49 protein-coding genes, 1 tRNA gene and 1 pseudogene (1 of these 51 running past the window's edge) are annotated in these 57,477 nt (G+C 64.1%); 11 read left to right on the forward strand and 40 right to left on the reverse strand.

What is annotated here, in order from left to right:
• Positions 1-259: 259 nt before the first annotated feature.
• On the forward strand, positions 260-1,123 hold the full coding sequence (gene rapZ / locus AC07VI_RS18580) for an RNase adapter RapZ (RefSeq protein WP_086145769.1): 864 nt from the start codon (positions 260-262) through the stop codon (positions 1,121-1,123).
• 159 nt (positions 1,124-1,282) lie between these two features.
• Here the strand turns inward: rapZ and AC07VI_RS18585 are convergent, their stop codons facing one another.
• The 8 genes from AC07VI_RS18585 to AC07VI_RS18620 all read right to left on the reverse strand — a co-directional run bounded on the left by AC07VI_RS18585 (position 1,283) and on the right by AC07VI_RS18620 (position 8,009).
• The gene (locus tag AC07VI_RS18585; RefSeq protein WP_099375265.1) at positions 1,283-2,368 is read right to left on the reverse strand and encodes an enoyl-CoA hydratase/isomerase family protein; all 1,086 of its coding nucleotides are present in this window, start codon (positions 2,366-2,368) and stop codon (positions 1,283-1,285) included.
• Between the two features lie 127 nt (positions 2,369-2,495).
• Entirely contained in the window at positions 2,496-2,858 is a 363-nt protein-coding gene (gene hpf / locus AC07VI_RS18590) for a ribosome hibernation-promoting factor, HPF/YfiA family (RefSeq protein WP_086145767.1), read from the reverse strand.
• A gap of 69 nt (positions 2,859-2,927) precedes the next feature.
• Complete coding sequence (locus AC07VI_RS18595) at positions 2,928-4,406, reverse strand: RNA polymerase factor sigma-54 (RefSeq protein WP_086145766.1); 1,479 nt, start codon at positions 4,404-4,406, stop codon at positions 2,928-2,930.
• A 4-nt stretch (positions 4,407-4,410) separates the two neighbouring features.
• Positions 4,411-5,166 (reverse strand): LPS export ABC transporter ATP-binding protein, encoded by a 756-nt coding sequence (lptB, locus tag AC07VI_RS18600; RefSeq protein ID WP_099375266.1) that lies wholly within the window; start codon positions 5,164-5,166, stop codon positions 4,411-4,413.
• Positions 5,166-5,759: a lipopolysaccharide transport periplasmic protein LptA gene (lptA, locus tag AC07VI_RS18605; RefSeq protein WP_099420411.1), complete on the reverse strand. Its 594-nt coding sequence runs from the start codon at positions 5,757-5,759 to the stop codon at positions 5,166-5,168. The genes lptB and lptA overlap by 1 nt, the downstream gene beginning before the upstream one ends.
• A gap of 25 nt (positions 5,760-5,784) precedes the next feature.
• The gene (lptC, locus tag AC07VI_RS18610) at positions 5,785-6,396 is read right to left on the reverse strand and encodes an LPS export ABC transporter periplasmic protein LptC (RefSeq protein ID WP_226936299.1); all 612 of its coding nucleotides are present in this window, start codon (positions 6,394-6,396) and stop codon (positions 5,785-5,787) included.
• Between the two features lie 45 nt (positions 6,397-6,441).
• Positions 6,442-6,975: a KdsC family phosphatase gene (locus AC07VI_RS18615; protein ID WP_086145762.1), complete on the reverse strand. Its 534-nt coding sequence runs from the start codon at positions 6,973-6,975 to the stop codon at positions 6,442-6,444.
• A complete protein-coding gene (locus AC07VI_RS18620; RefSeq protein WP_413465907.1) occupies positions 6,975-8,009 on the reverse strand; it encodes a KpsF/GutQ family sugar-phosphate isomerase in 1,035 nt (344 codons plus the stop codon). The genes AC07VI_RS18615 and AC07VI_RS18620 overlap by 1 nt, the downstream gene beginning before the upstream one ends.
• 84 nt (positions 8,010-8,093) lie before the next feature.
• On the opposite strand from AC07VI_RS18620, the gene AC07VI_RS18625 reads away from it, so the two are divergent.
• On the forward strand, positions 8,094-10,073 hold the full coding sequence (locus tag AC07VI_RS18625; protein WP_086145760.1) for a monovalent cation:proton antiporter family protein: 1,980 nt from the start codon (positions 8,094-8,096) through the stop codon (positions 10,071-10,073).
• On the opposite strand, the gene AC07VI_RS18630 is transcribed toward AC07VI_RS18625, so the two are convergent.
• The 3 genes from AC07VI_RS18630 to AC07VI_RS18640 form a co-directional block, all read right to left on the reverse strand.
• Entirely contained in the window at positions 10,074-11,270 is a 1,197-nt protein-coding gene (locus AC07VI_RS18630) for a GGDEF domain-containing protein (RefSeq protein ID WP_413465906.1), read from the reverse strand.
• A gap of 34 nt (positions 11,271-11,304) precedes the next feature.
• Positions 11,305-12,156, reverse strand: a complete 852-nt coding sequence (locus AC07VI_RS18635; protein WP_086145759.1) for an MOSC domain-containing protein — start codon at positions 12,154-12,156, stop codon at positions 11,305-11,307.
• A 120-nt stretch (positions 12,157-12,276) separates the two neighbouring features.
• On the reverse strand, positions 12,277-13,371 hold the full coding sequence (locus AC07VI_RS18640; protein ID WP_099375267.1) for a type II asparaginase: 1,095 nt from the start codon (positions 13,369-13,371) through the stop codon (positions 12,277-12,279).
• A 132-nt stretch (positions 13,372-13,503) separates the two neighbouring features.
• Here AC07VI_RS18640 and AC07VI_RS18645 point away from each other — a divergent pair, with 132 nt between their 5' ends.
• Together AC07VI_RS18645 and AC07VI_RS18650 are read left to right on the forward strand one after the other, a co-directional pair.
• A complete protein-coding gene (locus AC07VI_RS18645) occupies positions 13,504-13,998 on the forward strand; it encodes a hypothetical protein (RefSeq protein WP_492992287.1) in 495 nt (164 codons plus the stop codon).
• A 14-nt stretch (positions 13,999-14,012) separates the two neighbouring features.
• Entirely contained in the window at positions 14,013-14,849 is an 837-nt protein-coding gene (locus AC07VI_RS18650) for a MipA/OmpV family protein (protein WP_099375268.1), read from the forward strand.
• 12 nt (positions 14,850-14,861) lie between these two features.
• On the opposite strand, the gene AC07VI_RS18655 is transcribed toward AC07VI_RS18650, so the two are convergent.
• From AC07VI_RS18655 to AC07VI_RS18710, 12 genes are all read right to left on the reverse strand, one after another.
• On the reverse strand, positions 14,862-17,297 hold the full coding sequence (locus tag AC07VI_RS18655; RefSeq protein WP_172404745.1) for a TonB-dependent receptor: 2,436 nt from the start codon (positions 17,295-17,297) through the stop codon (positions 14,862-14,864).
• A gap of 119 nt (positions 17,298-17,416) precedes the next feature.
• Entirely contained in the window at positions 17,417-18,400 is a 984-nt protein-coding gene (locus tag AC07VI_RS18660) for a siderophore ABC transporter substrate-binding protein (protein ID WP_086145754.1), read from the reverse strand.
• 1 nt (position 18,401) lies between these two features.
• On the reverse strand, positions 18,402-19,172 hold the full coding sequence (locus AC07VI_RS18665) for an iron ABC transporter ATP-binding protein (RefSeq protein ID WP_086145753.1): 771 nt from the start codon (positions 19,170-19,172) through the stop codon (positions 18,402-18,404).
• The gene (locus AC07VI_RS18670; protein ID WP_086145752.1) at positions 19,169-20,119 is read right to left on the reverse strand and encodes an iron chelate uptake ABC transporter family permease subunit; all 951 of its coding nucleotides are present in this window, start codon (positions 20,117-20,119) and stop codon (positions 19,169-19,171) included. The genes AC07VI_RS18665 and AC07VI_RS18670 overlap by 4 nt, the downstream gene beginning before the upstream one ends.
• Positions 20,116-21,072 (reverse strand): ABC transporter permease, encoded by a 957-nt coding sequence (locus AC07VI_RS18675; RefSeq protein WP_226936297.1) that lies wholly within the window; start codon positions 21,070-21,072, stop codon positions 20,116-20,118. The genes AC07VI_RS18670 and AC07VI_RS18675 overlap by 4 nt, the downstream gene beginning before the upstream one ends.
• A 13-nt stretch (positions 21,073-21,085) precedes the next feature.
• The gene (locus AC07VI_RS18680) at positions 21,086-22,840 is read right to left on the reverse strand and encodes an ABC transporter ATP-binding protein (RefSeq protein ID WP_086145750.1); all 1,755 of its coding nucleotides are present in this window, start codon (positions 22,838-22,840) and stop codon (positions 21,086-21,088) included.
• On the reverse strand, positions 22,834-24,612 hold the full coding sequence (locus tag AC07VI_RS18685; protein ID WP_086145749.1) for an ABC transporter ATP-binding protein: 1,779 nt from the start codon (positions 24,610-24,612) through the stop codon (positions 22,834-22,836). The genes AC07VI_RS18680 and AC07VI_RS18685 overlap by 7 nt, the downstream gene beginning before the upstream one ends.
• A 95-nt stretch (positions 24,613-24,707) precedes the next feature.
• Complete coding sequence (locus AC07VI_RS18690) at positions 24,708-25,676, reverse strand: FecR domain-containing protein (protein ID WP_086145748.1); 969 nt, start codon at positions 25,674-25,676, stop codon at positions 24,708-24,710.
• Positions 25,677-25,679: 3 nt separating this feature from the next.
• Complete coding sequence (locus tag AC07VI_RS18695; protein ID WP_086145747.1) at positions 25,680-26,198, reverse strand: sigma-70 family RNA polymerase sigma factor; 519 nt, start codon at positions 26,196-26,198, stop codon at positions 25,680-25,682.
• Positions 26,199-26,416: 218 nt separating this feature from the next.
• Complete coding sequence (gene ychF / locus AC07VI_RS18700) at positions 26,417-27,508, reverse strand: redox-regulated ATPase YchF (RefSeq protein WP_086145737.1); 1,092 nt, start codon at positions 27,506-27,508, stop codon at positions 26,417-26,419.
• Between the two features lie 152 nt (positions 27,509-27,660).
• Positions 27,661-27,894, reverse strand: a complete 234-nt coding sequence (locus AC07VI_RS18705; protein ID WP_086145736.1) for a helix-turn-helix domain-containing protein — start codon at positions 27,892-27,894, stop codon at positions 27,661-27,663.
• Positions 27,894-28,469 (reverse strand): hypothetical protein, encoded by a 576-nt coding sequence (locus AC07VI_RS18710; protein WP_086145735.1) that lies wholly within the window; start codon positions 28,467-28,469, stop codon positions 27,894-27,896. The genes AC07VI_RS18705 and AC07VI_RS18710 overlap by 1 nt, the downstream gene beginning before the upstream one ends.
• Positions 28,470-28,586: 117 nt before the next feature.
• On the opposite strand from AC07VI_RS18710, the gene AC07VI_RS18715 reads away from it, so the two are divergent.
• Positions 28,587-29,684 (forward strand): serine hydrolase domain-containing protein, encoded by a 1,098-nt coding sequence (locus tag AC07VI_RS18715; protein ID WP_492992281.1) that lies wholly within the window; start codon positions 28,587-28,589, stop codon positions 29,682-29,684.
• Here AC07VI_RS18715 and pth read toward each other — a convergent pair whose 3' ends face one another.
• From pth to AC07VI_RS18750, 7 genes are all read right to left on the reverse strand, one after another.
• Complete coding sequence (gene pth, locus AC07VI_RS18720) at positions 29,685-30,269, reverse strand: aminoacyl-tRNA hydrolase (RefSeq protein ID WP_086145733.1); 585 nt, start codon at positions 30,267-30,269, stop codon at positions 29,685-29,687.
• Positions 30,270-30,384: 115 nt separating this feature from the next.
• Entirely contained in the window at positions 30,385-30,993 is a 609-nt protein-coding gene (locus tag AC07VI_RS18725) for a 50S ribosomal protein L25/general stress protein Ctc (protein WP_492992278.1), read from the reverse strand.
• A 165-nt stretch (positions 30,994-31,158) separates the two neighbouring features.
• On the reverse strand, positions 31,159-32,109 hold the full coding sequence (locus AC07VI_RS18730; protein WP_034753270.1) for a ribose-phosphate pyrophosphokinase: 951 nt from the start codon (positions 32,107-32,109) through the stop codon (positions 31,159-31,161).
• 150 nt (positions 32,110-32,259) lie between these two features.
• Positions 32,260-32,336: transfer RNA gene (locus tag AC07VI_RS18735), tRNA-Gln, on the reverse strand.
• Between the two features lie 78 nt (positions 32,337-32,414).
• Entirely contained in the window at positions 32,415-33,299 is an 885-nt protein-coding gene (ispE, locus tag AC07VI_RS18740) for a 4-(cytidine 5'-diphospho)-2-C-methyl-D-erythritol kinase (protein WP_086145732.1), read from the reverse strand.
• Entirely contained in the window at positions 33,296-33,946 is a 651-nt protein-coding gene (locus AC07VI_RS18745) for an outer membrane lipoprotein LolB (protein ID WP_086145731.1), read from the reverse strand. The genes ispE and AC07VI_RS18745 overlap by 4 nt, the downstream gene beginning before the upstream one ends.
• Before the next feature lie 61 nt (positions 33,947-34,007).
• On the reverse strand, positions 34,008-35,798 hold the full coding sequence (locus AC07VI_RS18750) for a tetratricopeptide repeat protein (protein ID WP_086145730.1): 1,791 nt from the start codon (positions 35,796-35,798) through the stop codon (positions 34,008-34,010).
• A gap of 166 nt (positions 35,799-35,964) precedes the next feature.
• Here AC07VI_RS18750 and mutM point away from each other — a divergent pair, with 166 nt between their 5' ends.
• Genes mutM through AC07VI_RS18775 form a run of 5 tightly spaced genes read left to right on the forward strand, consistent with a single transcriptional unit; the run spans position 35,965 to position 42,340 of the window.
• Positions 35,965-36,801: a bifunctional DNA-formamidopyrimidine glycosylase/DNA-(apurinic or apyrimidinic site) lyase gene (mutM, locus tag AC07VI_RS18755; protein ID WP_099375275.1), complete on the forward strand. Its 837-nt coding sequence runs from the start codon at positions 35,965-35,967 to the stop codon at positions 36,799-36,801.
• Positions 36,802-36,836: 35 nt separating this feature from the next.
• Complete coding sequence (locus tag AC07VI_RS18760) at positions 36,837-38,738, forward strand: dynamin family protein (protein ID WP_086145728.1); 1,902 nt, start codon at positions 36,837-36,839, stop codon at positions 38,736-38,738.
• A gap of 34 nt (positions 38,739-38,772) precedes the next feature.
• A complete protein-coding gene (gene mutY, locus AC07VI_RS18765) occupies positions 38,773-39,936 on the forward strand; it encodes an A/G-specific adenine glycosylase (RefSeq protein ID WP_086145727.1) in 1,164 nt (387 codons plus the stop codon).
• Positions 39,936-41,729 carry a sensor histidine kinase gene (locus tag AC07VI_RS18770; RefSeq protein WP_086145726.1) on the forward strand — a complete coding sequence of 598 codons (1,794 nt, stop codon included), beginning with the start codon at positions 39,936-39,938 and terminating at the stop codon, positions 41,727-41,729. Before mutY ends, AC07VI_RS18770 begins: the two co-directional genes overlap by 1 nt.
• Positions 41,726-42,340 (forward strand): response regulator transcription factor, encoded by a 615-nt coding sequence (locus tag AC07VI_RS18775; RefSeq protein WP_086145725.1) that lies wholly within the window; start codon positions 41,726-41,728, stop codon positions 42,338-42,340. Before AC07VI_RS18770 ends, AC07VI_RS18775 begins: the two co-directional genes overlap by 4 nt.
• Here AC07VI_RS18775 and AC07VI_RS18780 read toward each other — a convergent pair.
• The 10 genes and pseudogenes from AC07VI_RS18780 to pilM form a co-directional block, all read right to left on the reverse strand.
• Positions 42,337-45,558 carry a molybdopterin dinucleotide binding domain-containing protein gene (locus AC07VI_RS18780; RefSeq protein WP_086145724.1) on the reverse strand — a complete coding sequence of 1,074 codons (3,222 nt, stop codon included), beginning with the start codon at positions 45,556-45,558 and terminating at the stop codon, positions 42,337-42,339. The genes AC07VI_RS18775 and AC07VI_RS18780 overlap by 4 nt on opposite strands.
• Positions 45,559-45,568: 10 nt before the next feature.
• A complete protein-coding gene (gene nrfD / locus AC07VI_RS18785; RefSeq protein ID WP_086145723.1) occupies positions 45,569-46,681 on the reverse strand; it encodes an NrfD/PsrC family molybdoenzyme membrane anchor subunit in 1,113 nt (370 codons plus the stop codon).
• Positions 46,682-46,684: 3 nt separating this feature from the next.
• Positions 46,685-47,395, reverse strand: coding sequence for a sulfate reduction electron transfer complex DsrMKJOP subunit DsrO (gene dsrO / locus AC07VI_RS18790; protein WP_086145722.1), 711 nt, complete (start codon positions 47,393-47,395; stop codon positions 46,685-46,687).
• Positions 47,396-47,604: 209 nt separating this feature from the next.
• The gene (locus AC07VI_RS18795) at positions 47,605-48,741 is read right to left on the reverse strand and encodes a deoxyguanosinetriphosphate triphosphohydrolase (protein ID WP_086145721.1); all 1,137 of its coding nucleotides are present in this window, start codon (positions 48,739-48,741) and stop codon (positions 47,605-47,607) included.
• A 2-nt stretch (positions 48,742-48,743) separates the two neighbouring features.
• Positions 48,744-50,363: a bifunctional shikimate kinase/3-dehydroquinate synthase AroKB gene (aroKB, locus tag AC07VI_RS18800; protein WP_413465905.1), complete on the reverse strand. Its 1,620-nt coding sequence runs from the start codon at positions 50,361-50,363 to the stop codon at positions 48,744-48,746.
• Positions 50,364-50,402: 39 nt separating this feature from the next.
• The gene (locus AC07VI_RS18805) at positions 50,403-52,571 is read right to left on the reverse strand and encodes an Ig-like domain-containing protein (RefSeq protein ID WP_226936294.1); all 2,169 of its coding nucleotides are present in this window, start codon (positions 52,569-52,571) and stop codon (positions 50,403-50,405) included.
• Between the two features lie 121 nt (positions 52,572-52,692).
• Positions 52,693-54,018, reverse strand: a pseudogene (locus tag AC07VI_RS18810) (type IV pilus secretin PilQ); the annotation flags it as partial.
• Between the two features lie 92 nt (positions 54,019-54,110).
• The gene (locus AC07VI_RS18815; protein ID WP_086145719.1) at positions 54,111-55,133 is read right to left on the reverse strand and encodes a pilus assembly protein PilP; all 1,023 of its coding nucleotides are present in this window, start codon (positions 55,131-55,133) and stop codon (positions 54,111-54,113) included.
• 16 nt (positions 55,134-55,149) lie between these two features.
• Positions 55,150-55,722 (reverse strand): PilN domain-containing protein, encoded by a 573-nt coding sequence (locus AC07VI_RS18820; protein ID WP_086145718.1) that lies wholly within the window; start codon positions 55,720-55,722, stop codon positions 55,150-55,152.
• On the reverse strand, positions 55,719-56,360 hold the full coding sequence (pilM, locus tag AC07VI_RS18825; RefSeq protein ID WP_086145717.1) for a pilus assembly protein PilM: 642 nt from the start codon (positions 56,358-56,360) through the stop codon (positions 55,719-55,721). Before pilM ends, AC07VI_RS18820 begins: the two co-directional genes overlap by 4 nt.
• Positions 56,361-56,651: 291 nt before the next feature.
• Between pilM and AC07VI_RS18830 the strand changes: the two genes are divergently transcribed.
• Positions 56,652-57,477 carry the 5' end (the start) of a penicillin-binding protein 1A gene (locus AC07VI_RS18830; protein WP_086145716.1) on the forward strand. 1,520 nt of this gene lie beyond the right edge of the window, so only the first 826 of its 2,346 coding nucleotides appear in the window; it begins with the start codon at positions 56,652-56,654; its stop codon lies beyond the right edge, outside the window.

A 57,477-nucleotide genomic window follows, 5' to 3' on the forward strand; every position in this document is an offset into this window, starting at 1 on the left:
CAACGCCTCGCCATGAGTGGCGATTAATGCTGCCAAGGAGTCCGCCCTTGCAAGGGCGAACCGTTGCGCAGGCACGCAGCTATGCTGCGTGAATTCCCTGCTGCACCAACGCCTCGCCATGAGTGGCGATTAGTTGCCTGAGAGAACAAGTTCCTGATGGGATGATTTTATTTAACCAAGACTACAGTCCAAATTGCAATAATTTGTAAAGATAATTGCTTCGAAAGCAGAGCGCCGTTCTTTATTGTATGATCGGCCTATGCATATCGTCCTTATCACCGGAATATCCGGCTCCGGTAAATCCGTCGCGCTCAATGTGCTGGAAGATACCGGCTATTACTGTGTCGACAACCTGCCGCCGGCCTTGCTGCCCAGCCTGGTGCAAACCTTGCTTGACGAAGGCACGCCGCAACTGGCCGTGGCCGTAGATGCGCGCAGCGCCGAGTCGCTCGTCAGCTTGCCGCACAATGTGGCCCTGCTGCGCGACCAGGGGCATGACGTCAAGGTCATGTTTTTGACGGCCACCACGCATTCGCTGGTGGCGCGCTTTTCGGAAACGCGGCGCAGCCACCCGCTGTCGCACGAATTGCGTCCGAACCACAATCCGGCCAGCCGCCGCACGCTGATCGAATGCATTTCGGAAGAGCGCGAACGCCTGTCGGCCATCGAGCAGCTGGGCCATGTGATCGATACCTCGGAACTGAGCGCCAACAAGCTGCGCGCCTGGATCAAGGATATCGTCGCCTCCGAGCGCGCGCCGCTGACCCTGTTCTTCGAATCGTTCGCCTTCAAGCTGGGCGTGCCGCTGGACGCCGATTTCGTCTTTGATGTGCGGGCCTTGCCGAATCCGTATTACGACCTGGCCCTGCGTCCGCTGGACGGACGCGACGCGCCCGTGATCGCCTTTCTCGACGCGCAGCCCAGCGCGCTGGAGCTGCTGGCCGACATCCGCGCCTTCATCGAGAAATGGTTGCCGTCGTTCAAGTCCGACAACCGCAGCTATTTGACGGTGGCGCTGGGCTGCACGGGCGGCCAGCACCGCTCCGTGTACATGGCGGAGCGGCTGGCGCAGTATTTCGGCGCGCGCGAGCGCGTGGTCCTGCGCCACCGCGAACGCGCCTAAGTAATCCTCAGGAAATTATTGTGAAATTATGACGAACACAACCGGATGCTGTGCAAGGCGCCTGCAGCGACGCAGTGCGGGCACTGCTAGCTGCGGCAACACCGCGCAACGCCGGTTATGGAAGTCAGAAAACACAATAATTTATTGGGGGTGACTTAGTTAATCCAGGTGGCGCAGCGGATGCGCCAGCGCCGGCCAGACGGGCGCAAAGAAGCGCGCCACCATGGCCGCGTCGACTTCGTCCAGGCTTGATGGGTTCCAGCGCGGCGCGTTATCCTTGTCGACCACCAGCGCGCGCACGCCCTCGAGCACTTCGCCATGCGCGAAATTGTGGCGCACCAGCGTGCGCTCCATGCGCAGGCAATCGGCCACGCCCAGGTGGGCGCCACGCCGCAGCAATTCCAGGGTCACCGACATCATCAACGGCGAGCGCAGGCGCATGGCCGCCAGGGCCTTGGCCGCGAACGGACTGTCGTCCTGCGCCAGCGAAGCCATGATGGCCGCCACGGAGCCGGCGCTGAAGTGGCGGTCCAGCGCCGCGCGCACGGGAGCGAGGACAGACTCGCCCGCCTGGGCCTGGAACGGGGCTGCCAGCGCCTTGATGGCCACCGGCAAGGCCTCGCCCGGCGTCGACTCGAACAGGGCCTGCAGCGCCGCCATCTGCGCCTCGGGCAGGTAGACATCGGCCAGGCCCGTGTACAGGGCATCGGCCGCGCCGATGGTCAGCCCCGTCAAGCCCAGGTACAGGCCCAGCCGGCCCGGCAGGCGGGAAAGAAAGTAACTGCCGCCCACATCGGGGAACAGGCCGATATTGACTTCCGGCATGGCCATGCGCGTGCGTCCCGTGACGATGCGCAACTGGTTGCCGGGCCCCGCTTGCGCCACGCCCATGCCGCCGCCCATCACGACGCCATCCATCACGGCAATATACGGTTTCGGATAGAAGTGTATGACATGATTTAAAGCATATTCTTCTGTAAAGAAATCTTCCAGCTGGGCGCTGCCGCCCTGCGGCGTGGCCAGGCCCGCATCGTAAAAGAAACGGATATCGCCGCCGGCGCACAGGGCTTTTTCGCTGCTGGAGCGGATGACGACGGCGTCCACCTGCGGGTCGTCGCGCCAGGCCAGCAGGGCCGCGCTCAGGGCCCGCACCATCTCCAGCGACAGGGAATTCAAGGCTTTCGGGCGGTCGAGCACGATGTGGCCCGTGCGGTTGCGGATGGAGGCGTGGACGAAATCGCTCATGGCAGGATGGAAAGAAGTGAGGATGGCGCATTCTAGCGCTTTCACCACGGACATTGCGTTTCGCAGGACGCAAAAAAGGGCGCAATGTGCGCCCTTAGTTGATCACAACTGGGGGAAACCGGTGGCCTTAGACGGCGACGACGGCGTCTTCCTCTGAGTTGTCTGGCAGATGCTTGATCGCCTCTTTACCGTGCCCTTGCACTTTGGTTTTGTATTTCATCACTTGCCGATCGAGCTTGTCGATCAGGGTATCGATCGCGGCATACAGGTCATGCGCCAGGCTTTCCACATAGACAGTTTTACCGCTGAGACGCAGGTTGACTTCGGCCTTTTGACGTTTTTCTTTCTCTTTGAGGTTATCCACGGTCAGAATCACGGCGATATCGATGACTTGATCGAAATGACGTTTCACGCGCTCCAGCTTCGCTTGTACGTATTCACGGATGGCTGGTGTCACTTCAAGATGATGTCCGCTGATGGTGAGATTCATACACACTCCTAAAGATGATCGGGTTCGTGCGGTCCATCCTATCCGGCCCGCAGAGGAACCGAAAAAAACTTACAAACACTTACGCAGGCTCACTGGCGGAATTTTCAACGCTTCCCGGTACTTGGCAACAGTACGTCGCGCAATCACCATGCCTTGTTCCCCCAGCATGTCCGCAATCTTACTGTCGGATAAAGGATTTTTAGGGTCTTCTGCTCCTGTCAGTTGCACGATCAATGCCCGTATCGCCGTCGATGACGCTTCGCCCCCCGCTTCGGTGGCGACGTGGCTACCAAAGAAATATTTCAACTCAAACATGCCATGCGGGGTCAGCATGTACTTTTGGGTTGTTACCCGCGAGATAGTACTCTCGTGTAATCCCAGTGTATCAGCTATTTCACGGAGCACAAGGGGCCGCATGGCAACGGCCCCATGCGAGAAAAAGTTCTTTTGTCTTTCTACTATCGCCTGCGCCACGCGCAAGATCGTATCGAAGCGCTGGCGCATGTTCTTGATCAGCCACTTGGCTTCCTGCAACTGTGCGCCCATGGCACCTTCGCCCTTGCCCTGCTTCAACAAATTGGCGTACATGGCGTTCACGCGCAGGCGCGGCATGACGTCATTGTTCAGGCTCACCTGCCAGCCATTGCGCGCGCGCTTGACGACCACGTCGGGCACCACGTAGTCGGACACGTCGGAGGCGAACACGGCGCCCGGATGCGGGTTGCACAGCCGGATCACCGTCTGCGCCTCGCGCAAGTCTTCATCGTCGCAATCGAGGGCTTTTTTCAGCTTGTTGAAATCGCGCTGGGCAAACCAGGCCAGGTGCTTTTCCACGATGACGAGGGCCATGCGCCGCGTCACCAGGGCGATGTGCGGCAAGCGCCTGATTTGCAGGGCCAGGCATTCGGACGCATTGCGCGCGCCCACGCCGGGCGGGTCGAAACTTTGCAGCAGCGCCAGCGCCGTGCGCAGTTCGTCGGCGTCGATTTCCAGCTCTTCCGGCAGGCGCGCCAGGATGTCGTCGAGCGATTCCTCCAGGTAGCCATTGTCGTCGAGGGCATCGATGATCAGCTCGACCAGCGCGCGGTCGCGCAATTCGAGCACCGTCACGCGCATCTGCTCCATCAGGTGCTCGCGCAAGGTGCAGTGGTGGGCTTCGAGTTGTGGACGGGAATCTTCGTCGTCGGGCGCCTTGCCCCGGCTCGCCTCGCTCCAGTCGCTGTCGCCGCCGTCCGCGGCGGCCGGGCCCTCGCCCGCCTCGCCGTCAAAGCCGTCCGTTTCGGCCGGCGCGGCGGGCGCTTCCTGGCCTGGCGGCTGGGGCGGCGCTTCGGCCGGCGCGGCCGTGGAACTCAAGGCCCCGTCGGACAACAGGCGCAGCGACCGGTCGAGCGGGTCGTCGAGGCGCTCGAGCAGGGGATTGTCTGTCAGCAACTGCTCCAGTTCCTGGTGCAGTTCCAGGGTAGACAATTGCAGCAGGCGTATCGATTGCTGCAACTGCGGCGTCAGTGCCAGGTGCTGCGAGGTGCGCAGCTGCAATGATTGTTTCATTGGCTCACATGCGGAAGTGTTCGCCCAGATAGACCCGGCGTACCGACTCGTTCGCGATGATGTCATCGGGGCGTCCCGACGCCAGCACCGAGCCCTGGTTGATGATGTAGGCACGGTCGCAAATACCCAGCGTCTCGCGTACATTATGATCGGTGATGAGCACGCCGATATTGCGCTCCTTCAAGAAACGCACGATGCGCTGGATCTCGATCACGGCGATGGGATCGACGCCGGCGAACGGCTCGTCGAGCAGCACGAAGCGCGGGTCGGTGGCCAGCGCGCGGGCGATTTCCACGCGGCGGCGCTCGCCGCCCGACAGGGACAGGGCCTGGTTCTCGCGCAGCTTTTCAATCTGCAGGTCGGCCAGCAATTTATCCAGGCGCTCCTCGATCTCGGCCTTCTTCAGCGGGCGCCCGTCGACGGTCTGGATTTCCAGCACGGCGCGGATATTGTCTTCCACCGTCAGCTTGCGGAAGACGGACGCTTCCTGCGGCAGGTAGGACAGGCCCATCTGCGCGCGGCGGTGGATGGGCAGGCTGGAAATATCCACGCCGCTGATATCGATGCTGCCGCCATCGGACGGCACCAGGCCGACGATCATGTAGAACGAGGTGGTCTTGCCGGCGCCGTTCGGGCCCAGCAGTCCCACTACTTCGCCGCATTCGACTTGCAGCGAGACATCATGCACGACTTGCCGCTTGCCATAGGTTTTCTGCAGCCCGCGAACGATCAGGGTGCTGCCGCAACGTGTATTTTCCATTATTTCTTTCCTGGCGCGGGTGTCGCCGGCGCCTTCTCCGCCGCAGGAGCCTTGTTCTTCGGCTGGATCACCATGCGCACGCTGCCGCCATCGGGGGTGCTCGTGCCGCTGTTGGAATTTTCCATCGCAAATTCTTCCTTGCGGCTGTCATACGAAATGTAGGCGCCATTGGCCACGTCGGTCACTTTCGTGCCTTCCAGGCGCGTCACCTTGGCCTTGGAAAACAGTTTCACGACTTCCGTCTTGTTGTCATATTCCACGCGCTCCGCTTCGCCTTCCACCCACAGGTCGCCCGCGCCATCGCGCTTCTGGCGGAACGTGGCCAGCTTGCCGGGGTCGGCCCAGAAAGTGATGAACTGGTAGCCTTGCGGGTCTTCCGTGATCAGCGCGCGGCCCGCCTTCATGGTCAGGGTGCCCTTGACCAGCACCACGTCGCCCGTCAGGGTGCGCACCTGCTTGATGTCATCAACGTGGCCGCTGCGCGCCGTGATCACGGCTTCCTTCTCGGAATCGGCCTTCTCGGCATGCGCCGCGCCCATCACGCCCAGCGAGCAAACGGTCGAGAATAGAGTCAGCAGCAAGATGTTCTTCATAGTATGGTTTCCTTGTTTCATTCTGTCATTTTGCCGTCGCGGCCGGGCGCGGTTTCGGCGGGAGGACCATGCGCAGCGCCTGATGCACTTCCACCACGCCGGTGGCGTTGTTGGCTTTCATGCCCACGCCGTTGATGCGCGAAGCGCCCGTCAGGATGTCGACAGGCATGTCCGTTTCCATTCTTTCCTCATCCGGAAACACCGTCAGCGCTTCCGTCTTCAAGGTCAGGTTCTGCGCCTTCGGGCTGGCGATGCGGTCGATCACGACATTGCGGTGCAGTTGCAGCCGGGTATTATCCTGATCGATATGCGCCAGTTCCGCATTCATGTTCATCGGCGGCATGTCGGGCGTCAGCTTGCGCACGAAAGGCTGGTCGATATCGGACGAATCGTCGGCCGGGTAATGCGTAAGCTTGGTGCCGGACACGATGTAGCTGGGTTTGCCCGTCAAATCCATGCGCACCAGGCTGAAATTGGTGATGAAATAGTCCGGTTCATTCAAATGCTTGCTGGCGGTAATGTCCTGGGCATTCTTGTTCATCACTTCGAGCAGCCAGAAGCTGCCCAGCGCGACGATGACCGCCCCCAGCACGGTAAAACTCATGCGCCAGCGATGGGCGCCTCCTGGCTTACGCATATTGCTTCACTCTTTCAAATGTCACTGGCGGCGAGGCACGGCACCTCACTCCAGGAACGGCGCCATGACGCGCGCATAGTTGTCCTGCGCGCGCAACAGGAATTCGCAGATCTCGCGCACCGCGCCGCGGCCGCCGCCGGCCTGCGTCACATGGTGCGCCAGGCCCAGCGCTTCCGGGCGTGCGCCCGGCACGCTGACGGCAAAGCCCACGCGGCGCAGCAGGGGAGCGTCGATGACGTCGTCGCCGATGTAGCCGCATTGCTCTTCCGTCAAGCCCGTCAGCGCCAGCAACTCGCGGAACGGCGTCAGTTTATCGTGGCCGCCCTGGTGCACATGGGTAATACCCAGGTCCTGCGCGCGGCGCGCCGTGATGGCCGAGCGGCGCGCGCTGATGATGGCCGTCTGCACGCCCGATTCCTGCAGCAGCTTGATGCCCAGGCCATCATACACATTAAACGTTTTCATCATTTCGCCATCGGGGCCGAAATGCAGGCTGCCGTCGGTCAGCACGCCGTCGACATCAAAGATCATCAGTTTGACCTTGGCCGCCCGCGCCAGGTTGTCCGCCACGCTGTCCATCAGATCACCTTCGCTTGCGTCAGATCATGGATATGCAGCGCGCCGACCAGCTTGCCGTCGGCGTCCACCACCAGCATCTGGTTGATGCGGAACTGCTCCATCACGGCCACGGCATCGACGGCCAGGCGCTCGGGCGCGATGCTGCGCGGCTGCGCATGCATGACGTCGCGGATCGCCACTTGCGTGAAATCCTGCACGCGCTCGAACATGCGGCGCAAATCGCCATCGGTAAACACGCCCACGGGGCGGTTGTCCGCATCGACGACGGCCGTCATGCCCATGCCCTTCTTCGTCATTTCCTCCAATGCCTGCAGCAAGGAAGCGTCCACGGGCACCTTGGGCACCCGTTCGCCGCTGCGCATGACGTCATGCACATGGGTCAGCAGGCGGCGGCCCAGGGCGCCGCCCGGGTGCGAGCGGGCAAAATCTTCTTCCTTGAAGCCGCGCAAGTCGAGCAAGGCCACGGCCAGGGCGTCGCCCAGGGCCAGGGTGACGGTGGTGCTGGCCGTCGGGGCCAGATTCAGCGGACAGGCTTCTTTCTCGACGGAAATATCCAGGTGCACGTCGGCCAGCTGGGCCAGGCTGGAGTTCGGCTTGCCCGTCATGGAGATCAGCACGCCGCCCATGCGCTTGACGACAGGCATGATGGCCATCAGTTCGGACGACTCGCCCGAGTACGAAATAGCAATAAAAGCATCGTCCGAGGTGACCATGCCCAGGTCGCCATGGGCCGCTTCGGCCGGATGCACGAACATGGCCGGCGTGCCGGTGGAAGCGAGGGTGGCGGCAATCTTGCGCGCGATATGGCCGGACTTGCCGATGCCGGAGACGACGACACGTCCCTTGCACTGCAGCAACAGGGCCACGGCGCGGCCGACACTGTCGTCCGTGGCCAGGCGCGCATGCAGGGCGTTGATGGCGTCGGACTCGATCTGCAGGGTGGTGCGGGCCAGCGCGACAGCGCGCTCGGTGGTCGCTTGCATGTCAATTCGATCAAAAGCTTTCAGCATTGTTTTTTCATGGGTTACACTCATGCCCAAAGTATAAACGAATTAGGAAAGCAAAAAACTTGCCAGTCACAACAAACAACGATTTCCACTGAGCTCCCCGGGCAACCCATGTTTTCCTCGCTTGAACTGACCCTGATGTTACTCGGCAGCGCCGTGCTGGGCGTGGTCGCTTTCAGAATGTTGCATTTGCCGCCCATGCTGGGCTACCTGGCCGTCGGCATCGTCATCGGCCCCCACGCGCTGGGCCTGGCAGCCGAGAATGAAGCGAGCCATACCCTGGCCGAGTTCGGCGTCGTCTTCCTGATGTTTTCCATCGGGCTCGAATTTTCTCTGCCCAAGTTTCTCGCCATGCGGCGCATCGTCTTCGGACTGGGCATGGCGCAGGTGGCCACCACCATCGTCGCCACCGTCGTCTTCGGCTGGTTCGTCGGGCGCTACCTGTCCGCCTACATCCACCTGAGCTGGCAAGCCGCGTTCGCCCTGGGCGGCGCGCTGGCCATGTCGTCGACGGCCATCGTCTCGAAAATGCTGACGGAACGGCTGGAGCTGGAAAGCGAGCACGGCCGCAAGATCATCGGCATCCTGCTGTTCCAGGACCTGGCCGTGGTACCGCTGCTGATCCTGATTCCCGCCCTCACGCGCGATTCGGACAACCTGGCCGAAACCCTGGCCTGGGCCGGCGGCAAGGCCCTGGTCGTGCTGATCCTGCTGCTGTTCATCGGCCAGAAGATGGTGCGCGGCTGGCTGACCATCGTGGCCAAGCGCCGCTCGCAGGAATTGTTCATGCTCAATCTGCTGCTGATCACCCTGGGCGCGGCGTGGATCACGGAGCGGGCCGGGCTGTCGCTGGCCCTGGGGGCGTTCGTGGCCGGCATGCTCATTTCCGAGACGGAATTCAAGCACCAGGTGGAAGAAGACATCAAACCGTTCCGCGACGTGCTGCTGGGCCTGTTCTTCATCACCGTCGGCATGCTGCTCAATATCCGCGTCGTGCTCGACAACTGGTGGCTGGTGCTGCTGCTGCTGTGCGGCCCCGTGCTGCTGAAATTTGCCCTGATCGCGGGACTGGCCCGGCTGTTCGGCTCGTCGACGGGCGTGTCATTGCGCACGGGCCTGGCCCTGGCGCAGGCGGGCGAGTTCGGCTTCGTGCTGCTGAACCTGGCCGGCGGCATCAAGCTGATGGACCCGTTCGTCGTGCAGGTGGTGCTGGCGTCGATGGTGCTGTCGATGCTGGTGGCGCCCTTCCTCATCGCCAAGTCCGACGCCATCGTCATGAAACTGGCCGCCAACGACTGGATGATGCAATCACTGGCCCTGACAAAGATCGCCACGCGTACCATGGCCGCGCAAAAACACGTGCTGATCGCCGGTTTCGGGCGCAGCGGGCAAAGCCTGGCCACCCTGCTGACGGAAGAAAAAATCGAATACCACGCGCTGGACCTGGACCCGGAGCGGGTGCAGGAAGCCCAGCTGGCCGGCGCCCACGTCTCGTACGGCGACGCGGGCCGGCGCGAAAGCCTGGTGGCGGCCGGCATCTACCGGGCCAGCGCCGTGGTGATCACCTATGCGAATACCCCGTCGGCACTGAAGTTATTGCATTTACTTAACGAAATGGCGCCGACCTTGCCCGTCATCGTGCGCAGCCATGACGACAGCGACCTCGACCAGCTGAAAAACGCGGGCGCGGCCGAAGTGGTGCCGGAATTGATGGAAGGCAGCCTGATGCTCGCTTCGCACGCGCTGATCATGATGGGCGTGCCCCTGCGCCGCGTGGTGCACCGCGTGCAGGCGGCGCGCGAAGAGCGCTATGCCTCGCTGCGCGGCTATTTCCACGGCACCAGCGACGCCGACGACGATGCCGACCTGGAACGCCTGCACACGGTCACCGTCAGCGAAGGCGCCCATTGCGTGGGCTTGCCTTTGAGCACGATCGACGTGGCCGCCTGCGGCGCCTTTGTGACGGCCATCCGCCGCGGCCGCGGCCGCCTTGACGTCACGCCCGACACGCAGCTGGCCAGCGGCGACGTGGTGGTGCTGCGCGGCAGCGCCGACGCCGTGGCCAAGGCGGAAACCTTGCTGTTGAAATAACTATTCGACCTGCGCCTGCCAGCTGACGACCTTGTTGCGCCCGCCCGCCTTGGCCTGGTACAGGGCCTGGTCGGCGCGCGCCACCAGCTGCTGCGCCACGGCTTCGATGGGCAGCAGCGCCGCGTCCGCTTCCAGGCTGGCCACGCCGATCGACACGCTGACCCACGCCTGCGCGCTGCCCGGCAGGTCGAACATGGTGCCGGCGATGCTGGCGCGGATGCGTTCGGCCACGAACGTGGCACTATCGAGGTCCGCATCGATCAGCAGCACGACGAATTCCTCGCCGCCGAAGCGCCCCAGCGCGTCCGAGCGGCGCAATTCCGTGCGGATGCGCGTGGCCACTTCGCGCAGCACTTCATCGCCGCCCTGGTGGCCATGCGTGTCGTTGACCGACTTGAAATGGTCGATGTCGATATACATGCATGAAATGCAATAATTCTGGCGCCGCGCGCGGGCGATTTCTTCCAGCAGGCGGCGGTCGATATAGCGCCGGTTGTAGACGCCCGTCAGGGAATCGGTCAAGCCTATGTACTTCAGCATTTCATTGCTGATCACGTTTTCCAGGCAAATGGCGATGATGGACGCCATGTGCTTGATGAAATCCGTGCCCAGCACGGGCGTAAAGCGCGTCACGTCGCTGCTGGCGAGGTTCAGGCTGCCAATCAGGCGCTTGTTGCGCAGCAAGGGCACCAGGGCCACGCTGCGCAGGGGCGCGTCGATGCCCGGAAAACGGGGGCCATGCACGGCCGCATCGAACGGCCCCAGCAGCGGCAGCGGCGGCAAGGAGGCGTCGCCGGCGGCCACGGTGGCTTGCGGCGCAAAGCCCAGCTGCGCCACGGCATGCACGAACAGCAACTGCGGAAAGGCGCTGAAATCGACGCCCAGCTTTTCCATCACGAGCAAGATATCGTCATCCTCGTCGAGCAGGCTCAGGGTGACGCCGTCAAGGTCGGAAATCACGGGCAGGGTACGGAATATCGTACCGATCAGCTCGGGAAAGGTGGACGCGCCGACAATTTCCAGGTCGAACGCCTGGTGGCGGCACATGATGTCGTGGTTGCGCTCAACCTGTTCCAGCAGAAAGGCCATGCGCGCGCGCAAGGCCTGATTCTCGGCTTCGAGGCTGGCAACGCGCTGGGCCGGTGCGACGGCATCGTTCCCCGGCTGGCCCGGCTCTGGCGGTATTGCTTGATTCATAGAAACCTTAAACCCTTCTGTGCGGGCGCCGCGCTTAAAATGCCAGTTCGAAACCGATGTCTTGTCCCACCACAATACGCTCATCGCCGCCTTGCGTGACGATGGCATTCATGCCGAAGCAGATGGCGCCGTCGAGCTCGGGCCTGGCACGGTAACCTTGCATGACGTCGAGCGGATCCGGCCCCGGCACGCCTGTCGCCTGGTCCACCGACGGAATCGGGCAGCGCGAGCACGGCTTGACGGGTTTTAATATGGTAGCGCCGAATTGCAGGAACGCCGCGTAGTCCTCCTCGAAGGCGCCGATGTCGCCGATGACCAGGTTCGGGCGGAAACGGTTCATCGGCAGCGCCTCGCGGCCGGCCGCGCGCAGCTTGTCATTGACGTCGGCCAGCGAGGCGCTGCCGGCGATCAGCACCGGGTAGCCATCGGCAAACATGGTCGATGCGGCAATTCCATTCGTCCACTTGGTGCTGGTGGCGCGCACCACGTCCGGATGAAAGCGCACCAGGCGGCATGGCACGCCGATGGCCTGCGAAAACCAGGTGGCCGTGACTTCGTCGCAGTCGTAGGCGCGCACGGCATCGTCCCACACTTGCACTTCCAGCATGGGCGCATGTTGCGGATCCGGCAAGCCCAGCTCGATTTCCAGGCGCAGCATGCCCGGCGCGCGCAATTCCAGGGTGGCGGCCTTGATGCGCGGCACGATCAGCGCCATGCGCGGATGTTCGCGCTGGGTCAGGAAGCGGCCCTGCGGGTCCACCACCATCCATTCGCGGTCGAATACGTGCTCACTCATCAGCCCCGACTGCGTGAGGACCGCCTCGCGCAGGTGGATGCCGGCGCAGGATTTGATGGGATACAGAATGATGTCGGACAGGATAGCCATGGGCCGGGGCAGTATTGCAACTTCTGCCAGGAAGTTATTCAGAAACGCAGTATGGCAGCAAAGCGGGCAAGCGTAAATCCGCCAAGCCCAGCCGCAGTGGCCGGGCCGGCGTGACGACGATCAATATGTGTAGAAAATACGCTGGATTTCTTGCGTACTATTGGTTTTGGTCAAGGCCAGCATCAGCAGGATGCGGGCTTTTTGCGGGTTCAGGGTATCGGAGACGACACTGTCAAGTTCATCGTCGTTGGCTTCGCCATTGCGCGCCACGATGCCCTGGCCGACGCGGCTCGAACGCACGATCAGCACGCCCTTCTGGCGCGCTTCCACCAGCGCCGGCTTCATTTGCGCGGCCACGCTGCCGTCGCCCACGCCCGCGTGGATGATGCCCTTGGCGCCGGCGGCGATGAAGGCGTCCATGCCGACGCGGTTCATGTTGGCGTAGCCGTAGACGATGTCCACTTGCGGCAAGGCGTCGAGCTTGCTGACGTCAAATTCCGACTCCAGGGTGTGCTTGCGCGTCGACTGGCGGTAGAAGAAGGGCTTGCTGCCCTGGATGTAGCCGAGCATGCCCAGTTCCGGCGACTTGAAGGTGTCCGTGGTCGAGGTGTTCGTCTTGGTCACTTCGCGCGCGGCGTTGATCTGGTCGTTCAAGGCCACCAGCACGCCCTTGCCCACGGCTTCCTTGCTGCCCGCCAGCAACACGGCGTTGTACAGGTTGATGGGGCCATCGGCCGAAATGGCTGTCGACGGACGCATGGCGCCCACCACGACGACCGGTTTGTGGCTTTTCACGGTCAGGTTCAGGAAATACGCCGTCTCTTCGATGGTGTCGGTGCCATGCGTAACGACCACGCCGTCGACGTCGGCGGAGGCCAGCAGCACGTTGATGCGCTTGGCCAGGGTCAGCCAGTGGCTGTTGCCCATGCTTTCGCTGGCGATCTGGAACACTTGCTCGCCTTTCACATTCGCCACTTTCTTGAGTTCCGGCACGGCGGCGATCAGGCGCTCGACGCCCACGGTGGCCGAGGTGTAGCCCACGGTGGTGGTGCTGTCGGCGCCGCTGCCGGCGATGGTGCCGCCCGTGGCCAGGATCACCACATTCGGCAACTTGACGGCCGCTTCCTGCGCGCGCGCGGGCGAGGCGGCGACAAAGCCCATCAGCAAGGTGGCCAGCATCAGCTGTGCACAGGAATGGAATTTACGTGAAAACATGGTGCTCCCGTTCGGTGATGTGTCAAAGATAACAAAGTCGTGTGCAAATTATATGTCATCAATGGCGCACAAATCCCCAATTCATGTGTCCCGCGCAAACGTGCGCGCCCTTATCCGCGCTACAGTGGCGCCATGTCCACATTACGCCCCTTCCGCTCCTGCCTCGTCCTGCCGCTGATCTTGATCGCGCTCAATGCCTGCTCCACGCAAATCGAACTGCGCACGGCGGCGCAGCAGGAACAGTTCGCGCGGGAAGCGGCCAGCCAGGGCGACTGGGCGCAAGCCATGCGCAGCTACGCGGCCGCGGCCGAGAATGCCGAACTGGGCCATGGCGACTTCGCTTGGCAGGCGCGGCTGCATCACCAGGCGGGACGCGCCGCCAGCGGGGCCTGCCGCTACGATGCGGCCGAATTTCATTTCCGCCAGGCCATCGCGCTGGCAAAGAAGAGCGAATACTCGAGCGCCCTCAGCTACAAGGCGCTGATCGACCAATATGAACGCCAGGGCAAGGCGACGCAAGCCTTGGCCGTGCGCAATGAACTGGGCTTTCATCAATCTTGGGCGCTGGGCGCATTTACCGACCGGGAATCGCTGCCGGTGGGCAAGCCTTGCGGAACACCGCCATAGTACGGGGGATGCCGATGAGAGTGACACGCACGCTGCTGGCACTATCCCCCCTCTTTGCCGCCATCGCGCCCGCGTATGCCGTCGAAGCCGCCTTGCCTTTATGGGAAGCGGGCATCTTCGGCGGCACGGCTGTCACGCCTGCCTATCCGGGCGCCGGCGAACGTTCGACGCGCACCCTGGCCCTGCCCTATCTGATTTATCGCGGCAAAGTCCTGCGCGCCGACCGCTCCGGCGTGGGCGCGCGCCTGCTCGATACGGATCGCCTCGATTTCGATATCGGTTTTGCCCTGTCCTTGCCGGCCCGCTCCAGCGACGTACCGGCCCGGCGCGGCATGCCGGACCTGGGGACTTTGCTGGAATTTGGCCCGCGCCTGAAAATCAAGCTGGCCGAGCCGACACAACACAGCCGCCTGGGCCTGGAGCTGCCCTTGCGCGCCGTCATCGAAGCGCGCGGCGGCCTGCGCCGCCAGGGCGCCACGTTCGAACCGCGCCTCGTGTATGCGCTGCAGGGCGACCGCCAGGCATGGCACCTCGACGCCAGCCTCGGCGCCGTACTGGGCAATGGCGGCATCAACGATTACCTGTATGGCGTCAGCGCCGCCTTCGCCACCCCGGAACGCCCGGCGTATGCGGCAAAAAGCGGGCTGATGCTCACGCGGCTGGGCCTGGGCGGCTCTTACCGGCTGCAGCGGGACTGGCGCGTCTTTGCCTTTTTGCGCTACGACAATTACACAGGCGCCGCCAACCGCGCCAGCCCCCTGTTGCGCCAGAACAGCGGCACCTCGGCCGGCATCGGCCTGATGTGGACGTGGCAACGCTCGGACAGGCAGGCACGGGGCCCGGACGATTAGCGGCAAGACGGCTTAAAACTCCGTCGTGGCCGACAGCATGACCGTGCGCGGCGCGCCCAGGCCCAGGCTGGTCCATTGCGGCAGCGCCCAATACGCCTTGTTGCCCACGTTGCTCACGCTGGCGCGCACGGTCAAGGGCCGGCCGGCGGCGCGGGTGGCATAGCGCGCGCCCAGGTCAAACACGGTGCGGCCCGGCACGGACAGTGAGTTGTCTTCGTTGAGGTACTGCTTGGACGCCGCCGTCGCGTTCGCCGTCAGAGTCACGCCGGGAATGGCGGGCGCATCCCACTCCACGCCCAGCTTGGCCTGCAGCCTGGGCACGCCCGCTGCCTGCTTGCCCTGGTTGGCGCCGCCCACCGTCTTGCTCAAGACCGGATCGACATACGCCACGCCGCCCATCAGGCGCACGTCGCGCACGGGCGAACCAAAAAAGCCCCAGTCGACGCCGCGGTTGCGCTGCTCGCCGCCAAAGGAAAAGACATTGCTGACCGGGTCGACATAGCTGCTGGGCCGCTTGATTTCATACAGGCTGAGCGTATGGGCGAATTCGCCCAGGTCGACCTTGACGCCGGCCTCCATCTGCTTCGATTTATACGGGGCAAAGACCTCTCCCGCGTTGGCCGCCGTCATGGGCGCCGTCGCCCCCTGGCTCAGGCCTTCGATGTAATTGGCGTACAGCGCAACGTTTCTGGCGGCCTTGACCAGCAGGGCGACGGCCGGCGTCGTGGCGGCGGCGTCATAGCGGGAACTGCGCGCGCCCGTCCTGACGTTGAAGCTGTCGCTGAGCACCTCCTGGCGCCGCAAGCCCGCCGTCAGCTGCACTTGATCCTGCGCAAACGACACAGTATCGACCAGGCCATAGCTGGCCAGGCGCAGTGCCGTCTTCGAGATTTGCGCTGCGTCAAAGCGCGTGGCAGGTCCCCATACGGGGCGGTAGATATTCGTGATCCAGTCCTGCGCCAGGGTATTCCTGCGGCCGAACTGCTGGTCCGTGTGGTGGTAATACGTGGCGTTGGCCGCCCACTGGTGGCCGATGCCGGCCGCGCGGAACCTGCCCTTCACGCCCACTTCCGCCGATTGTTTTTCAAGGTTAAAACCGAGGTCGGCCAGGTTGGTGCGGTAGTCGCCGGCCGTATTGAACACCTGGATCAGATAGGCGCCCGTCGACTGGTAATCGGCCTTGCCGGCGCCGATGGCCGCATACGCCATCAGCTGTGCGTTCACGTCATATTCGCCGCGCAGCAGCGCGCCCTTGTCCCGCGTGTCATAGAAGGCCCAGCTCGGGTTGAGCAGGGTTTCCGGTTTCGGCGGACGCGGCACGGGCAGGCCGGCGGCCAGGTTGACGCCCCGGTTCAAGCCCCGCGCGCGGTCTTCGCTGCTGTACAGGTCGGCGGACAGGCGCGCGCCTGTGCCGCGCCAGTCCAGCCCCACGGACGCGAGCCGGGTCTTCTTTTTCTGGTGGTCGATGGCGCCGTCGCCGTCGCGGTAGACGCCGTTGACGCGGATGCCGAACTGTTTATTTTCGCCAAAACGCTGACCCAGATCAACATGCCCACCCCATTGCGCATCGGACATGTACGACGCCGTCACGCGCGCCAGCGGCGTCTCGCCCGCGCGCTTGGGCACGAGGTTGATGCTGCCGCCCACCGAGCCGCCCGGCGGCATGCCGTTGAGCAAGGCCGACGGCCCTTTCAGCACTTCGATGCGCTCGAACATTTCGGGCGAGGTGCGGTACACGGGCGAAACGCCGAACAGTCCGCCGAACGCGACATCGCTGGTGGCGGAGCTGAAACCCCGTATCGAATAGTTTTCGCCGATGATGCCCGTCATGCCGCTGCTGAAGACGGTGGGATCGGTGGCCGAGATCACATCGGTGATGTCGCGCGCCTGCCGGTCTTCGATGAACTGGTCCGTATAGCTGATGGTATTGAACGGCGTTTCCATGAAATCCTTGTCACCAAGAAATCCCACGCGGCCGCCGGCAGCCACTTGCCCGCCGGCATAGACCTCCGTCACGGTATTGCCTTTACCCCACACCGTCACGGCCGGCATGGTCGCTGCGGCCTCTGCCGCGGCATTCTGTGCCGGTTCGCGGCGCAGCGTATAGCTGCCATTGCCCTCGCGCACGGCCTGCAAGCCTTGGCCGCGCAGCAATTCATAAAATCCTTCGGCTACGCTGTAGCTGCCGGACAGGCCGGCGCTATTCTTGCCCTGCAGTAAACCTGCATCGACCGTCAGTTCGATGCCGGCCGCCGCCGCGAAGCTGTTGAGCGCCAGGCCCAGCGAGCCGGCCGGCACGCTGAACGCCTGGCGGGCCTGCGCCGCTTGCGCGCAGGCCGGCGGAGCCGCCACGCCCAGCGCCCCCATGGTCAAGCCCGTGACGAGCGCCAGTTGCACGGCGGTGGCGATACGGCCCAGGGTCAAGGCGGGAAGGTGGCGTGTCGCCATGCGTGTTGCCATAAGTTAAGTCCTTTTCAGAGGGGAAGATTGCTTGTTCTCACCCTATCTCCCGAACGAAAAGGCAAAACCCTCAATGCAAATACGAATCATTACAAAAATAAGATATCTTATTGATAGCCCTTGAGCACGTCGTCGATCACCCGTCGCAGCGACGTCACGCTGGCCGCCGTGATGTACCAGGCATCGGCATCGACGAAGACGACGCGGCCGTTCTTCCAGGCATTGGTCTGGCGCAAGAGGGGGTTGGCCATCTGCTCGGCCGTCATGACGGGACGGTGCTCCATCACGGCCGTGCGGTCGATGACGTAGATGATGTCGGGATTGGCTTGCTGGATGAACTCGCTGGATATGGGCTGGCCGTGCAAGCCCGCCTCGACGGCCGTGCTGGCCGGTTTCACGCCCAGCGCATCGAAAACAAAACCGTAGCGCGACTGCACGCCGAATGCACTGAAGGCGCCGTTATTGTGCAGCACGATCAGCGCCTTCTCGGGGCGGACCAGCGTCACCTTGCGCGCGGCCGCCACCTTGTCGTCCAGCTCCTGCGCTTTCTGGCGTGCAATATCCTCCTTGCCGAAGATGCGCCCCAGGGTCAGCAAGTGCTCCTTCACTACGCTGATGTGCTTGCTCTCGCTGTTCTGGTAATCGACGTCGAAATGCACCGTGGGCGCGATCTGGCTCAAGTCCTGGTAATGGCTGGCCTGGATCGAGGTCATCAGCACCAGGTCGGGCTGAAGCGCGTGGATGTGTTCGAGATTGGGCTGCACGATGGCACCCAGGTCGCGGATGGCCTCGTCATCCCTGTAGCGCGCGAGAAAGTGCGGCACGTAATCCTTCACCATGCCGGCCACGGGCACGCCCAGCTGGTCGAGGAAATCGACTTCGTTCATGTCGAGCACGGCCACCTTCTGCGGACGCTGCGCAATCACCGTCGTGCCCAGCTTGTGCACGATGGTGATGGGCGCAAACGCCGGCTGCGGGGCGGCAGCGGCGGGCGCCGGCGGCATTGTCGCCGTCTTGTCGCTGCAGCCTTGCAGGATGGCCGCGGCGGCGAGCAGCATGGCCAGCGCCAGGCGGGGTTGGTTGCAGATCATGTCAAGCTCCTGTGGGGGTGAAGTAATTGCAGACACAGCCGCGCTCGTCGCGCACGATGTGGAAATCGATGTCGTACAGGGCGCGCAAACGTTGCTCGGTGACGACCTCGTGCGCGGGGCCGGAACAGCGCACGGCGCCGCCCTGCATGGCGACGACGTGGTCCGAGTAATTGACGGCGAAATTGATGTCGTGGATCACCAGGATCACGGTGCGCCCCTGCTCGTCGCACAGGCGGCGCAGCGCGCGCATGATCTGCACGGCGTGCTTCATGTCGAGGTTGTTGAGCGGCTCGTCGAGCAGCAAAATATCCGTCTGCTGGGCAATCGTCATGGCCAGGAAAGCCATCTGGCGCTGGCCGCCGCTCAGCTCATCGACGTAGGCGGTGCGCAGCGATTCCAGCGACAAAAAGGCGATGGCATCGGCGATCGCCTGCCGGTCCTGCGGCGTCAGGTTACCTCGGCTGTAGGGAAAGCGGCCGAAGGCGACCAGCTCCTCCACCGTCAGGCGCAAATGAAAATCGGGCGACTGGCGCAGCGTGGCCACCTGCCGCGCATAGTCGCCGATGCGGATATCGCCAATGCGGCGACCGTCCACCACAATCTCGCCGCCATCCGCTTCCTGCAGGCGCGCGATGAGCATCAGCAAGGTCGTCTTGCCGGCGCCGTTGGGGCCGATCAAGGATGTCACTTTGCCCTTGGGAAACTGCACGCTGACGTTGTCGAGCACGCGCTTGCTGCCGTAGCTTTTTTTAATCTGTTTGACGTGGATCATGCGGTGCCCCGGGTGCGGACCATGAGCGCGAGGAAATACGCGCCACACACCAGGTTGACGAGGATGCCGACCGTGGTCCGGTAATTGAAAACGTGCTCGACCAGCAGCTGGGCGGCGAGGAAGATGGCGATGGCGATGACGCAGCCCAGCGGCAAGGTCACGCGATGGCGCGCCGTGCGGGCCAGGGCATAAGTCGTGTTCGCCACAAAGATGCCCATGAAGGCCGTCGGACCCAGCAGGCTCGTCGATACCGCCACCAGCACGGCGATCAGCGCCAGCTGCAGCCGCACCATGCGCCGGTAGTCGACGCCCAGCGACATGGCCTGCTCGCGCCCCAGCGCCAGCACATCGAGCGCCGGCAAGGTTGTCAGCACGGCCACGCCGGCGGCGCCCGCCAGCAGGGCCGCGTACAGCAACTGCGCGGGCTGCGCCTTGTTGAACGAGGCCTGGCTGAATCCTTGCAAAATGGCAAATTCGCCGGGGCTGATGCGCAGCTGGATGAACTGGGTGAACGTACCGATCACCATCGTCAGCACGAATCCCAGCAGCAAGAGGAAATACACGTTTTTCTTGCCATCACGAAACAGCCAGTAATGGATGGCCCAGGAATACGCGAGCATGAGCGCGATGGACACGGCGAAATTGCCGTTCGGTCCCAGCAGCACGACGCTGTGCATGCCCATGACGAGGACCAGCAGCGACTGCAGCAGCAGATACACGGCTTCGTAGCCCATGACGGCCGGCGTCAGTATCCGGTTGCCGGCGATGGTCTGGAACACGATCGACGACACGGCCACGCAGACGCCGCCGATGGCGATGGCGGCCAGCCGCGCCAGGCGCTTGGGGAGGATGTAATCCACATCGAAGTTTGCGCCAGCGCAAAGGAATACCAGCGCCAAAACAAGCACGGCCAGCCACAGCGTCCGCTGCGTCACCATGCGCCTCATTGCCGCCCCCGGATGATCAATATGAGGAACAGCAGGCCGCCCACGCCGCCCGCCGTCAGGCCGATGGGCACCTCGAAGGGGTAGATCAGCAAGCGCCCCGCGATGTCGCAGGCCAGCAGCAGCGAAGCGCCGCCCAGCGCGACGATGGGCAGGGTGCGGCCCAGGTTGTCGCCGTAGCGCAAGGCCACCAGGTTCGGGATGGCCAGCCCGACAAACGGAATCGCCCCTACCGTGATGACCGTGGCCGCCACCGTGACGGCCACCAGCATCAGGCCCAGCGCCACCGTAGCGCCATAATTGAGTCCCAGGCTGGTGGCCATCCCCTCTCCCATGCCCAGCACCGTAAAACGCTGCGCGTACAGATACGTGAGGGCAACGATGGGCAGGACCAGGTAGATGATTTCATAGTTGCCTTGGACGATTTTTGAAAAATCGCCGAGCAGCCAGCCCTGCATGCTTTGCAGGATGTTGTTGCGGTAGGCATAAAACTCGGCCACGGCGCTGAGCACGCCGCCATACACGAGACCGATGACGGGCACCAGAATCGTGTTCTTGAAGCGGATGCGGCGGATCAGGGCCACATACAAGGCGCTGGCGGCAAGGCAGAAGGCCAGCGCGAACGCCATCTTGCCCGCCGTGCCCGCCGCAGGCGCCACGGTCAGCGCGACGAGGATGCCCAGCTTGGCCGCGTCGAGGCCGCCCGACGTGGCCGGCTCGACGAATTTGTTGCGCACGATGTGCTGCAGGATGACGCCGCAGACGGACAGGCCCACGCCCGTCAGCACCAGCGCCGCCAGGCGCGGCAGGCGGCTGGCCGTCAGGGTCAGCCAGGCATCGGCGAACAGCGCGTCAGACGGTGCAAACAGCTGCGTCCAGGCAATATTCCGCACGCCGACCAGCAGCGAGGCGCCACACAGCAAAAAGAACAGGAAAAACAGACGCGCGCGGGTCAAATCGTCATCCCGTTCAAGGCTGGCGCCCCGGTGCGGCGATGCGCCAGCCCTTGGCCGCCTGGCGCTGGGCCAGGAAATGCGCATACAGGCCGCCCTGCGCGCGCAAGGCGGCTGGCGCGCCCTGCTCGCGCAGCACGCCGCCGTCGAGCACGACGATCCGGTCGGCCATGGCCACCGTCGACAGCTGGTGGGCGATGACGATCACCGTGCGCTTGCCGCGCAGCCGCGCCAGCGCCTCGGCGATGGCGGCCTGGTTTTCCGCGTCCAGCGCGGCCGTCGCCTCGTCGACCAGCAGTATCGGCGCATCCTTGACCAGCGCGCGGGCAATCGCGATGCGCTGGCGTTCGCCGCCGGACAGGCGCGCGCCGCCCTCGCCCACGGGCGTGTCCAGCCCCTGCGGCAGGCGGGCGATGATTTCGGCCACGCCCGCCTGGCGCGCCGCGTCAAGCACCTCGGCATCGGTGGCGCCCGGCTTGCCGAGGCGGATATTGTCGGCGATGCTGCCCTGGAACAGATAACTGTCCTGGAAGATCTGGCTGATCTGCCCTGCCAATTGCTCGCTGGACATGTGCCGCACATCGACGCCGCCCACCAGCACCGCGCCTGCACTGGCGTCAAAGAAACGCGCGATCAGGCGCACCAGGGTCGTCTTGCCGGAACCGGAAGCGCCGATCAGCGCCGTCATGCTGCCCGGCGCAATCTGCAGATTGATATCTGTCAATGCGTCGGGCTGGTCCTGTGCATAGCGGAAGTGCACATGGCGCAATTCGACCGCGCCGTCGCGCGGCGCTTGCGGCTGGTGTGCTTCCGGCAAGGGCTGCACGGCGAAAATATCGCGCGCAGCATCGAGCGGCCCGCGCGCGCCGCGCAGCACTTCGCCGTAGCTGGCCACTTCCTGCAGCGGGTCGACGAAGCGCACCACCAGCAGCAGCGCCACGATGACGGCGATGGCGTCTGCCGTTTCAAGCACACTGCCAAGGCGGCTATCGAACCACAGCGCGGCGGCGGCCAGCAGGGCGGCAAAGATGGCTTGCACGGCCCAGGCATTGAGCACCGACGACAGCGCCGACAGGTAAATGAGCCGCGTACCCGCGTGGCGCTGCCCGTCGATGGCTTGCTGCAGGAAGCGCGTGCCGTCACCGCCGAATGCGCGCAAGACGGATTGCGCTTGCGCAAACTCAACCAGGCGCTGGCTGGTCCGGGCAAAATGGCGGTGATAAGCATCGTCGGCGCGCTGGCCCAGGTGCGCCGTCAGCCGCAAGGCAGCTGCCAGGAGGGGCAGCGCCAGCAAGGCTGTCACGCCGAGCGGCCAGTGCAGCGCGAACAGCGCGGCCAGCAATACCACGGGCGTGACGGCGCCGCAGATCACGGGCGTCAGTACGTGGGCGGGCAGCTGGGCCACGTTCATCATGCCCTGCGTGATGACATGGCCCAGTTTCGCCGTGTTTTCCGGCGTGAACCAGCCGACGGGCAGACGCGCCACATGGTCGCCCAGGCGCTGGCGCGCCCCTTGCAGCACCGTCACGCCCACGCGCACGCCCGCCTTTTCCACCTGGCGCCGCCAGCCCCAGCAAGCCACCAGCCCCGCCAGCAGCACCAGCAGCCACAGGGCCGCGCCGCCCGCGTCGCCGGCCAGCAGGCGGCCCAGGGCCAGCACCAGCGCCGTGATCGTCAAGCCGCTCAGCACGCCATACGCGAGCGCCATGGCACAGTAGCGGCGGAACACGGGCGCATCGTCGCCCAGCAGTTGAATGAAGGTCTTCAGCATGATGGGGGAGCCTCTTCCGGGGATGCCTGATAGCCGCCCAGCGCCCACAATTGCGCGTAGCGGCCCTTGTCTGCGAGCAAGCTGGCATGGCTGCCCTGCTCGGCGATGGCGCCGTTGTCAACCACGACGATGTGATCGGCGTGCATGATGGTGTCGAGCCGGTGCGCGATCACGAGCAAGGTGCGGCCCCGGGCAAAGCGCGACAGCGCATCCTGGATCGCCACTTCGTTTTCCGCATCGGCCGCGGCCGTCGCTTCGTCGAGCACCAGCACGTTTGGATCAAGCAGCACGGCGCGGGCGATGCTCACGCGCTGCAGCTCGCCGCCGGACAGCTGCGCGTCCTCGCCGATGACGGAATCGTAGCCGCGTGGCAAGGCCTGGATGCGTTCGTGAATGTTCGCCAGGCGCGCCGCCGCTTCGACCTCGCGCGCGCTGGCCGATGGCCGCCCCAGCGCGATGTTCTCGCGCACGCTGGCGTGGATCAGCCGCACTTCCTGCAGCACGAAACCGATGCGCCGGTACAGCTCGGGCGTGGCGATGTGGCGCAGGTCGACGCCGCCCAGGGTGATGCGCCCCTCGGTCGGGTCGAAAAAGCGCAGCAGCAGCCGCGCCAGCGTCGACTTGCCGGAACCGGAAGCGCCGACGATGGCCGTCACCGTGCCGGGATGCAAGGTCAAATTGAAGCCGGACAACACCTTGTTCTGCCCGTCGTAGGCATAGCCCACGCCTTCCATGCGGATCTCCGTGCCGTTCGGCAACTGCTGCTGGCCGGGCGCCGGCTGCGCCAGCACGGGCGTATCGAGCAAGGCCAGTACGCGCTGGGCGGCGCCGGTGGCGTTGTTGAGGTCGTGCGTCAGGTAATGGAGCAGCAGCATGGGCGCGGAAATGCCGGGCGCCACGAGGGCGAAGGGCAGCACGTCCACGGGCGCCATCGCTCCCAGCGCCACGAACACGGTACCGGCAAGCACCACCACGCCCAGCACGGCGACGGGCGCGATCAGCGCATTGGCATTGGCCATCGAACCGACCAGCGGCCGCGTAAACGCGGCAAACGCATCGGCAAACGCATCGACGGCCGCGCGGTAGCTGCCGTGCGCGCGTCCCGTGGCGCCGAAGGCCTTGACCACGGGAATGCCGTTGACGAACTCCACCACGGCATTGTTGATGCGTCCCATGCCGGCGACGAATTGCGCCATGTTGCCGCTACTGGCCTTCATGGCCCGGCCGAAGAACAGGAAAAAACCGGGAAACGGTAATATCGCGATGAGGGCCAGGCGCCAGTCCATGGCGAACAGGTACACCACCGAGATAGCGATGGCGCCCACGGCGCGCCCCGTCGTTGTATAAAAGTGCGCGGTGAGGCTGTGCAGGGTGTTGATGTCGTCCTGCATCGCCTGCTTGACCTCGCCCGAGGCCCGGCTGGTGAACCAGCCCAGCGGCACCTGCCCCAGGCGCTGCATCGCTTGCAGGCGCAGCTGGTGGGTAAGGCGGTTGTCGGCCAGGTGGGCGGCCAGCTCGCCCAGCGACATCAGCGCCATGCCGAGGAACAGGCAGGCGACGCTGGCGATGATGATGGGCCAGATATCGCCGTGCGCCGGCGCAAAGGCGCTGTGCGCGATCCGCGCGATGCCCGCCAGCGGCGCCAGGGTCAGCATGGAACCGCTGGCGGCCAGCATGGCGGCGGCGATCAGGCGCCCGCGGATGGGCTGCAGTATCCGCCTGATGGGGCCAGGCTGTTTGGTTTCGGCCGGGGCCGCGTCATGGGTGCTCATGAAAAAAGGACAGGCATGGTGTCAAAAGAAAAGAGTGGCTCTCACCCTATATCCCGAACGAGATGACAAAACCCTCAATCGGGCCCGCAACATTGTCAGGCAGCCGCTTGCACCGTGACCCAAAAGCGCGTGCGCGCAACGATCCGCACCGGCAAGGCCAGCGCCAGGTTGTGCAGCGCGCGGTCCGTGTCGCGCAGCGAAAACACCCCGTTGACGCTCAAGCCGGCCACGGCCGGATCGCAGCGCAGCAGGCCGGGCCGGTAGCGGGCCAGTTCGGCCAGCAGCTCATCGAGGCGCATGTGGTCGGCCACCAGCACGCCCTTCGTCCAGGCCGCCGCGCTGGCCGGCACGGGGGCGGCAGACTGCACGATGTCGGCCGAGAAGACGGCACCGTAGCCCGTGGCGACGCCCACGGCGTTGCCGGGCGCATGCGCGAGGCGTATCTCGACGGCGCCCTCGAAGACGTCCACGCGCGACGTGTATTCGTCTTGCCGCAAGGTAAAACGCGTGCCGAGGGCCCGCACCGTGCCGTGGCGCCCCTGCACGCGGAACGGCCGCTGCGCCGGGTCGGGATCGTGGGCCGTGGTGACGAGGATTTCGCCGGCCCGCAAGACCAGCAGGCGCTCGCCGGCGTCGAAGCGCACGTCGACGGCGGAAGCCGAGGCCAGCATCACGCGCGTGCCATCAGGCAAGGTAATCTCGCGGACCTCGCCCGTGGCTGTGCTATGGCCAGCCGTGGCCACTTGCCAGGCGTCCGTGCCGCGCGCCGCATACAGCATGCCGCCCACGGGCAGCAGCACGGTCAGCAGTGTCAGGGCGCGGCGGCGGTTCAGGTAGGCGGCGGGAGCCGGTTCGCGCAGCGCATGGCGGGCCACGTCGCGCGGCACGCTGTGCAGCTTGCCTTCGAACGCCTGCAGGCGCTGCCAGGCGAGATCGTGGTGCGGATGGGCGGCGCGCCAGCGGGCGCAATCGGCCTGGTCCTCATCGCTGGCGTCGTCGGACCACAGGCGCGCCATCCACTGGGCCGCCTGCTGCACGATGGCCGGTGCAATCACCACTTCCATGGCTCAGGCGTCCTGCCCGTGCAGGGCCTGGTAGCAGGCCAGCAGGCCGGCGGCGATGTATTTTTCCACGGACGAGACGGACACCTGCAATTCGGCGGCGATATCGCGGTAGCTGAGGCCATCCAGCTTGCATAACAGCAATGCCGTGCGCGCCTTGGCAGGCAGCCGGTGCAGCACGGCGTCGATGTGCGCCAGCGCTTCGAGCACCAGCGCGCGCTCTTCCCCGGACGGCGCCAGCGCTTCGGGCGCCAGGGCCAGCACTTCCAGGTAGGCCGCCTCGATCTGGCGGCGGCGGTACAGGTCGATGACCATGCCGTTGGCGATCTGCGTCAGGTGGCGGCGCGATTCCCCGGCCGGCGGCACGCGCCCCGTCTTCATCAGGTGCAGGTACACATCGTGCGCCAGGTCGGCCGCATCGATGGCATTGCCCAGCTTGCGGCGCAGCAAGCCCCGCAGCCAGCCATGGTGGTCGGTGTACAGACTGCTCACTTGCTGCTGAAGCGCTAACTCGGCGGTGCTCACGATACCCTTCCTGTGGTCGATGGCCAGCGGGACGGCAGGCGCATCAATATAAATGAGAATTATTCTCATTGTATGCGAAAAAGCAAGACAGGCGCAACCGGCCGGGCCGGAACGCGCGGCATGGCAAGGCGATGGGATCAAACAAACGGGCAATAAAAAACCCTGCAAATCAATGACTTGCAGGGTTCGTTGCAGCCCCGCATGGGGCCAGGTCTGGATCAGACGTTGAACAGGAAGTTCAGCACGTCGCCATCCTTGACCACGTATTCCTTGCCTTCGGCGCGCATCTTGCCCGCTTCCTTGGCGCCTGCTTCGCCCTTGTAGGCGATGAAGTCGTCATAGGCGATGGTTTGCGCGCGGATGAAGCCGCGTTCGAAGTCAGTGTGGATCACGCCGGCCGCCTGCGGTGCCGTGGCGCCTACGGGGATGGTCCAGGCGCGCACTTCCTTCACGCCGGCCGTGAAGTAGGTTTGCAGGCCCAGCAGCTTGTAGCCGGCGCGGATCAGACGGTCCAGGCCCGGCTCTTCCATGCCCATGTCGGCCAGGAAAGCGCCCTTGTCGGCGTCATCCAGGTCGGCGATTTCCGCTTCCAGGGCCGCGCAGATGGCGACGATGGGGGCGTTTTGCGATTGCGCATACGCCGTCAGCTGGTCCAGCAGCGGGTTGTTGGTAAAACCCGAGTCGGACACGTTGGCCACGAACATGGCCGGCTTGGCCGTGATCAGGCACAAAGGCTTGATCAGTTCCATTTCGTCGGCGTCCAGGCCCATGGCGCGCACGGGCTTGGCGTCGTTCAGGTAAGGCATCATGCGTTCCATGATGGCCAGCAGCTTGGCTGCGTCCTTGTCGCCCGAGCGGGCTTTCTTGTTTTCGCGGTGGATGGCTTTTTCCACGGTGCCCATGTCGGCCAGCGCCAGTTCGGTCTGGATGACTTCGATATCGTCGAGCGGATTGATCTTGCCGGCCACGTGGATGACGTTGTCGTCTTCGAAGCAGCGCACGACGTTGACGATGGCGTCCGTTTCGCGGATGTGCGACAGGAACTGGTTGCCCAGGCCCTCGCCCTTCGATGCACCGGCTACCAGGCCGGCGATGTCGACGAATTCCACGATGGCGTTGACCATGCGTTCCGGCTTGACGATGGCGGCCAGCGCATCCATGCGCGGATCCGGCACTTCGACGACGCCGACGTTGGGCTCGATGGTGCAGAATGGATAGTTTTCAGCCGGAATGCCGGCTTTCGTCAGTGCATTGAACAGGGTGGACTTGCCGACGTTCGGCAAGCCGACGATACCGCATTGGAGACTCATGGAAAACCTTTAATTAATCAAATATTGCCGGCAAGCGGCTGGTGCAAAACGGCCGTTGCGGGCGTTTTCTGGATAATCTTGCTGTATTCATGCTCTAAGGGTCAATTGTACCTCTATGCACCCTACTCTTCAAAAAAACCGCCCCGGCGACCTTAACTGTCGCCATCCCCGTCGTCCGGCTGCGACGCATCGAATTCCAGGATGTCGCCGGGCTGGCATTCGAGCATTTCGCAGATTTTCGACAAGGTGTCGAAACGCACGCCGCGCACCTTGCCCGATTTTAAAAGGGACAGGTTCTGCTCCGTGATGCCGACAAAGGCGGCCAGTTCCTTCGATTTCACTTTTTTCCTGGCCAGCATCAGGTCGAGGCGCACGACGATGCCCATCAGATGAACCCGCTGTTTTCATCGGCCAATCTCTGGCCTTCATGCAGGATTTGCGCCAGCGCAAAGAAAACTGAACACAGCAGCAAGGTCCACAGGTCGCCGCCCGTGAGGTCGACAACCAGGCGCAGCTGGCGCGTTCCCTCTTCCAGCAAGCCGAACAGCATGCCGCGCACGGTCGGTTCCAGCAAAGTCAGCACCGTTCCCAGCAGCAAGCCGCCGGCGAAGCGGCGAAAGTGGCGCGCCACCTGCGGCGTAAAAAACACGCCCTGCTCGAACTGGCGCAAGACCAGGGCCAGCTGGCGCACGGCGTCGCCCAGCACGCACAGGGCTGGCAAGGCCAGCGCCAGGCCCAGTCCCCGCTGCCACAGGGGCATGGCGGCCAGGCGCTCGAATGGCTGGCTCTGCAATTGCAGCAGCAGTTCATACATGCCGACGCCGCCCAGGCTGCCTTGCGCGGCCGGCGCAGGCGCCAGCCAGCCCAGCACCGTCAGCAGCAGGTACAGCAGAAAGAATCCCGAAACGCCGTAGCGCACGCGCCGGCTCAGCGCCGCCGGCCCCGTCTGATTTTTTTTCATATTCAAAAGTATACGGATGCGGAAAGTGTTGCTAGAATAAATTATCGTAAAACAATAATTAGATCATGTTTTGCGAACATTTTAGCATATTCCCTTACCCTACCGACTGGAGGCACCATGAAAACCCTGCTTGCCGCACTCGTTTGCAGCACCGCCTTTTTGCTCGGCGGCGCCGCCCGCGCCCATGACTTGAACGCCATGCTGCAGCAGGCGCTGGCCGACAAGAGCGTGCCGGCCATGGCCATACTCGTGATCCGCGACGGCAAGATCGATGCGCAGGCGCAAGCTGGCCTGCGCGCCAATGCCGGCCACGACACCGTGCGCGCCGATGACGTGTGGAATATCGGCTCCAACGGCAAGGCCATGACGGTGACACTGATCGCGCGGCTGGTGGAACGGGGCGTGCTGGCGTGGGATGCGCCGCTCTCAACCATGCTGCCCGCGCTGAGTGCCGGCATGCGCGCCGAATACCGCGACGTCAATCTGATGGATCTGCTGGCGCACCGCGCCGGCCTGCCGCCCAATCCGGATGAGGCATGGATCAATTCCACTTACACGGACGCGCGCGCCTTGCCGCTGCAGCGCCTGGAATACGCGCAGCGCGCGCTGGCCGACGCGCCCGTGGCCACGCCGCGCGGCGAATCGCATTATTCGAACAGCGGCGCCATGATTGCCGCCGCCATCGCAGAACGCGTCACGGGCAAGACGTATGAAGAACTGATGCAGGCGGAAGTGTTCGGCCCGCTGGGCATGCAGGCCGCCTTCGGCCCCACCGTGCGCGGGCAGAACCTGGGCCACAAGGAAGGCAAGCCCATCGCGGGCTTAATGGCGAGCAATCCGCTGATGATGGCGCCCGACGGGGAAATTCACCTGAGCATGGCTGACTGGGCTAAGTTTGCGCTTGATCAACTGCAGGGCGAGCAGGGCAAGGGGAAATTGCTCAGGAAGGAAACGTATGTCTTGCTGCATACGGCGCAAGGCGAGACGAATGCGGCATTGGGCTGGGGCGTGATGCATTTTCCACCGCAGGCGCCGCAGCGCGTGCTCACGCATCTGGGTTCGAACGGCTACTGGCATGCGCTGATCGCCCTGGCGCCCGGCAGCGGCGACGGCTTGCTGATCGCCGCCAACGCGGGCGAAGGCAGCAGTGCCCAGGCCAGCCAGCAGCAGATGGCGAAAACCATCATGGCCGGCTTCGGCAAGGCGGGGAAATAACTACGCTGTGTGCAGCTTCATGGTGGCCGCCTCGAACTTGCCTTCGACGATCTGCGGCATGACCTGCAGGGATTTTTCTATCGCCTGCTCGATCAGTTCCTGGTCTTCGCGGCGCGGGCGGTGCAGCACGAAGTCGGCCACCTGCTGCTGCAGGCTCAGGGTGCGCGGGTGGCCGATGCCCAGGCGCAAGCGCCAGTAATCCTGCGTGCCCAGTGCGGCCGTGATGTCTTTCAAGCCATTGTGGCCGCCGGCCGAGCCGCCCTTTTTCAGGCGCGCGATGCCGGGCATCAAGTCCAGTTCATCATGCACGACAAGCACTTCATCGGCGGCAATTTTGAAAAAGCGCGCCAGCGCGCCCACGGACTGGCCCGAGCGGTTCATGAACGTCAGCGGTTCGAGCAGCCAGACTTCGTTGCCGCCGATCGAGGTTTTCGCCAGCATGGCGTTATAGCGCGAATCGCGCTGCAGCCGCGTGCCAGGCAAGCTGTTGGCAAGATTGTCCACCAGCCAGAAGCCGGCATTGTGGCGGGTTTGTTCGTATTCGGGTCCCGGGTTGCCGAGGCCGACGATCAGGCGTATGGGCATGGCTGTGTCTGCAATGTAAAAGAAAGCATTATCGGTGAAAACAGGCGGAAAAAAACCCGCGCGGCGAACCTGGCGGGTTTTTCCTTGCAACTACCGCATTGCTGCGGCGGCAAAATTACTTCTTGTCAGCAGCAACTTCAGCAGCAGCGGCTTCAGCAGCAACGTGGCCAGCCGGTACCGAAGCGGTAGCGATGGTCAGGTTGGCGCCGTGGGTGACAGCGGTCACGCCAGCTGGCAGAACCAGGTCGCCGACGTGCAGCGAGTGACCGACGTCGATGTTCGACAGGTCAACGTTGATGAATTCTGGCAGTTGGCCTGGCAGGCACGAAACTTCGATTTCGTTGGCTACGTGGCTGATGGTCGCGCCGTGCAGTTTGACTGCCGGGGAAACGTCAGAGTTTACGAAGTGCAGCGCCACTTTCACGTGGATAGCTTGCTTAGCGTCAACGCGCTGGAAGTCAGCGTGCAGAACCAGTTGTTTGTATGCGTGGACTTGGAAGTCACGCAGCAGAACTTGCTGGGAAACGCCGTCGATTTCCAGGTCCAGGATCGACGAGTGGAACACTTCTTTTTTCAACGCGTGGTACAGGGCGTTGTGATCGAGCGAGATCAGCACAGGGGCTTCAGCGCCGCCGTAGACGATACCAGGGGTTTGGCCGGAAATGCGCAGGCGGCGGCTCGCTCCGGAACCTTGCAATTCGCGTTTGAATGCGATAACTTTCATGTGAAACTCCAAGAAGAACAAGGCTTGCGCCTTGTGTTATGAGGATTCCCGCGACCAGGAATCCTCGAAAATGGGTGAAAAACACCCCGAAAACTAAAACACTGCGGCGCAACAGGCAAAAAGCCGGTCGCGCCGCAGGCATTACGTCTTTTACTGCTACGCTATTTAGTCAATAAACAGCGAGATAACCGAATCACCCTTGATGATGCGCTTGAACGTCTCGGCCAGCAGCGGCGCGCACGTCAATTGACGGATCTTGCCGCAGGCCAGGGCCGCTTCGGACAGGGGAATCGTGTCGGTCACGACCAGCTCATCGAGTGGCGAGGCCGAAATACGGTCGATCGCCGGGCCCGACAGCACCGCGTGCGTGCAATACGCCACGACTTTTTTCGCGCCGCGCTCTTTGAGCACTTCGGCAGCCTTGGTCAGGGTGCCTGCCGTGTCGACCATGTCATCCATGATCACGCAGTTGCGGCCTTCGACTTCACCGATGATGTTCATCACTTCGGACACGTTCGCTTTTGGACGGCGCTTGTCGATGATGGCCAGGTCGCAGCCCAGGCGTTTTGCCAGGGCGCGCGCACGTACCACGCCGCCGACGTCCGGCGACACGACCAGCAGATCCTGGTAGTTTTTCTTTTGCAGGTCGCCCAGCAAAATTGGCGAAGCGTAAATATTGTCGACTGGGATATCGAAGAAACCTTGAATCTGGTCGGCGTGCAGGTCCATGATCAGGACGCGCTCGACACCGGCTTCTTCCAGCATGTTCGCCACCACCTTGGCCGAAATCGCCACACGCGCGGAGCGTGGACGGCGGTCTTGGCGGGCGTAGCCGAAGTAGGGAATCGCGGCGGTGATGCGGCCGGCGGAAGCACGTTTCAAGGCATCAACCATCAGCATGATTTCCATCAAGCTGTCGTTGGTTGGAGCACAGGTGGATTGCAAAACAAAAACATCCTTGCCGCGCACGTTTTCGTTAATCTCGACCATTACTTCGCCGTCGGAGAATTTCGAAACGTTTGCTTTACCGAGAGGGATGCCGAGGTTTTTTGCGACCCCCTCTGCCAACGCTGGATTCGCGTTGCCGGTAAAAACCATCAGGTTTTCGTAAGCCATGGGAGTCCCAAGAGGTGATATAGAAGTCTTGAAAAGCACTAACCGGGCATAGGCCCGGTCAGTCATTGTTTAGAATATGCTGCGTGGCAGCATATCTGCTTTTTCCCGCACTGGACGCCAACTTCGCATCGACAGACTACGGTGAAATGGTGGCAGGGGAAGAAGGATTCGAACCTTCGCATGCTGGAATCAAAATCCAGTGCCTTAACCAGCTTGGCGATTCCCCTACGTTACTGACTGCTTGCCGTCATGTTGGCCAGCATTATACCGACTTTTTGACGCTAAGCAAAATCTTTTTTTGCTCTTTACAACATGGTGAGCATCGGGTGGCGATTCAGCGCTTTAGCCTTCCAGGCGATCCAGACTGGTGGCACATTGCTGAGCACCGCATCCGCTTCTTCCTGACTGCCAAACGCACCAAACACACAAGCACCGGAACCAGTCATCCTGGCCTCACCGTAAGCACCCAGCCATTCTACCGCATCTGCTACCGGCTTGAAAAGACTGCATGCCACTTGCTGTAAATCATTTTTACCAAACCCGCCCGCATCGTTTCCTTCTGCGAGGTGCCTGGAAAAGTCCGCTATTGTGACGGGTTCAGTATTCCTCGTCAAGCCTTCCGCGCAAAAAATTGCGGCGGTGGGTACTTGCACGCCCGGCTCGATCACCACATACCAGCATTCCGGCGTGGCGACGGGCTGCAAGGCCTCGCCCACGCCTTCGGCAAAGGCGTTTTCGCCAAAGATGAAGAACGGGATATCGGCGCCCAGCGGCAAGCCCAGCGCCATCAGTTCCTCGCGCGTCAAGCCCGCCTGCCACAGGCGGTTGAGCGCCATCAGCGCCGTGGCCGCGTCGGACGAGCCGCCGCCGAGGCCGCCGCCCATGGGCAGCACCTTGTCGATGGCGATATCGACGCCGCGCGGCAAGGCGCCCGTGCGGCGCAGCACTTCCGCCTGCAGCAATCTGGCGGCACGGATGATCAAGTCCTGCTCTTGCGGCACGCCGGCCAGCGCCGTCACCCGGTGGATGACCGTATCGTCACGCAGCGCGAAGTGCAGGGTGTCGCCATGGTCGAGCAACTGGAACACCGTCTGCAGCAGATGGTAGCCGTCGGCGCGGCGGCCGTTGACGTGCAGAAACAAGTTCAGCTTGGCCGGGGCCGGGCAGTTATTCAGGGTAGTCAACGTCATGGTGCTGGTGCGGATGGGGCGGGATCGAGCACGATGCGCAGCGAGACGGCATCGGCCTGCGCGCTGGCATTGCGTTCGGCATCGATGCGCCGCGGTTGGGGCAAGGCGCCCGGTCTAGTGTCGGCCGCATTTTGCCCTATTTCTTGCCACGACACATAGCGCAAGCGCCAGCCGTCCCTGGTCGTCACGCTGTCGTTGGCCGGTGAAGCAACGAAGCGCTTGCCGTCGGCGCCCATGGCATAGCCCTGCAGCCAGTCGCGCAAGCCCGACACGGGCAAGGACCAGCCCAGCAGCTGCGCGCTCAGGGTGTCGACGTCGGGCGCGCTGCGCGGCGCCTTGCCGCTCTGCGTCAACACGGCCTCGCGCGGCGTGACGGCAATCGTCGCCAGCGTGCTGCCCACGGGCGAATACAGGGTCACGTCCGTGCGCTCGGCCGTCTGCTGCCAGTTGAAATTGACGGTGGCCGATTCGGGCTTGTCATCCTTCTGGTAGACGACGTTCAGGCGGCCCGTCAGCTCCAGTTGCTCACGGTAGGGCGCGACGGTAGTAGCGGATGGCGCGGCGCCGGACGAGAATGGGGAACTCAGGGTCGAGCAGGCCGAGAGGGCCAGGCAGGCGAGCGTCAGGGGAAAGAGTTTTTTTAACATGGGCACAAGGAAAAACCAGCGCCATGGCGCTGGTTTTTTATAGTTGAATTAATCGATACAATCACAAACTGACATTCAGGCGCGCCAGGGTGCTTTTCAGCGCATCGTTTTTCGGGTCCTTGCCTTGCGCTTCGCGCCACAGCTTTTGCGCTTCGGCCTTGTCGCCCTTCTGCCACAGCACTTCGCCCAGGTGGACGGCGATTTCCGGGTCGCTGCGCACGGCATAGGCGCGGCGCAACGCACTTTCGGCGGCAGCCAGGTTGCCCATGCGGAACTGCACCCAGCCCATGCTGTCCATGATGAAGGGGTCGCCGGGCGCCATCTGCAAGGCTTTTTCGATCAGCGCATGGGCTTCCTGCAGGCGGATGCCCCGTTCGGCCAGCGAGTAGCCCAGGGCGTTATACGCATGCTGGTTGTCGGGCGCCAGCGCCATCACGCGGCGCAGGCTGGCCTCCATCAGGTCCAGCTTGTCGAGACGCTCGGCCAGCAAGGCGTAGTCGTACAGCAATTCAGGATTGTCGGGGAAGCGCAGCAGCGCGTTTTCCAGCACCGTGTAGGCGCTTTGCACATAGCCGGCGTCGCGCAGGAATTGCGCGTCGACCAGCAGCACCTGCGCCTTGTTGGCCGGATCGTCCGTTTCGATTTCCGTCAGCGCCTTGCGCGCCGCATCGAGATTGCCGCCACGGGCGATCAGCTGGGCGCGGCGCAGGCGGGCATCGAAATAGCCGCTTGATTCGCGGTTGTCGATCTTGTCCAGCCAGGCGATGGCGCCGGCCGTGTCGCCGCGCGTCTCGGCGATCTGCGACAAGATCATCAGGGCCTTGAACGGATCGCGCGCGTCGCCGGGCGATTTGTCGAGCACGGCCAGGAAGCGCTTGAAGTACTGCTCGGCGCCCTTGGTGTCTTCCAGCTGCAGCGCCACGATGCCGAGCGCGTACAGGCCGCCCACGTTATCGGGCTGGCTTTTCAGCAGCAGCAGGAACTGCTCGCGCGCCGGCTCCAGCTGCTTCTGCTCGACCAGCAGGCGCGCATAGGCGCCGCGCACCTCGACGGCGTCCGGATTCTTCTGCAGGAAGGCGGCCAGCACCTTGCCAGCCGCCTCGGGCTCGCCCGTCACCTGCGCCAGGGTCAGCACGGCCAGTTCGGAATTGGGCTTGATGGCCAGCGCCTTGTTCGCCTCGCCGATGGCGCGGTCACGCTCGCCGATCGACAGGGCGCCCTGCGCCAGTACCAGGTGGGCCTCGAACATGTCCAGGTAGGGCTGTACCAGGCGCGTCACCATCGAGTAGGCATACAGCTTGTCATTCGCCCGCGACAGGATCTGCTGCATCTGGAACAGGGCCACGCCGCGCGCCCCCGCCGGCGCATTGGCCAGGCGTTCGGCAAAAATCGGCTCCGCCTCTTCGATCTTGTCCGTCAGGACGACGAAACCGAGGAAAAACTGCGTCGCCTCGTCGGATGCAGGCGCCAGCTCGCGCCACAGGCGGATGGCCGCCAGCGCCTCGCCGCCCTGCTTGGCCGCCAGCGCCATTTCGGAGGCGCGGCGCGCCAGGCGCGGATCGCGCGTCTGCTGCGCCGCCACCATCATCGTCACGTACGGCCCTTGCCACTGCCCGCTCTTGAATTCCATTTCCGCCTTGGTCAGCTTGTACAGCAGGTCGCTGCTCAGTTCGACCTTGGGCAAGCCCTCCGCCTTGGCGTCCGCCTGGGCGTCGGCATCCGGTTCCTGCTGCGCGGCGGGCGCGGACGCAGAGGGGCTGGCCGCGGCATCGGCAGGGGCGGCAGGCGTCTGCGCCATGGCATGCGTGGCCATCAGGGCGGACAAGGTTACAATGGCGAAAGCGTTTTTCAAAGGCTGATCCTGGCTAAACGGCAAAGTTTGATTCTACGCCCAACCCGCAGATTGCGTACTTCACGTATGTAACGAAATATATACGCTGGCGTGACGTATGCTCTCCGGGCCAGCCATCAGCCGGCGGCCCGCCTGTTTTTATCCGCATTTTATCCGTTCGAGCCCTATGCCAGAATTGCCAGAAGTCGAAGTTACACGGCGCGGTGTCGCGCCCCATCTCGAAGGGCGCGCCGTGCGTTCCGTCGTGCTGCGCCGCGACGGCCTGCGCTGGCCCTTCCCCCCTGCCCTGGGCGAGCAACTGTCCGGGCAAACCATCGGCCTGACGGGACGGCGCGGCAAATACCTGCTGATCCACTTCCGGCACGGCACGCTGATTATCCACCTGGGCATGTCGGGCCACCTGCGCGTGCTGCCGCCCGGGACGGAAGCGCAAAAACACGACCATTTTGATCTGATCGTGGAAGACGCCGACGGCGACCAGCATGTGCTGCGCATGACGGACCCGCGCCGCTTCGGCGCCGTGCTGTGGCACGACGAGGCCGACGGTCCGCTGGATGGCCACGTACTGCTGCGCGGCCTGGGCACGGAACCGCTCGAGGGCGGCTTCACGGGCCAGCTGCTGTTCGAAAAAACGCGCAACAAGGGCACCAACATCAAGCAGGTGCTGATGGCGGGCGACATCGTCGTCGGCGTGGGCAATATCTACTGTTCCGAAAGCCTGTTTCGCGCGGGGATCAACCCGAAGACGCCGGCCAGGCGCATTGGCCTGGCCCGCTATGAGAAACTGGCGCAGGCGATCCGCGACGTGCTGGCCGAAGCCATCGTGCAAGGCGGCAGCACCCTGCGCGACTTCATTGGCGTAAACGGCCAGTCCGGCTATTTCCAGCAGACGTATTACACGTACAACCGGGCGGGCAAGCCCTGCCGCGTGTGCGGCGCGCCTATCCGGCAAATCGTGCAGGGACAGCGTTCCACGTTTTATTGCGTGAATTGCCAGAAATAGCGCGTCAAAAGCAGGTCATTATTAAAGGGAGCCAGATGGTCAGGGACTTGGAACAATACAGCGCATGGCGCCAGGACGTGCTGGCCGCCTTGCAGGCTTACCGGCAGGCCGCCAGCGCGGCAGGCCTGGTCGACGGCGCCTCCGCGCTGCGCCTGGCCCGCTGTGGCTCCCGCCTGCTCGATGACCGTTTATCTGTCGCCTTCGTGGCGGAATTCTCGCGCGGCAAATCCGAGCTGATCAACGCCATTTTCTTTGCCGATTACGGCCAGCGCATCCTGCCGTCCGGGGCGGGGCGCACCACCATGTGTCCCACCGAACTGCTGTACGACGCGGCGTGGCAGCCGTCGATCCGCCTGCTGCCCATCGAGACACGCGCGCAGAACCTGTCGACCAGCGACTACCGCGACCTGCCCGCCGCCTGGACCGTCCTGCCCCTGAACATCGACGCGGGCGGCGACATGCAGGAAGCCATCCGCCAGGTTAGCCTGACGAAAAAAGTCAGCATCGAGGAAGCCGCGCGCTACGGCCTGTACGACGCCGACGACGCGGACGCGCCCGCGATGGTCGATGAGGACGGCCAGGTGGAAATCTCGATGTGGCGCCACGCCATCATCAACTTCCCCCATCCGCTGCTGAAACAGGGCCTGGTCATCCTCGACACGCCCGGCCTGAACGCCATCGGCACGGAGCCGGAACTGACCCTGAACCTGATTCCGAACGCGCACGCGGTGCTGTTCATCCTGGCGGCCGACACGGGCGTGACGCGCAGCGATATCGAGGTCTGGCGCAATCATATCGGTGCCGGCGCCGGACGTCTGGTCGTACTCAACAAGATCGACAGCATGTGGGACGAATTGCGCGGCGACGCCGAGGTGGCGCAAGCGATCGAGCGCCAGCAGGCCAGCGTGGCACATTTGCTGACCCTGGACGCTGGCCAGGTGTTCCCCGTCTCGGCGCAGAAAGCCCTGGTGGGCAAGATCAACCACGACGTCGCGCTGCTGGAAAAAAGCCGCCTGCAGGCGCTGGAGACGGCCCTGTTCGAAGAACTGATCCCTGCGCGCAAGGACATCATCCGGCGCCAGCTGGCGTTCGACGTCGATGCCATCGAAGCGGCGCAACAGGTGCAGTATGCGGCGCGCGCGCGCGGCGGCGCCGAGCAGCTGCATGAGCTGCATAGCCTGCGCGGCAAGAACCAGAGCGTGATCGCGCACATGATGCGGCGCATCGATATCGAGAAAAAGGAGTTCGACAGCAGCCTGTTCAAGCTGCAAGCGACGCGCGCCGTGTTTACCCGCCTGTCGACGGAGCTGTACACGAGTCTGGGCATGGACATCGTGCGCGACGACATCGACGCCGTGCGCACGGCAATGCAGCGCAGCCGTTTTTTCACTGGCCTGCGCGAAGCCATGCGCCAGTACTTCGAACGCATCGCCAGCAACCTGGAGCGGTCTGAAGGCAAGACGGCCGAAATCATGGCAATGATGCAGGTGATGTACGGCAAATTCGCCACCGAACATGGCCTGGCATTGGCCGCGCCGATGCCGTTTTCGCTGGCCCGCTATCGCCAGGAAATCGACGATATCGAAGCCGTGTACCACAAGCAGTTCGGTACGGCCACCCTGCTCACCACCAGCAGGACTGTGCTGATGGAAAAATTCTTCGACACCATCGCCTCGCGCGTGCGCCGCAGTTTCACCAACGCCAACGACGACGCCAGCGCCTGGCTGAAAGTCATCATGGCACCGCTGGAAGCACAGATCGTCGAATACAAGGAGCAGCTGAAACTGCGCTTTGCCTCGATCCAGCGCATCCATGACGCCACCGGCAGCCTGGAACAGAAAATCGCCGGCTTTGAAGCCAGCCTGGCGGCGCTCGAACGCGACAAGGCGCAGCTGGCGCAATTGCTGGCCGCCTTGCGCGCCGCCAGCGCCGCATGAACCCTGCACACTGAATACAACACTGGAATCCTGCATGAAACGTCTGCTGCATCCGCTCTCGCCCGCCACGGACGGGGCACCCCTGGAAAATTATAGCGACCCGACTTTTTCCGCCACCGTCATCGCCTGGCAAAAGCAGCATGGCCGCCACGCGCTGCCCTGGCAAAATACGCGTGACGCCTACCTGATCTGGCTGTCCGAAATCATGCTGCAGCAAACGCAGGTGACGGCCGTCCTCGCTTACTACGCGCGCTTCCTCGAACGCTTCCCCACCCTGCGCGACCTCGCTGGCGCGCCGGTGGAAGACGTGATGGCGCAGTGGAGCGGCCTCGGTTACTACACGCGGGCGCGCAACCTGCACAAATGCGCGCAGCGCGTGGTGGCCGAATACGACGGCGTCTTCCCCAGCGACCCGCTGCTACTGGCCGACCTGCCCGGCATCGGCCGCTCGACGGCCGCCGCCATCTCCGCGTTTTCCAGCGGCACGCGCGCGGCCATCATGGACGGCAACGTCAAGCGCGTGTTTGCGCGCACCTTCGGCATCGACGCCTATCCCGGCGAAAAACGGGTCGAAGAAGCCATGTGGCGCCGCGCCGAGGCACTGCTGCCGGAAACCGGCATTGAAGCCTACACGCAGGGCCTGATGGACTTCGGCGCCACCCTGTGCACGCGCAGCAGTCCCGATTGCGGCCGCTGCCCCCTGCAAGCGCGCTGCGTGGCCTACGCCACCGGCCGCACCAAGGATCTGCCGGTGCGCAAGCCGAAGAAAACCAGTCCTGAGAAACACGCCGTCATGCTGGCCATCATCGACGACAGCCAGGTACTGCTGGAGCAGCGCCCCGGTTCCGGCATCTGGGGCGGCTTGCTGTCGCTGCCCGAACTCGATGGCCATGTGCTGGCCGATGAAGATACAACGCGAGAAATAGACCAGCAGGCGCTGGCGCACGCCGTGGCGCCCTTCGGCGAAATCGAAACGCAGGAGCGCTTGCTGCCCATCGTGCACGTATTTACCCACTACAAGCTGCACATCGTCCCCTGCCGCATCACCCTGGCACGCCGCCTGACGCTGGCCGGGGAAGCGACGCACGTCTGGTACGACGGCGCGAAAATCGCCGACGCGCCGCTGCCGGCGCCCATCAAGAAGCTGCTGCTCGACCTGTTCGGCGATGCGCGCGCGGCGCAGCGCAGCATGTTCTAGTGCGGCGTTTTTTACTGTTCGCGCTGACGGCGCTGTGTTTGCATGGCGTTCAAGCGGCTGACGCGCTGCCGGAGGTACGCATCGGTGTGCTGGCCTACAAGGGCGGCGACGCCGTGCAGCAGGACTGGTCGTATGTGACGCGCCACCTGCAGGCCAGCATTCCCGGCATCCGTTTTATCCTGGCCGACTACGACCAGGCCGGATTGACGCGGGCCGTGCAGTCGCAGGCCATCGCCTTTGCCATCACCAGCAGCGGCCACTACGTGGCGCTCGAACACAGCGACGGCGCCAGCCGCATCGCCACGCTCGAATCGCCATGGACGGACTCGCCGCGCCAGGCCATCGGCTCGGCCATCGTCGTGCGCAGCGCGTCGCCGCTGCACGACCTGGCCGACCTGGCGGGCAAGAACGTGATGGCCGTGGCGCCCGACGCGTTTGGCGGCTACCAGATCGCCGCGCGCGAACTGCGGGAAGCGGGCATCGATCCCACGCACGATTTTGCCAGCCTGCGCTACAGCGGTTTTCCCTCGCAGCAGATCGTCGAGGCCGTGCGTGCGGGCCGCATGGATGCCGGCATCGTGCGCACCTGTTTGCTGGAACAGATGGTGGCGCGCGGCGAAGTACGGGCCGAGGAACTGCGCGTGATCACCACGCGTCCGATTCCCGGCTTTCGCTGCGCCAGCTCGTCGCGGCTGTATCCGGACTGGCCCTTCGTGGCTCTGCGCCAGACGCCGCCAGCGCTGGCGAAAAAAGTGGCGCAGGCCCTGCTGGCCATGCCGCGCACCAGCGAAGGCTACAGCTGGACGGTGCCCAGCGACTACCAGATTGTCGATGAACTGTTCCGCGAACTGCGCATCGGCCCCTACGCCTACCTGGACAAGCTGACGTTCGAGACGGCGCTGCGCCGCTACTGGGGCTGGATGCTGCTGGTGCTGGCCCTGCTGGTGGCCTGGGCCGTGCATACGGTGCGCGTGGAATACCTGGTCAGCCGGCGCACGGAGCAATTGCGCGCGGCGCAGCACCAGCAGCGCGCGCTGGAAGAACAGGCGCGCCAGCGCCAGGCCACGCTCGACCACACGGCGCGCCTGGCCATCCTGGGCGAGATGGCCAGCGCCATCGCGCATGAATTGAACCAGCCGCTGGCGGCCATCGGCAATTTCGCGCGCGGCATGGCGCGCCGCATCACGGCGGGCCGGCTGGACGCGGCCCCGCTGCTCGACGGCGCGCAGGAAATCGCCACCCAAAGCGAACGCGCGGGCGCCATCATCCGTCACATCCGCGCGATGGCGCAAAAACGTCCCGCGCACAGCACGGCCTTCGCCCTGGCCGACGCCGTGGAGCAAGCGGTGTCCCTGTTCCGCGCAGCCCATCCACAGGCGCAGATCAGCTGGCGTCACGAAACGCTCCGCGCTGGGCCGCGCGTGCTGGCTGACCCGCAGCAAGTGCAGCAGGTGCTGCTCAATTTGCTCAAGAATGCGCTCGACGCGCAGGTGGAAAACGACCATCCGCAGCACCCGATTGGCGTGCTGCTGCACCGCGAAAACGGCGCCTGTACGGTGGCCGTGCGCGACGCCGGCTGCGGCCTCGATACGGCGCAGATGGCGCGCCTGTTTGAACCGTTTTTCACCACCAAGGCCGAAGGCCTGGGCCTGGGCATGTCCCTCAGCAAGAGCATCATCGAGTCGTTTGGCGGCAGCCTGTCGGCCCACGCCAACGCCGATGCGCCTGGCTTGACGGTCTGGTTCCGCCTGCCCGAAGATACGCATATGGAAGTAGATAAGGAAACACCATGAATGAAAGCGATGCGATCATCTTTGTCGTCGACGACGACGCCGCCATGCGCCGCTCGCTGGCCTATCTGTTCGATTCGGCCGGTTGGAAAGTGGAGGCTTTCGAGTCCGCGCGCGACTTCCTGCAACGCTACGATGGCCATGTACCGGGCTGTTTGCTGCTCGACGTGCGCATGCCCCTGATGAGCGGACTGGAACTGCAACAGGAACTGTCGCGTCACGCAATTTCCCTGCCCGTGATTTTCCTCAGCGGCCACGGCGACCTGGCCATGGCCGTGCAGACGATGAAGGCGGGCGCCTGCGACTTTCTGGAAAAACCGTGCAAGGACCAGGTGCTGCTGGACGCCGTCACGCGCGCCATCACGCGCAGCATCGACGAAAGCCGCCGCGCCGCCAGCGCGACGACGGCGCAAACGGCTCTGGCCACCCTGACGGTGCGCGAGCGCGAAGTGGCGCTGCTGATGGCCGAGGGAAAAGCCTCGAAAGTCATCGCCCGCGAGCTGGGTATCAGCGACAAGACGGTGCAGGTGCACCGTCATAACACGATGGAAAAGCTGGGCCTGCACTCAGCAGCCGAGGTAGCCCGGCTGCTGATGGCCTGTGGAGAGCTTTAAGCCCGCACGATGCGCGCCGGCAGACCTTGCCGCACCGACGTGCCGGAGACCGGATCGACAAACACGTTCTTGTCGCCGCGGCTCGGGTCCGTCAGCCCCAGGTCGTTCAGGTTGATGCCCGCGCCGATGGCCGGTTCATCGGGCTGGCGCAACTTGCCGATGCGATGCGCGCGCGCGCCATGCTCCTTGTGGCCGAAACCGTGTTCGACGGCGATCACGCCGCGCTGCACGCCGTGGCGCAGCATCACCGTGGCCCTAGCCCTGCCGCCCGGCGTTTCCAGGTAAATCTGGTCGCCATTCTCCAGCTTCAGGCGCGCCGCATCGTCGGGATGCACGGCGACAGGGTTGTCCGGATGGATGCCGCGCAAGCGCCGCGCGCCGATGCTGTAGGAATTCTGCAGCGCCGATTTAAAACTGATCAACTCGAACGGCCATTCGCTGGCCGGGTAGGTTTTGCGCACGGGCGTGCCATCGGCAAATGCCGCCACTCGCCACGCGGGCGTGCCGGGGAAACGCTTGCCGCTCAAGCTGTTCTTGCTCACGCCCAGCCCCTCGTTGTACAGCATCATGGGCTTCAGGTAGCGGTGCGTGGACCAGTCCTGCGGATACGGCGTCTCGTCGGCCACCGGAACGGGAGCCGCCGGCGCCTTGGCATTCGCTGGCGGCGGCAGGCGCAGGCCGAACATCTCGCCATAGCTCTGGTAGCGCCCTCCCCGCGCCAGCATGAAGGCCACCTTGCGCCACTCTTCCGGCTTCAGGGTGCGTTCCAGTTCGGGGCGGATGCGCGCCACGCCGGACAGCGCGATATCGTCATCGCTGGCCTCCGGCACGGCCGTCTTGCCCTGCCAGGCAATGTTGGCGCCGCCGCGCAAATACCAGTCTTCCGCACGCTGAAGGGGGAAGCGCTGGCCATCCATGTCCTGCAAGGCATCGGGGCCGAAGCCGGGCAAGGCCATCGTTTTTGCCAGCGCGATGAAGAACGATTCCATGCAGATGGTCTGGCCGTCCGGCGTTTTTTGCACGCGCGGTTCGACCACTGGCCAGCGCGCCGTGCTCATTTTGACGGGCATGCCGCCCCAGGCGCCGGCCCAGCCCCAGCTTTCGTACAGCAAGGTATCGGGCAGCAGGTAGTCGGCAAAGGCCGAGCTTTCATTAATGAAGGGGTCGATGGCGACGATCAGGGGAATCTTCTTCGGATCGGCCAGTTCCTTGCCGATCTGCGCGCGCAAGCCCGTGATGCCGTACACCGGATTGCAGCTCCATAGTATCAGCGCCTTCAAGGCGTACGGGTAGCCGTTCATGGCGCTGGTGAGCCACTCGGTCGCCAGTGCGGGCGCGTTCGGATACCACGGCGCCCTGGCCGGATATGCCTTGCCCGCTTCTTTTTTCAGCTTGAATTCCGAGGTTTTTTCATACGGCACATTGCGCCCGATCGGCATGCCGGATGTCTTGATCTCGCCGTCGAAACTCTCGAGGTTGTAACGCGGACCGGGTCCCGCATCCTTGAAGCTGCCGCCATTGACCAGGGTGCCGCCCTTGCGGTTCAAGTTACCGATCAGGGTGTTGAGCATGACCAGCGCGTACGCGTTGTAAAAGCCGGCGCCCGACATCATGCCGCCGTGTGCATTGACGGCCGCGCGCTTGCCATGGCTGGTCAGTTCATGCGCCAGGCCTTCGATGACGTCGAGCGGGATGCCGCAGGCGCTGGAATAGTCTGCCATGCTGTGGCGCTGCGATTCCTCGTTGAGCATCGTCATGGCCGTCTTCAGGTGCAGCGGCGCGCCAGCCACCTCCAGCGGGGCGTCGAAGAACAGGCGCGCCTCGCCCTTGGCGGCGTTGTGCGGCACGATCGCTTGCGTGGCCGCGTCGATCACGCAAAATGCGTCGCCATCCTTGTAGCGCTCCTCTTCCGGCAGCTCCACCGCGCCGATGTCCGATGCGCGCAGATAGCGCCCATCGCGCGGATGCCCCTTCTCGTTGATGATCAAATGCGTGGCATTGCACCAGGCAGCCTCGCCCGCCGCTTCCGCCACCTTCAGGTTCGGTTGCACGAGGAAGTTGCGGTCATAGCGTTCATGCTCGATGATCCAGCGGATCATGGCCATGGCCAGCGCGCCATCCGTGCCCGGCTTGATCGGCACCCAGCGGCTGCGGTCGCCCGCGGCCAGGCTGTCCGCATTCGTCAGCACGGGGTCGACGACAACGTAGCTGAATTCGCGCTTGCCCGAACGGGCCTTGGCGATCAAGGTGCCCTGGCGCTTGAATGGATTGCCCGCATTGCCCGGCGCCGTGCCGACAAAGATGCAAAATTCCGTGTTTTCCAGGTCTACTTTCGCATGCGGCATTTTCTTCATGTCGCCGAACATGGCGCCCGAGCCGCTGCGGTAGGCGCCGCCGCAATACGAGCCGTGGTTGACCAGGTTCAAACTGCCGTACGACTGCTTGAAAAAGCGCGTACCGAACGCCAGGCGGCCATCGTCGGTGCTGCACATCAGGCCCACCTGGTTGACTTGCGGACCCAGTTCCGGCTGCGCCGGATCGATCGGTTTTTCCAGCTCGCGCAAGGCGCGCAAGCCCTGCACATGGCCTTCGCCAAACAGGTCGCCGCCTTCCGTCACCTCCTTGACCAGCTGGTCGAAGGCGATCGGCTCCCACTGGCCTCCGCCGCGCGGCCCCACGCGCTTCATGGGCGCCAGCACGCGGAACGGCGACTCCATCTGTTCCAGCACGCCATTGCCGCGGCCGCAAGCGGTGGAACGTCCCTTCAAGCCCTTTTCCTCGAAACGCGACAGGGAAATAAAGCTGTCGCGTATCGGTGTCTGATACGGCAGTGCCGGATCGGCCGACAGGGGGCTGTAGGGATTGCCCGCCACGCGCAGCACCTTGCCGCTTTTTTTATCCAGGCGCACGCGCACGCCGCAGAACGTGGTGCAGCCCATGCACATGGTGTAGCTGACCTGCTGGTCCGGATTGAGCGTCAGCTTGCCCGTGGCCGTGTCGACGGAAAACTCGGGCGCCAGGGAATTGCCGTGCAAGCGCTGTACGGGTTTGTCCTTGCCCAGCGCATGGTCGACCATGCGGCCGGCCGTGGTGGAAAAGCCGGCGGCAAACGCGGCCAGGCCGCCGCCGATGGCGCCGTAGCGCAGCAGCTTGCGGCGCTTTTCGTTTTCGTCTCCAGGGACGTCGGTATTTGCGTTGTCGTGTATTTGATCGTTCATCTTTGACTCCTCAGTGCGTGGCCATGGCGGGACGGCTGCGTGCAGCGACGACGCGTCCGGCCCATGGCAAAAATTCCAGCATCAGCAACAGCAGCGCGATCCACAGGCCGGCCGTGCCGATAATGCCCATCAAGCCGTCGTTCCCCATCGGCAGGTGGTAGTCGTACAGGCCCGCGCCCGTTTTCGGGATGTTCTGGCCGCCGATGAAAATCGTCCAGCGCATCATCCAGGCGCTGTGCAGCGCGATCAGACCATTGGCCAGGCCACTCGTGGCCGGCCGCCAGATGGCCAGCGCCATCGGCACGATGGACGACAGCACCGCCCAGACGGCAGTGAGCTGCCATTGCGGCATGCCGGCCACCTGGGTAAATGCCATGCTGTGGCTGGCGCTCACGCCGGACAGACTGACGAACAGCCAGCCGCCGCCCAGGGCCAGCACCAGCGCCAGCGACAGGGCCAGCGCGCGATTCAGCGATACTTCCAGCACCTTGTCGCGCCCTGGCAGGATGCGGTTGAACAGCAGCGCCAGGCCAACCGCCCCGACAAAGGCCGTGGCGGCAAATTGCGCCGGCAGGAACGGCGTGAACCACAGGGGCCGGGCGCGCACCACCATCACTTCCATGCCCGTGTACAGGCCCACGACAAAGGCGGCGAGCAGGGTGAATGCGGCGGCGGTGACGATGGCCTTGCGCGATGCGGCGCCGCCACGTCCCAGCAGGCGGTAGGCAAAGGCCAGGCGGTCCTGGCCCAGCCCCCGCGCGGCGAAGTCCACGCGCAGCGCCAGCCACGCGTACAGCATCAGACAGCCAAGATACAGGGGAATGAAAAACGAGCCCCACGACATCCACGATTGCGGCTGGAAGTAAATGTAGAAATGGTAGAAGCGGCCCGGCCCGTGCAGGTCGGCCAGCAACGCCACGGGCGCCGTCATGCCGCAGACGAGGGACGCCAGAAGCGCGATGCGTCCCAGGCGTTCATACGCCTTGCGGCCGAAGACGAAATACGGCAGGGTCAGCATGAAGCTGCCGTAACTGAGGCCGATGAGGAAAAAATACTGCACCGCCCACGGCAGCCATGCCGCTTCGCGCGTGACGTTGAGAATTTCGGTGATGTGGCTGTCCATGGTTTATTTCCCGTGTTTGCTCGGTTGCCAAAGAGTCGCTTCGCCTTCGACGTGGCCGGCGAAGCGCGTGTCCAGTCCCAGGTAGAACACGTGGGGCTGGGTGCCCTGCTCGGGTTTCAGCACCTTGACCTTGTTCTCGGTCAGCAGCTGGTGCACCATGCTTTCCGGATCATTCAGGTCGCCAAAGATGCGCGCGCCGCCCACGCAGGTTTCCACGCAGGCCGGCAGCAAGCCTTCGTCGACCCGGTGCGCGCAGAACGTGCATTTGTCGGCCTTGCCCGTCTCGTGGTTGATGAAGCGCGCGTCGTACGGGCAGGCCTGCACGCAGTAGGCGCAGCCCACGCAGCGGTCGCCGTCGACGACGACGACGCCATCCTTGCGCTGGAAGGTGGCGCCCACGGGACAGACGGGGATGCAGGGAGGATTGGCGCAGTGGTTGCACAGGCGCGGCAACATGTAGGTGCCGCAGCGGTTCTCTTCCTTGACTTCATAGGTCGAGACGACGGTGCGGAAGCTGTTTTCCGGCGCGGCGTTTTCCATGATGCAGGACACGGTGCACGCCTGGCAGCCGATGCACTTCTGCACGTCGACCACCATCGCCCAGCGCTGCCCGCCCTCGCCCCTGGTGGCGGCCTTGCCGGGCAGCGGCGCGATGGCCGCCCCGACGGTAATGGCGGGCAAGGCGCGCAAGAAACTGCGGCGCGATTCGATCATGACACTCTCCTTGACTATGGGCGGCAAGCCCTTGTTGACTTGCTGCCATGATAGAAAAGAAGGCGCTACGGGGATATTGGGGGGATCGTGCGGAAGCCTAGATGATCATGCCGATTGACAAAGGGAGAATATTGGGGTCAGACCCGGCGGGGGAACGCACCCCAGTGGGGCGTGTTGCGATCGCGAAGCGACTGGCCCCAAAATGAGGGTTACAGCTCGTCGAGCGAATACAGCCGGCGGTGCTCGCGGATTGCGTAACGATCCGTCATGCCGGCGATGTAGTCGGCGATCTTGCGCGCCTGCTGCGTCACATTGCCATCCTTGAGCTGATAGTCGGGCGGCAGCAGCGCCGGTTCGGCCATGAAGCTGTCGTACAGTTCGCGCACGATGCGGCTCGCCTTCACGCGCATGCGGTTGACCTGGTAATGGCGATACAGGTTCGCCCGCAAGAAGCGCTTGAGCTCCGTCGCGTCCGTGCGCATGGCGTCCGAAAAACGGATCAGCGGCGCACTGGCGCGCACTTCGCTGACGTCGCGGGGAGCGGCTTCCGCAATCAGGGCGGTCGAGGTGACGATCAGGTCGTCGGCCAGGGCCGTGATCAGGCGGCGCAGGGTTTCATAGATGGCGCGCCGGCCGGACAGGCCGGGAAACGCCTGCTGCACATCGCGCCACAGGCGGCCGAAGAATGCCACTTCTTCCAGCTGCTTGATGGTGATCAGGCCGGAGCGCAGGCCATCGTCGATATCGTGGCTGTTGTAGGCGATTTCATCGGCCAGATTGGTCAGCTGCGCTTCCAGGGTCGGTTGCGTGCGGTCGATGAAGCGCTGGGCCACGGGACCCAGTTCGCGCGCATGCGCCAGCGAGCAGTGCTTCAAGATGCCTTCGCGCGTCTCGAACATCAGGTTCAGGCCATCGAAGGCGCCGTAATGCTCTTCCAGGGTGTCGACCACGCGCAGGCTTTGCAGGTTGTGCTCGAAGCCGCCGTGCGCCTGCATGCATTCATTGAGCACGTCCTGGCCTACGTGGCCGAACGGCGTGTGGCCCAGGTCATGCGCGAGCGCAATGGCTTCCACCAGGTCTTCGTTCAGGCGCAGGTTGCGCGCAATCGAGCGGCCGACCTGCGCCACTTCCAGGCTGTGCGTCAGGCGCGTGCGGAACAGGTCTCCCTCGTGATTGAGGAAAACCTGGGTCTTGTATTCGAGGCGGCGGAAGGCCGAGGAATGGATGATGCGGTCGCGGTCGCGCTGGAACTGGCTGCGCGAAGCGTGCGCCGCCTCGGCAAAGCGACGTCCCTGCCCCTGTGCCGAATGGGCCGCATACGGGGCGAGGAAGTCTTCCGGCGTCATGATTACTGTACTCCGGCGGCCAGGGTGGCCAGCACCAGTTCATGCGGCGCGGATGTGATGCACGGGCTGCCCAGCGGTTTCAACAGGATGAACTTGAGGGCGCCGCCCTCGTTCTTTTTGTCCACTTCCATCAATTCCAGCCAGCGCTCGACACCGAGGTCGGGCGCCTTGACGGGCAGGCCGGCGGCGGCCACCAGCGCGCGCATGCGGTCCACGGCCGGCCGGTCGATATAGCCCATGCGGCACGACAGGTCGGCCGCCATGACCATGCCGCAGCCGACGGCTTCGCCGTGCAGCCAGTGGCCGTAGCCCAGGCCCGCCTCGATGGCGTGGCCGAAAGTGTGGCCGAAGTTCAGGATGGCGCGCAGGCCGCCTTCGCGCTCGTCCTGGCGCACCACGTCGGCCTTGATTTCGCACGAGCGGGCGATCGCATACGCGAGCGCGCCCTTGTCGCGCGCCATCAGCTTGCCCATGTTCGCCTCGATCCAGTCGAAAAACGCCGCGTCGATGATGGCGCCATGCTTGATCACTTCGGCCAGGCCGGCCGACAGCTCGCGCGCCGGCAGGGTTTCCAGGGTCGAGGTATCGGCGATCACGGCGCGCGGCTGGTAGAACGCGCCGATCATGTTCTTGCCCAGCGGGTGGTTGATGCCCGTCTTGCCGCCGACGGAGGAATCGACCTGCGCCAGCAAGGTGGTGGGCACCTGCACGAAGCCGATGCCGCGCATGTAGCTGGCCGCCGCGTAACCGGTCAGGTCGCCGATCACGCCGCCGCCCAGGGCCACCAGGGTGGTCTTGCGGTCGCATTTATTGGCCAGCAGCGCGTCGAAGATCTGCATCAGGCTGGCCCAGTTCTTATATTCTTCACCGTCCGGCAGGACGATGCTGATCACTTCGCGGCCATCGCTGGCCAGCGCCGCCTGCAGGCGGCCCAGGTACAGCGGCGCGACGGTGGTATTGGTGACGATGGCCACCTTGTGGCCGCTGATATGGCGCAGCAGCGCATCGGCGTCGGCCAGCAGGCCGGGACCGATGGCGATCGGATAACTGCGTTCGTCGAGGTCTACGCTCAACAACATTTTGGATTGCTCGTTCATCGAAGGCTCTGCATGAATGACGCAGTTGGGCGAGGCCTCGCATTCGAGGCTGGCCAGCTGCATCAGGATGGTCTGAACCATCGATTGTACGTTAGGACGGCCCGTGTCGATGACAATGTCGGCCACTTCCATGTAATGGGGTTCGCGCTGCGCCGTCAATTCTTCCAGCTTCTTGCGCGGGTCGGCCGTCTGCAGCAGGGGGCGGTTCTTGTCATGGCTGGTGCGCGCCAGGATGTTGCTGACGCTGGCGCGCAGGTACACGACCGTGCCCCGCTCCTTCAGGTAGGCGCGGCTGTCGGCGTTGAGAATAGCCCCGCCGCCGGTCGCCATGACGATGCCTTCCTGGGCGCTCAGGTCGCGGATGACTTCGGCCTCGCGCCGGCGAAAGCTCGCTTCCCCCTCGATTTCGAAGATCCACGGAATGGTCGCCCCCGTGCGCGCCTCGATCTCGTGGTCGGAATCGACAAAGCGCAAGCCCAGCTTGCGGGCCAGGATGCGCCCGATCGTGGTTTTGCCTGCGCCCATGAGGCCTACTAAAAACAGATTTTGCATTTGCTGCGACAATTAATTTGGGTTACGACAATCAGTGGCCTGCCCATACGGACTGATGACGCCTGGAGGGGAAACATCCAGGCGGTTAAAGTCCGTAGCCAGCCCCGGAAGCAAAGTGTAACCGACATAAGTTGCCTCCGTCCCGGAACTATTGCCACGAATCGTCAATTCGACGTCCAGCCAGTTGGCCCTGTCGCGCGGATAAGTCAACGTCACGTTCGCCGTTCCCGTGCTGTCTGTCTTGCCGCCCGTCGACAAATTCAGGGGAATGCCGGGGTCGAGGCGGCCATTCAGGTTCAAATCATTATTCGGATCCAGCGTACCGCTGCGATCCTTGTCTTCATTGTCACATGCCAGCGATGCCGCCACAACCCACGCGGTGGCGGCCTGCGAATACTGCAGGTAGCCCTTGTAGTAATGACGGGGCCAGGCGGCCGCGGTGATGATCACATCGGGCACCGGGTTGCCGGCAGCGTCCGTCACGAACACGGTATAGGTCTTGCGATAGGTGCTGCTGTCCGAGGCGTCAAGCGCATTGCCGCTGCCGGCGCTGATGAACAGCGCCTTCTTGGTCACCGTCAGCTTGACGGTGGCGGCATTGTTCGACACCCCTTGCAACTGCGCCTTGACGACCACGCCATCGACACCCGTCGTAGCCTGGCCGGCAATATAGCTGACCGTCGCCATGCCGTCGCTGTCGGTCGCGACCACGGACGGCGAACTCAGTGAGCCGTTGCTGGCGTCGCTCAGAATGGAGAAGCTGACCTGGGCATTCTTGACCAGGTTGTTTTGTGCCGTGCCATCGCGCACGATGGCGCGCAGGGCGCTGCGCTGCGCGGTGCTGCCGGCCGTATTGACGCCGATGACGGCTGGATCGGCCTGCAGGCTGATGCTGGCCTGGGCCGTCAGCGGCGCCACAAACTCCACGTCCGACTGTACCGAAACGCCGCTGCCTTCGTATTTTGCCGTGAGCGCGGTCAGGCCGGCGCCGCTGGCCTGAACGTAGGCGATGGCGTTGCCGCCGACCAGCGTCAACGGCGCTTGCAAGGCTATGCCGCAGGCGGCGTCCTGGTAGATGGTGCCGCGCGACGTACTGAAACGCACATTGCCCGTCTGTGGTACGCCAGCCACATCGCTGTGCACCGCGACCGCATAGCAGGTATTCGTCGCCAGCGTGGTCAGCGCCACATTCGAACCCGATACAGCGTTAATCGTGAAATTGGAGGCATTGATTGCGACAGGCAGCAGGACGCTGTCGCCCTGCGCCTTGACGCTGATGCTGTCGCTGCTGCCCGCCTGGGCGTTGTAGCTCAGCACCAACTGGCCGTTGTTGTCCGTCAGGGCCGGACTGGAACCGCCGCCCTTCACCGTCAATGCATTGACCTGGGCACTGAACGCCACCGATTTGCCCACCAGCGGATTTCCGCTCGAATCGACCAGCTTGACCACCATGTCGGTGCTCGTCTTCAGGTTCACCGTCGAAAAGGCGCTGATGACCAGTTTGGTGCCGCTGACGCCGACATCCGTGCTGGCCGTTTGCGCGCCGGCGCTGGCTGTGACCTTGATCGTGCGCAAGCTGGCGTCGCCGCCCGTATTCAGGCTGACCGACGCCTGCCCCTGCGCATTGGTGCTGACCTGCGTTGCCCCCAGCGCGCCCGAACTGGCACTGAATGTCACGCTGGCATTGGGCACCACGGCATTGTTGGCATCCTTGACAAACGCGATCACGTTAACACCGGTTCCGCCCGACGAAGCCAGGGTGCCGCCGGAAGACGTCAGCAACAGGCTGGCGATACCGGAAGTGACGGGCACGACCTTCACCACCACCGGAAGCGATTCCACACCACCACTGCTGGCCTTGATGGTGATGTCGCGCAGCGAGGCGTCGCCCTTGACGCTGAGTTTTTCCGTCACCGTGCCGTTCGCATCAGTGACGCGGCTGGTATTGCTGATGGTGCCTGAACTGGCGGTAAATGAAACCGTCTGCCCTTGCATGGCGTTATTACTGGCATTTTTAACAATAGCCGTCAGCACCACTTCCGTACCGTCCGCCCCCGACGCCACTATCGTTGTCGCACTGGCAATCAATGCCACGCTGCCGACACCGGCATTCGCCCCATCCTTGACGCCCAGGGTCGGATCGCCGCCGCCGCCGCCGCAGGCGGCCAGTACAGCGCTCATGACGAGCAAGGCCAGCCAATTCAATGCCCTGCCCCAAGAAATATTGCCTAAAGAAAAATTCCGCATAGTCGCCATCAGTCCGCTTTCGTCTGCATTGTTACTTAAACGTAAAGATGTGACATTAACGTGTTGCTGGCCGATCTGCCACTATTTTCGGTGTAATAAACACCATCAGTTCCGTTTTTTCTTGACTGCGACCCGTGCTGCGGAAAAAAACACCGAGCAAGGGGATGTCGCCAAGAAGCGGCACCTTGCTGTCCGTGCCCCGTTCCGACTGCTGATAAATACCACCCAGCACCACCGTGCCGCCGTCTTCGACCATCACCTGCGTGCGCACATGCTTGGTGTCGATGGCGAAGCCGGAACGGGTTTCCTGGCCCACGCTATCCTTGTTGACGTCCACTTCCAGCACCACGTTGCCATCCGGCGTGATCTGCGGCGTCACCTCCAGGCGCAAGTTGGCCTTGCGAAACGTGATCGATGTGGCGCCGCTGCTGGTGGCCACCTGGTACGGCAATTCGATGCCCTGCTCGATCAGCGCCAGCACCTTGTCGGCCGTCACCACGCGGGGGCTGGAAATGATCTTGCCCTTGCCATCGGCTTCCAGCGCAGACAGCTCCAGGTTCAAAAACCGGTTGGCGGCCGCCGAAAACAGGCTCAGGGCGAAACTGGCCGGCTGCAAGCCATTGATGCTGGCGGCCGGCAAGTTGACGAACTGCGTGTTCGGCACGAAGGCGCCGCTGCCGGCCACCGTTTGCCCCGTCGCCTCGCCCACGCCCTGGTAGCTGCCGCCGATGGCCGCGCGGCGGCCGCTGCCGCCCAGCGAAAAGCCGGGCGCCTGGCCCGCCGCCAGGCGCTGGTCCGTAAAGCCCAGGCGCGCACCAAGGTTGCGGCTGAAACTGTCGTTCGCCTCGACGATGCGCGCCTCGATCATCACTTGCCGTGTGGCAATATCCGTCCTGGCGATCAGCAAGCGGATCTGTTCCAGGCGCGCCGGCACGTCCGTCACGAACAGCTGGTTCGTGCGCGGCTCGATCAGCACGCTGCCACGGCGCGACAGCAGGCGGCTGCGCCCCTCGCCCGCATCGAGGCCGAACACCGTGCGGAATGCTTCGGCCTTCTGGTAATTGAGCTGGAAGATGGCCGATTGCAACGGTTCCAGTTCCGCGATCTGCGCGCGCGTTTCGAGCTCCAGCTTTTCGCGCGCGAGGATTTCCTCGCGCGGCGCGATCCACAGCACGTTGCCATTGCGCCGCATGTCCAGGCCCTTGGCCTGCAGCAGCACATCGAGCGCCTGGTCCCACGGCAAGTCGCGCAGGCGCAGGGTCACGTTGCCCGCCACGCTGTCGCTGGCGATGATGTTTTGCCCGGACGCATCGGCCAGGATGTGCAGGGCCGCGCGCACGCCCACGTTCTGGAAGTCGACGGAAATTTTCTCGCCCGCATACAGGCGCGGGGCCGACACATGCACCACGGCCTCCTGGGCCAGGCCGCTGGCATGCAGGCACAGCAGTGTGGCCACGAGCATGCGGCGCGGCTTCACGGCGCCGCCTCGGGCAGGCTGGCCTTCGCTCCCGCCGCCTGCAAGGCCAGGCTGCCGCGCCGTTCATGCCAGGAACCGTCCGCCTCGCGCAGCAGTTCACGGTACTGCACGGCCTGTTCGCTGATGGCCGTCACGACGCCATGATCCTGCCCCAGATGCTGGCCCACCTCCACCCGGTGCACATGCTGCCCCGCCTGCACCAGCGCGCTCAGGCGGTCGGCGTGGCGCACGCTGCCCACCATGGCAAGGGCTGGCATGGCCACGCTTTCCAGCGGTTCGCGCGGACGGCGCAGATCCGGGCCGGCCACGCCGGCCGTTGCTGGCGGCGGCCCCGCAAGCGGCGCGCCGAACGGATCGGGCAAGGCCGCGCCTTCATATGCACGCGGCACGAAGACGGGCGCCGCCTGCCAGGCCAGTGACGCGGGCCGGGCCGGCGGCGGCACACGGGCTTGCGCGGCCCGCTCCCGCGCATCAGGCAGACGATACGCATGCAGCATGGCGTCGAGAGTCAGCATGCCATCCTTGCCACCAGTCAACGCCAACTCGTGCACGGTCACGATGCGCGGCAGGCGCGCCAGGTCCGCCATCAGCGCGCCCATGGCGTGATAGCCGCCACGCAGCTGGACGGCAATCGGCAGCGCCACGTAATGCGCCTGCGGCTGGGGCGCACCGGGCTTGAACAGGGCAAACTGCAGGCCCCGCGCCCGGCCCGCCTCATTGATATCAGACAAGAGCACCGCCAGTTGCTGGCTGTCCGGCAGTTGCTGTTCCAGCTTGGCGAGCTCGGCACTGGCCAGGTGCTGCTGTTCACGCCAGCGCGGCAGGTGACCCGCCTGGGCCCTGGCCAGAAAATAGGCGCTGCGCAGGCGCGCCTCCTCGCCGTGCGCGGCCTGTACGGCGGACAGCAATCCTTCGATCCAGGCCAGGTGCAGCAGCGCGGCCGCCAGTGCCGCGCTCAGGGCGGCGCAGGCGAGGCGCGCCGGCAGAGGCCACAGCGACGCTTTTTTCAGGCTCAGCATGATCAGCCTCCTCTGTCTAGGATGGCGGGGCCGACGCCGCCGGCGCCGGCCATACCAGCCGTATCGTCCACTCCACCGCACCGTCGGCCACGCCGCGCACTTCCAGCAGTTCCGGCTGCGACGCTGGTGCCGCCTCGGCCAGCGCCAGCAGCAATGCCGCGACGTGGTCCTGCGCCAGCGCATGCCCTTGCAGACGCAGCATTGCAGCCTCCTGGCGCACGCTGCGCAAGACCACGCCGGCCGGCATGGACCGCGCCAGGACTTCGAGCATGTGCACCCAGGCATTGCGTTGTTCTTGCAATACGACAATAGCCTGCCGGCGCGCCAGCACCGCCGCCGTCTCGTCCTGCACCCGCTTGCCCGTGGCAAGGACTGCCGCCACCTGCTGCGTGGCGCGACGCCAACCCTCCTGGCGCCGGAGCGATTCGCCAAGGCTGGCCTGCAGCCAGAGCGCCGTGGCCAGCGCCAGCAGCCATCCCAGCCCGGCGCCGCCGGTCAGCAGCCACAGCAGTGCTTGGACACGTCGGCGGCGCGCCGCCTGGCGGTACGGCAAGAGGTTGACGCGCTGTCCCTGCGCCGCGGTCTTCATCGGGCGTACCGGTGCAAGGCCAGGCCCCAGGCCAGCTGGTAGGCCGCGCCGCCTTCGGGCAAGGCTTGCCAGCCGCCCTGCGCGCTGGCCGCCTGCAAGGCCAGCGCCTCGCTATCCATGACGACGGCCAGCAAGCCGGCCGCCCTGGCCGCGTCGAGACGGCGCTGCACGCTGGCGCGCCGCGCCGCCACCAGCAGCACGTCAACCTCCTTGCCTGTGGTACCGGCCAGCGGCGGCGCGGGGCCGAGAATGAAAAAGTCCAGGTTGGCGTCTTCCAGCGCGAACGGCATGTATTGCGCCGCTTCCAGCTCGACGAGGATTTCCAGTTGCTCTTCCGGCAATCCGGCAGGCAGGCGGATCGCATGCGTGATCAGGGCTGTGGCCGGCATGGCCAGCGCCACCCGCGTGCAAGCACTGCCACTGTCACGGTGGGCCTGGCGCAAGGCATCCGCCAGGCCCGCCATGTCTTCGACGTTACCCTCCAGTATCACGCCGGGCGCCAGCGCGGCGGCGCCGCAATGGCGGCACGACAGCATGCCGCGCCGGCGGACCAGCTCGACGACACGCACGGCGTCTTGCCCTATGTCAACGCCGAGCAAGCCCCTGGCAAGAAGACTGCTGATGGATATGTTTTTCATGGAGAAACGTCACTGCGCGATAGCCGCTGTCAGCAGAAATCCTAGTCCCGGTGGCGATCGCTTGTAAATGCATTTCACGCCCGAGTCTGCGGCGTGCGGCGCCTATCTGGCCCGGCTGTGATCTGGCGCAGATTAATTGTTACCAAATCCTGGTTGCCAGCCGGCCAATACACGCTTATATAGAGTATCGGCAAGTTTCGACACTGCCCCAGGCAAGCGCCACGGCGCGCTGCCAGCCCGGCAAGCTCGCTTATAATTGACCGGCATAATTAACCGAAAGACATTAGACGCATGACATCTTCATCCTCCGCTGGCAACGCCGGCTCGAAACCGCCCCAGAAGGGCAGCAAACCCAAACGCTTCCTGCTGATGGCCCTGCTCTCATTCCTGGGCCTGGGCGTGGTCGGCGTGCTGCTGGTGGTCTTCGGCCTGGCCATGGCTTATCCGAACCTGCCCGCGCTCGACACCCTGACCGACTACAAGCCCAAGATGCCGCTGCGGATTTTCACGTCCGACAGCGTGTTGATCGGCGAGTTCGGCGAAGAACGGCGTAACATGGTGCACATCAAGGATATTCCCGATGTCATGAAGAAAGCCGTGCTGGCCATCGAGGATGACCGCTTCTATGAACATGGCGGCGTCGACTATCTGGGCATCACGCGCGCGGCCCTGCACAACCTGACGGGCGGCGCCAAGCAAGGCGCCTCGACCATCACGCAGCAGGTGGCGCGCAATTTCTTCCTGTCCAGCGAACAGACCTTGAAACGCAAGGCATATGAAGTCTTGCTGGCCTGGAAGATCGAGAAGAACCTGAGCAAGGACCAGATCCTGGAAGTGTATATGAACCAGATTTATCTGGGACAGCGCGCCTACGGCTTCGCCTCGGCAGCGCAAATCTATTTCGGCAAGAATATCCAGGACCTCACTGTGGCCGAAGCGGCCATGCTGGCCGGCCTGCCGAAGGCGCCGTCGGCCTACAACCCCGTCGTCAATCCGAAACGCGCGCGCATGCGCCAGCAATACATCCTGCAGCGCATGGCGCAGCTGGGCTACATCACGCCAGAGCAATACACGGAAGCCAAGAATGAAGAGCTGAAAGTGAAAACCGACAGCAGCG

The sequence above is a fragment of the Janthinobacterium sp. GW821-FHT03A03 genome, from assembly GCF_059421435.1.

Excerpts from the sequence above, each read along its gene's own strand:
- rapZ (WP_086145769.1), top strand. The coding sequence starts at position 260 with ATGCATATCGTCCTTATCACCGGAATATCCGGCTCCGGTAAATCCGTC.
- AC07VI_RS18585 (WP_099375265.1), bottom strand. The coding sequence starts at position 2,368 with ATGAGCGATTTCGTCCACGCCTCCATCCGCAACCGCACGGGCCACATC.
- hpf (WP_086145767.1), bottom strand. The coding sequence starts at position 2,858 with ATGAATCTCACCATCAGCGGACATCATCTTGAAGTGACACCAGCCATC.
- AC07VI_RS18595 (WP_086145766.1), bottom strand. The coding sequence starts at position 4,406 with ATGAAACAATCATTGCAGCTGCGCACCTCGCAGCACCTGGCACTGACG.
- lptB (WP_099375266.1), bottom strand. The coding sequence starts at position 5,166 with ATGGAAAATACACGTTGCGGCAGCACCCTGATCGTTCGCGGGCTGCAG.
- lptA (WP_099420411.1), bottom strand. The coding sequence starts at position 5,759 with ATGAAGAACATCTTGCTGCTGACTCTATTCTCGACCGTTTGCTCGCTG.
- lptC (WP_226936299.1), bottom strand. The coding sequence starts at position 6,396 with ATGCGTAAGCCAGGAGGCGCCCATCGCTGGCGCATGAGTTTTACCGTG.
- AC07VI_RS18615 (WP_086145762.1), bottom strand. The coding sequence starts at position 6,975 with ATGGACAGCGTGGCGGACAACCTGGCGCGGGCGGCCAAGGTCAAACTG.
- AC07VI_RS18620 (WP_413465907.1), bottom strand. The coding sequence starts at position 8,009 with ATGAGTGTAACCCATGAAAAAACAATGCTGAAAGCTTTTGATCGAATT.
- AC07VI_RS18625 (WP_086145760.1), top strand. The coding sequence starts at position 8,094 with ATGTTTTCCTCGCTTGAACTGACCCTGATGTTACTCGGCAGCGCCGTG.
- AC07VI_RS18630 (WP_413465906.1), bottom strand. The coding sequence starts at position 11,270 with ATGAATCAAGCAATACCGCCAGAGCCGGGCCAGCCGGGGAACGATGCC.
- AC07VI_RS18635 (WP_086145759.1), bottom strand. The coding sequence starts at position 12,156 with ATGGCTATCCTGTCCGACATCATTCTGTATCCCATCAAATCCTGCGCC.
- AC07VI_RS18640 (WP_099375267.1), bottom strand. The coding sequence starts at position 13,371 with ATGTTTTCACGTAAATTCCATTCCTGTGCACAGCTGATGCTGGCCACC.
- AC07VI_RS18645 (WP_492992287.1), top strand. The coding sequence starts at position 13,504 with ATGTCCACATTACGCCCCTTCCGCTCCTGCCTCGTCCTGCCGCTGATC.
- AC07VI_RS18650 (WP_099375268.1), top strand. The coding sequence starts at position 14,013 with ATGAGAGTGACACGCACGCTGCTGGCACTATCCCCCCTCTTTGCCGCC.
- AC07VI_RS18655 (WP_172404745.1), bottom strand. The coding sequence starts at position 17,297 with ATGGCGACACGCCACCTTCCCGCCTTGACCCTGGGCCGTATCGCCACC.
- AC07VI_RS18660 (WP_086145754.1), bottom strand. The coding sequence starts at position 18,400 with ATGATCTGCAACCAACCCCGCCTGGCGCTGGCCATGCTGCTCGCCGCC.
- AC07VI_RS18665 (WP_086145753.1), bottom strand. The coding sequence starts at position 19,172 with ATGATCCACGTCAAACAGATTAAAAAAAGCTACGGCAGCAAGCGCGTG.
- AC07VI_RS18670 (WP_086145752.1), bottom strand. The coding sequence starts at position 20,119 with ATGAGGCGCATGGTGACGCAGCGGACGCTGTGGCTGGCCGTGCTTGTT.
- AC07VI_RS18680 (WP_086145750.1), bottom strand. The coding sequence starts at position 22,840 with ATGCTGAAGACCTTCATTCAACTGCTGGGCGACGATGCGCCCGTGTTC.
- AC07VI_RS18685 (WP_086145749.1), bottom strand. The coding sequence starts at position 24,612 with ATGAGCACCCATGACGCGGCCCCGGCCGAAACCAAACAGCCTGGCCCC.
- AC07VI_RS18690 (WP_086145748.1), bottom strand. The coding sequence starts at position 25,676 with ATGGAAGTGGTGATTGCACCGGCCATCGTGCAGCAGGCGGCCCAGTGG.
- ychF (WP_086145737.1), bottom strand. The coding sequence starts at position 27,508 with ATGAGTCTCCAATGCGGTATCGTCGGCTTGCCGAACGTCGGCAAGTCC.
- AC07VI_RS18705 (WP_086145736.1), bottom strand. The coding sequence starts at position 27,894 with ATGGGCATCGTCGTGCGCCTCGACCTGATGCTGGCCAGGAAAAAAGTG.
- AC07VI_RS18710 (WP_086145735.1), bottom strand. The coding sequence starts at position 28,469 with ATGAAAAAAAATCAGACGGGGCCGGCGGCGCTGAGCCGGCGCGTGCGC.
- AC07VI_RS18715 (WP_492992281.1), top strand. The coding sequence starts at position 28,587 with ATGAAAACCCTGCTTGCCGCACTCGTTTGCAGCACCGCCTTTTTGCTC.
- pth (WP_086145733.1), bottom strand. The coding sequence starts at position 30,269 with ATGCCCATACGCCTGATCGTCGGCCTCGGCAACCCGGGACCCGAATAC.
- AC07VI_RS18725 (WP_492992278.1), bottom strand. The coding sequence starts at position 30,993 with ATGAAAGTTATCGCATTCAAACGCGAATTGCAAGGTTCCGGAGCGAGC.
- AC07VI_RS18730 (WP_034753270.1), bottom strand. The coding sequence starts at position 32,109 with ATGGCTTACGAAAACCTGATGGTTTTTACCGGCAACGCGAATCCAGCG.
- ispE (WP_086145732.1), bottom strand. The coding sequence starts at position 33,299 with ATGACGTTGACTACCCTGAATAACTGCCCGGCCCCGGCCAAGCTGAAC.
- AC07VI_RS18745 (WP_086145731.1), bottom strand. The coding sequence starts at position 33,946 with ATGTTAAAAAAACTCTTTCCCCTGACGCTCGCCTGCCTGGCCCTCTCG.
- mutM (WP_099375275.1), top strand. The coding sequence starts at position 35,965 with ATGCCAGAATTGCCAGAAGTCGAAGTTACACGGCGCGGTGTCGCGCCC.
- AC07VI_RS18760 (WP_086145728.1), top strand. The coding sequence starts at position 36,837 with ATGGTCAGGGACTTGGAACAATACAGCGCATGGCGCCAGGACGTGCTG.
- mutY (WP_086145727.1), top strand. The coding sequence starts at position 38,773 with ATGAAACGTCTGCTGCATCCGCTCTCGCCCGCCACGGACGGGGCACCC.
- AC07VI_RS18775 (WP_086145725.1), top strand. The coding sequence starts at position 41,726 with ATGAATGAAAGCGATGCGATCATCTTTGTCGTCGACGACGACGCCGCC.
- AC07VI_RS18780 (WP_086145724.1), bottom strand. The coding sequence starts at position 45,558 with ATGAACGATCAAATACACGACAACGCAAATACCGACGTCCCTGGAGAC.
- nrfD (WP_086145723.1), bottom strand. The coding sequence starts at position 46,681 with ATGGACAGCCACATCACCGAAATTCTCAACGTCACGCGCGAAGCGGCA.
- dsrO (WP_086145722.1), bottom strand. The coding sequence starts at position 47,395 with ATGATCGAATCGCGCCGCAGTTTCTTGCGCGCCTTGCCCGCCATTACC.
- AC07VI_RS18795 (WP_086145721.1), bottom strand. The coding sequence starts at position 48,741 with ATGACGCCGGAAGACTTCCTCGCCCCGTATGCGGCCCATTCGGCACAG.
- aroKB (WP_413465905.1), bottom strand. The coding sequence starts at position 50,363 with ATGGGCGCAGGCAAAACCACGATCGGGCGCATCCTGGCCCGCAAGCTG.
- AC07VI_RS18805 (WP_226936294.1), bottom strand. The coding sequence starts at position 52,571 with ATGAGCGCTGTACTGGCCGCCTGCGGCGGCGGCGGCGGCGATCCGACC.
- AC07VI_RS18815 (WP_086145719.1), bottom strand. The coding sequence starts at position 55,133 with ATGCTGAGCCTGAAAAAAGCGTCGCTGTGGCCTCTGCCGGCGCGCCTC.
- AC07VI_RS18820 (WP_086145718.1), bottom strand. The coding sequence starts at position 55,722 with ATGAAGACCGCGGCGCAGGGACAGCGCGTCAACCTCTTGCCGTACCGC.
- pilM (WP_086145717.1), bottom strand. The coding sequence starts at position 56,360 with ATGAAAAACATATCCATCAGCAGTCTTCTTGCCAGGGGCTTGCTCGGC.